This window comes from Pseudomonas sp. GW821-FHT03C07, assembly GCF_059420925.1.
Genome location: NZ_JBWKUQ010000008.1, coordinates 114,748 through 172,418 on the forward strand (window position 1 = coordinate 114,748; position 57,671 = coordinate 172,418).

A 57,671-nucleotide genomic window follows, 5' to 3' on the forward strand; every position below is an offset into this window, starting at 1 on the left:
GTCCGCGACATGCTGGAGGACCAATACCCGCTGCTGGGCGAGCGGCTTGCCCAGGCCGCGTTTATCCATCCGGTGCCGGACCCGGGTAAAAGCGATGGCGTGGAATACGGAATCCTGCCCCTGGCGAACCTGTTGATCGAACGCTTCCTGGGCGAGAAGGCGCTGGTTCATCCGGCAGACAGTTACCTGACGCTCTACCCGGGCGCCGAGCATCCACAGCAACTGTCCCTGGCCCTTGCCACGACCGAGACGCTCCTGGATGAGTGGGCGCCGTTGCTGTTGCAGGCGTACAAACAGGCCCTGGTTGATTTCTGGAGTTCGCCGCTGGGCGCGGGTGTCGCGCCCTGGCAGCGGCTGTCCGACTTTATCGCGGCGCAATTGCGCCAGGCCGGCGCCGCGCTGACGGGCGATGAGCGGGACACGGTGCAGGCGCTGCTCGACTACCCCGACCCGCACGCGCGCCGCGCCGCGCTCGGCAATGACTGCACGCAGGTCAGCATTCCGATCAGCGATATTGGCGTTTCCGGGCATTTCCTGACGTTGGTGATGAGCCGTTGGGTCGGCAAGCGCGAGATCGTGTTGCGTTACACATTGTTCGGCGGGATCGAAGCGTTTGATTCCTCGGCCGCGCAGTTGGACGGTCTGTCCGCGGCCTGGGGTGGGAAGGTCCTCAGGATCAGCAACTACCTTCCCGATGCGCATGCCTTCGACGCCCTGGCCGTGAGCCTGCTGATGCTGCAACTGGAGGCCATTGCCAGCCTCAAGCCAGGTGACTATCGCGATCCGACGGCCCTCGAGCATCGTCTGCTCGAGCTGAGCGGGTTGCAGGCGGTGTTCGGGGCCTTCCGTTCCGGCCACGAAGCGAAATTGGGGCAACTACGTGACCTGCTCCCCAAATGGTTGCGCAATGCCTCGTCGTCGAGTCGCACACTCTACGGACGTTACGTGGCCGCGTTGGCGAGCCTGTATCGAGGTCACGCCGGCAAGACGTTTCTCGATGGTATTCCCGACATCCTCACCTTTGCCGGCGAGTCGTTGCAGCGGAGTTTGCGGAAAAAGCATCCAGAGGCGGCGACCCTGTCGGCCAGCGACATCAGCGTGACCCTGACGGCTATCGTGAGTAGCGCGCTAATAATGGGTGATGGTGTCATGCCGGTAGGCTTTTCCGATAAGCCGCAGACCCATGACTACGTCGACCTGGCGCTGAAGAACCTCAAGGCCTTTCCGCTTTCCAATGACGCACAGGTTCACTACCAGGGGCAAACGGCACCGGCTTGGATGACCTATGAAGCGCTGCGCGCGGCGGTGAGCGATGCCGATATCGGCCAGGCCTATCCTGAGGAGCTCAAGCAGAATTTGCAGCGCGACCAGGTCGAGCGCGCACGGCAGCAGCAGCTTTTTACCGACTACCTGCGCGTCCTGTTGCCGATGGTGGCGCTGGAGCTGCAGCTTACCCGGCAACTGACGGAGACCGCCCGTCTTTATGTCGAGGCGGTGGTGACGCAGGATGTCGGTGTTCATGAGGTCCTGGGGCAGCGGATTGTGGCCAGGCCCCTGGCTTTCCTGACGCACTCCGATGCCTCGGCGGACCGGGTGTGCAACATGTTTGTGCTCGGACCGCGGGCGCCGGGCCAGGGCCCACAGGTCTTGTGTTGTCCTGGTGCCGACAGGCCGTTGCGCGAATTTCCGTCACTGGACGGCGTGTTGAGTGCGATCAAGGAGGCGGGCCCCTTGCAGCAGTCGGTCCTCAATGGCCTGGATAGCGCGCGCCGCTCGATTTATGAGAATGGTGGCTTCGAGGAACCGCATCTGGGCCGGGTGATCGTTTCCGATTGGGATATACCCGCTAGCCCTGATCCGGTTTCGCTCGATACCACCGAGCTGTCCGGGTCGTTTGGCGCGGCGCTGTTCGCCGCCACCGTCGAGGTATTGATCGCGCGCGCCGAGATGGACTCCGTGTCCAATGCCGAAGAGCGCTGGAACCGTTTCAGCGATCTGGGATGGGCGCTGTTCAACCTGTCGCTGCCCCTGACACCCGCACCGCTGATCGGCGTCGGGTTGCTCGTGCAATTGGCGTCCAGCCTCAAGACCTTCAGCGATCCGAATGCGTCACACCCCTGGGTAGCGTTTGCCGATGTCTTGCTCAATCTGGCGGTGGTCCTGGTGTATCACCGCGAACCGCCGAGGGTTGAGGGGCGGGCTACTGGCGGTGTCACGGGTTCCCCAACCCTCATTGACAACGCCGTGTACAAGGAGCCGGCCGCCAGTGTCCCGAGCCAGTTGGTGGTGGCTTCGACCCCCTTGGGAGGGGGGGTGTCGGTCTCCAGGCTGGCCCGGCTTGAAGAGTTCAAGCGGCCCAAGCTCGATCCTCCAGGCACCTTGCTGGCCTCGGGAGAATGGCAAGGCCTGTATCAGCGTGATGAGCTGTTCTATGCCTGCATCGACGACGCCTGGTTTCGCGTGTCGCGCAAACTCGAAGGGGTGGTGATCGTCGATGACCGGTTGCCGTCACTGCAGGGGCCCTGGATCAGGCGCGACGGCGCGGGAGGCTGGCAGTTGGACCGTGGCCTGCGCCTGCTGGGCGGCGCCGGGGAGTTGAGTGTGCGGGCGGCGAAGAAGCTGAAGTCCTTGGAGAAGAAAGCGCGCGACCTGTTGGCGAGTGTGCCTGCGGTGCTGGCCGATGCTGATCGCAGCGCGGGTGTGGTGAAATTTCCCCGTGATATACAAGACCTGCTCAGGATCAAGTCGCAGCCTTTTGCCGAACTCCTGGAGGTGCTGAGCGAGTTTACCCGTGGGCTTTCAAAATCACCCCGGTCGCTGATCGCCGAATTGGAGCAAGCCATAGCCACTTTGGCCGAACGGGGTCTGAGTTTGCGGATCGAACTGAGCAAAAAAGGCTTGCCGACAGTGTCCGCGGTCGAATTTCTCAAGGAGCAGAAACAAGTCATCATCCGCAAGCTGGGGGACCGCCGGGATATTTCCCAAGGCAAGGGTGCTGACTTTTTTGAAGAGTATGAGATTCGCGGCAGGGGTGGTGTGCCGACGTGGTATGCGCATTTCCATTACCCGGCGGCGACCACCCCGGCGAAAGCTTTTTCCGCGGCGCACCTCAAGACGTTCGCGCAACGTTCCAAGGGACTCAACTTTCAGATAGCCCAGGCGGCGGAGAACGCGAAAGTCGATCCCATCTGGCGCGGCAAGATCGATATCAAGTCGGCAGAGGCGTTATTCCTGGCGCCGAATAGCTGATGGCGGGTAGATACAAGTGGTCCTTGCGAGAGCCGGCTTGTGTGGGAGCGGAGCTTGCCCGCGAAGAGGTCCTTGAGCCGTGCGCTGGCCTTGCGCACGCCATCGTCGGCAAGCCGGGCTCCCACCGATACGCTGTTTCACCGCGAAAGACCGGCAAGCCCCGATTCCTGGGGCGAGCCGAGGGTAACACTCAGGTCCCGGACTTGATCTTGGTCCAGGCCCGGGTGCGTGCCCGTTCGGCCTTCTGGTCCAGCGGCTGCAGGGTGTAGAGGGTTTTCATCGCCGCTTCGGTCGGGTACAGGTTGGCATTGTGGCGGATCGCCGGATCGACCATGTCGGTGGCGTCCCTGTTCGGGTTTGGATAGCCGACGAAGTCGCTGATGGGCGCGATCACCTGGGGTTGCAGCAGGTAATTGATAAAGCGGTAGGCGTCTGCCGGGTCCTTCGCGCCTTTGGGGATCGCCAGCATATCGAACCAGATCGGCGCGCCTTCCTTGGGCAGGCGCATGTCCACCACCACGCCGTTCTTGGCTTCCTTGGCGCGGTTGGCGGCCTGGGAGAAGCTGCCGGAGTAACCGACGGCCACACAGATGTCGCCGTTGGCGATATCCGCCATGTACTTGGACGAGTGGAAATAGGTGATGTACGGACGGATCTTCAGCAGCAGCGCCTCGGCTTTTTCATAGTCCTTGGGGTTGTTGCTGTTGGGGTTCAGGCCCAGGTGCTGCAAGGCCAGCGGCAGGATCTCCGAGGGCGAATCGAGCAGGGCGACGCCGCACTGCTTGAGCTTGCTGATGTTCTCTTCCTTGAAGATCAGGTCCCAGCTGTCCACCGGCGCCTGGTCGCCCAGCACCGCCTTGACCTTGTCCGGGTTGAAGCCGATCAGGATGGTGCCGTACATGTAGGGCACGGCGAACTTGTTGCTCGGGTCGTTGGCCTCGATCAGCTTCATCAGCTTGGGATCGAGGTGGTTCCAGTTCGGCAACTTGCTGCGATCCAGCGGTTGGAATACCCCGGCTTCGATCTGCTTGGCCAGGAACACGTTGGACGGTACCACCACGTCATAGCCGGAGTTGCCGGTGAGCAGCTTGGCTTCCAGCGCTTCATTGGTGTCGAAGATGTCGTAGACCAGCTTGACCTGGTTGTTCTGGGCCTTGAAATCGTCCAGGGCCTTGGGGGTGATGTAGTCGAACCAGTTGTAGACCCGCAGGGTGCGTTCCTCGGCGTGGGCCGCGGTACCGAGCACGGCGGCGCAGAGGGCTGGGGCAATCAGACGCTTGAGCTTGTTCATTCTTCTAATTCCTCATTGAGCGTATTGGAAACCTTCGAGTACGTTCACGGCATTGATGCCGATTTCTTCTACCGCGTAGCCGCCTTCCATCACGAACAGCGTCGGCTTGCCCAGGCGGGCGATGCGTTCGCCCATGCGCAGATAATCCGGGCTGTCGAGCTTGAACTGGGAAATCGGATCGTCCTTGAAGGTGTCCACGCCCAGGGAAACCACCAGCACATCGGGGGCATAGCGTTCGATCTCGCCGCAGGCCTGTTCCAGCGCTGCGCTCCATTGGTCCCAGGCAGTGCCGGCGGCCAGCGGATAGTTGAAGTTGAAGCCTTCGCCAGCGCCTTCGCCGAGCTCGTCGGCATAACCGAGGAAGAACGGGAACTCGGCTTCCGGGTGGCCGTGGAGCGAGGTGAAGAGCACATCGCTGCGCTCGTAGAAAATCGATTGGGTGCCGTTGCCGTGGTGGTAGTCGACGTCGAGGATCGCGACCTTCTTATGACCCTGATCGAGGAAGGCCTGGGCGGCGATGGCGGCGTTGTTCAGGTAGCAATAACCGCCCATCAGGTCGCTGGCGGCGTGATGTCCCGGCGGACGGCAGAGGGCGAAGGCGCTGCGGGCGCCGCGCTGGATTTCGGCCTGGGCGGTAAGGGCGACCTGGGCCGCGCTATAGGCCGCCTGCCAGGTGCCGGCGGTGATCGGGGCGCCGGCGTCGAAGCTGTAGTAACCGAGTTCGCCGTGCAGGTTCTTCGGGATAACCCGGCGCAGGGTGCGGGCCGGCCAGGTGAAGGGCAGCAGGTCGCCGTCATGGCCTTGTTCGGCCCAGCGGTCCCAGGCGCCCTTGAAGAAGGTCAGGTAGGCCTCGTCGTGCACGCGGCGGATCGGCTCCAGGCCGAAGTCCTCCGGTTCGCGCACCGGGCCCAGGGCTTGATGGTGCACGCGGGCCAGCACGTGGTCGGCGCGCGAAGGCATTTCGAAGCAGGGCATCAATTGTCCGTCGATCAGCTCGCAGCGGCCGTGGTGCAGGTGGTGATCGTCCGAATAGACCGTCAGCATTTATTGTTCTCCGATAGCGTGGGCGTGGCGTCATTCTTGATGCCTGGTGCTTTTGGGAGAACGGCGGGAGCGGCCAAAAGGGGATTGATATGGCCAAAAGATGTGTCCTGATTTCGCCCCTGAACGGGGCGTAAGGACCCTTTTTGGGGGCGCAACACGCAGTCCTGGTCGGGCGTTGTTGGCGTGGCCTGGGGGGATTCAGGGGCGGAACTGGCTCGGACTGACCCCACTCCAGCGCACGAAGGCATGGCGGAAGCTGGCGGTTTCGCTGAAGCCCAGTTCATCGGCAATGCGGTGAATCGGTAGCTGACCCTCCCCGAGTAACTGCTTGGCTCGTTCGAAGCGTAACTCGTCGAGCAGCTCCTGATAGCTGCAGCCCAGGTCGTTGAGATGCCGGCGCAGGGTGCGGGCCGAACACTTCATCTGTTCGGCCAGGCCTTCCAGGCCCGGTGCGGTATGCAGTTGCGCGGCGAGCAGGTGACGGATGCGTCCCAGCCAGGCCTGGCGACCGGTGAATTCCAGGTTGTGCTTGCGGCAGCGCTCGGCCATGGCCTGGTGGGTAATGGCGTCCGCCAGGGGCAGGGGTTGCTCCAGCCAGTGTGGGTCGAAGGCGAACGCATTACTGCTGGCCGAGAACTGTAACGGGCAGTCGAAGCTGTCGTTGTAGTCGGCCTGGTAGTCCGGCGCCTCGTGCTCGAAGCGTGCTGCCAGCAAGGGGAGTGGGTGTCCGAGCAGGTCGTCGCAGATGACTTTCAGCGAGGCCAGGCACAGCTCGGCGTTGAACACCGCCAACTGCGGACTTTCCCGATAGTCCGCGGCGGTGAACCAGATCCGTTCACCGTCGGTTTCCAGGCTCAGTTCGAACAGTGTTCCCAATAGCGCCGGATAGCGCAGGGCCAGGCGCAAAGCGTCACCGAAGGTGGCACTGGTGAGCAGGGCATAGCCGAGGATGCCGTAGGCCGACACATGCATGCGCCGGCCCAGCTCCAGGCCGATTTCCCGGCGCAGGGCCACGGCATTGGCGCACACCTGCATTTCCTGGTTGGTGGTGATACGGGTGTCGGCGCGGCTCAGGTCGGCGGCGCTGATACCGCTGCCGGCCAGGAGCGCGTCGCTGGCAAAGCCCTTGTCGCGGAAGGTGTTGAGCACCAGGGAGACGGCGTTGAGGGTGGTGAGGTGGGAGTGAAGCATGTTCGATGCCGTCCTTGGGGGGTAGGGGAGTCGAGCAAGTTGTGTGCCGCCGGCTGATAAATGCAGAGCGGCCCCTTCGGTGTTCTGGGTGTGGAAGAGTTTGAGGGGGGGGATGTGGGAGCGGAGCTTGCCCGCGAAGAACGATAACGCGGTATCTCTGAAAAACCGCGGCGTCTTCTTCGCGGGCAAGCTCCGCTCCCACACAGGCTCCAGGCTCCGCACCCACAAAAGCTAGGAGGGGGCGTTTCAGGCCGGGGTCGGCTGCGACCCGGCCAGCAACGCATCGACCACCGCCCGGGCCATTTCCACCGAATGGATCATCGACCAGATCAGCCCTCGCTCGACGCCGCTGCCGTATTCGGTGATTTCATCGGAGACTTCTTCGGCGCAGCGCAACATCAGCGACACATGGATCAGCGCCTGCTCGGCACTGATGCCTTCCTGCACGTTGAACAGCGAGAGGTGACGGCCGTCGTTGATACTGCCCGGGCGGGCGGCGGTTTCTTTCAGGGCGGCCAGCAACGGCGGTTGGTAACGCTGGCTGTTGAGCACCTGCAAGAGGTCGGCGTTGGCTTTCTTGAGAATGGCGGTGATCCGGGCGCGGGCGGCTCTGCTGGGCGGATCGGGGATTAGCTTGTCCATGATGTAACTCCTATTGGCGCATGGGAGCCGACACCAATCGCTGCTAAACGATGGGGGTGGCAGCTGTACGCGGGTTAGCAGACCGGCCAATAGGAAACCGGCGCACCCTAAGGTGCCCCACGCACAGCCACCATAAACCTGGGGGCATTAAAAACGCCGGCCATGAAAAATGGAGGCGTTGTGCGCCTATTGGACACGAGCTGCTAAACCCGTTCACTGCAATGGGGCAGTGACGAACGAAGACTAGTCACGTGGCTGGACAGGCGCAAGGCGTTGGGATTTTCTAGGAAATGTCGCTCAAGAAAAAGCGATTTGTCTGGTATGGGTGCCGTTCAGTGACGGAAATTTGCAGTCGCGCGCGGTCTTGTGGCAAGCCCTAATGCTGTTCAGTTAAGGGGGATGGGATATTAAAAACGTCACTTAACCTGTGGGAGCGGTGCTTGCCCGCGAAGCTTTTAGCGGTCTCAAGGGCCTCTTCGCGAGCAAGCTCTGCTCCCACAAGGACCGTGTTCGGCCTTAGCTGAACGGCATTAGGGCAAGCCCGCTCACCACAAGTCTCGGCCAGGCTGAAGTCCGTGTGAGGCTTCTACATCAGCTCAATTCACCACACAGATCCAACTCGACCAAGCGCCGCACTTCAGCCTGCTCCAGACTCGCCCCCAGCAAAGCATGCAGCTTGCCGAACACCGCTTCACGGGTCATGCCGCCGCCGGACAGCACGCCGACACCGCGCAAACGGCTGCCAGCCTCGTACACATCCAGCTCGACGCCACCTTCATGGCACTGGGTGACCGCCACCACCACGACCCCATTGTCCCGCGCCCGCTCAAGGCTGGCGAGAAACGCCGGGTTGTCGCTCGGCCCGGTACCACTGCCGAAGCACTCCAGCACCAATGCCTGGACGCCGCTGTCGATCATGCCGTCCAATTGCGCGGCGCCGATGCCCGGGACCAGCGGCAACACGCCGACGCTCGCCAGTTGCTTGCCCTGACGGTAATCCAGCTGGGCCGGCAGAGCTTCCACCTTGGCCCCGCCACCGCTGCGGTTCAACGCCGCAAACGGATGCCGGCCAAAGCTGCGAATCTTCGCGCAACGGGTCGGCGAGAGCATTTCACCGTGGAAGTGCAGGTGCACCCCCGGCGCCAGGCCCTGGCCCAAGGCGAGCAGCGCGCCGCAGACGTTCTCCCAGGCATCACTGTCCGGCACGCCCGCCGGCAGCATCGAGCCGGTAAACACCAGCGGAACCGGCAAGCCCAGCAACTGGAAGCTCATGGCCGCCGCGCTATACGCCAGGGTATCGGTGCCATGCAGCACCAGCACGCTGTCACACTGCTGCGCGTCCACCGCCTCGACCACCGCCGCGCGCAGGCGCTGCCAATACTCGGGGGTCATGTTGGCGCTGTCGATCAGCGGTGCCATCTCGCGAAAACGCCAGTCCGGCACGCTCAGGCCGGGCTGGCCGGCGAGCTGTTCGCGCATCCGCGCTTCGAAACCGGAAGCCGGGGCCAGGCCGTTGGCGCTGGCCTGCATACCGATGGTGCCGCCGGTGTAGAGCACCATGACGTGCTGCGCGGCAGGATAAGAGGCGGAAGTCATTGATGGTTCTCCTGGACGAATGCACCTTGCGCCGCAGCATGCCTGCGTGCGCAAGGTGTGTCACGTCAAGTGGCAGGGCGCCACTCGTTGATCTCTGTCGCGGCGGACGGCAGGGCACCGTCCGGTGGGGCGATCAGCGTTGCGTGGCAGGTACGCCTTGGACAGCATCTTGCTCGCGTGGCGCTACTTGACTCGGGGTTGGCCAGGCCTGGAGGTCCAGGTCCAGATCAGCGAACTTGCTCGAGTCGAACACTGGCTGGCCGACGCCGGCGCGGCGTTGTTCGTCGTAGTCGCGCATCACGCGCAGGCCGATCTTGAACAGCATGGCCAGGGCGATCAGGTTGACGAAAGCCAGGCAGGTCATGGTGATGTCGGCGAAGGCGAACACGGTCGACAGATTCTGCACCGAACCCCATACGATCAGTGCCAGCACCAGGGCGCGGTACACCATCAACACGACGCGGTTGCGGGTCAGGAACTGCAGGCTGGTTTCACCCAGGTAGTAGTTGTAGAGGATGCAGGTGAAGACGAACAGCGACAGGGCGACGCTGACGAACAGTCGGCCCCAGTCACCGACCACGGCGGCCAGGGAGTTCTGGGTCAGGACGATGCCGTCACCTTCGAAGCCAGGGGTGTAGAAGCCCGACAGCAGGATCAGCAGTGCGGTGCAGGTGCAGATCACGAAGGTGTCGAGGAACACGCTGAACGCCTGGACCACGCCCTGGGCGCCCGGATGCTTCACGGCGGCCACGGCGGCGACGTTGGGCGCGCTGCCCAGACCGGCTTCGTTGGCGAACACGCCACGTTTCACACCCATGACGATGGCGCTGCCGAGCAGGCCGCCGAACGCAGGGTCAAGGCCGAAGGCGCTCTTGAAGATGGTTTCCAGCATGGCCGGCACGTGTTCGATCTGGCTGAAGATCACGTACAGGGTGACGCCGATGTAGGCCAGGGTCTTGACCGGAACCAGCAGGTCGGAAACCGAAGCGATACGCTTGATGCCGCCGAGGAAGACGATCGCCAGCAGGACGGCCAGGGCGATGCCGGTGTGGTTCGGCGAGAAGCCGAAGGCGTTCTGCAGCGAGTGGGTGACGGTGTACGACTGCAGGCCGTTGAAGGCGAAGCCGTAGGTGACCAGCAGCAGAATGGAGAACACCACCGCCATGCCTTTGAGCTTCAGGCCGTGCTGGATGTAGTAAGCCGGGCCGCCGCGGTACAGGCCGTCGCCATCGGCGCGCTTGTAGACCTGGGCCAGGGTGCATTCGAAGAAGCTGCTGGACATGCCCACCAGTGCGGTGACCCACATCCAGAACACGGCGCCCGGGCCGCCGAGGGTCACGGCGATGCCGACACCGGCGATGTTACCGGCGCCAACACGGCCGGCGAGGCTCAGCATCAGTGCTTGGAACGAGCTCAGTTGGCCTGCTTGACCGCGAAGGGACTCTTTGAAGACCGTGAACATGTGACGGAAATGGCGGAACTGGACGAACCGCGAACGGATCGTGAAGTAGCTACCGAGCCCGACAATGAGCACGATCAGTAATTTCCCTGAGAGGAAGTCGTTGATGACCTCAAGCATGGAGTGGTTCCTCGCTGTTTTTTGATGCAAAGGCGGCTCGTTTGAAATATCGCGTTACACCCGATGACACTGGGCAGTGTGGGCTGGCGATACTTCATCCCGAGCTTTCGCGGGTTGTTTTTAGTGTTGTTTCGCGTGTTTCAGTGCCGCTGTACCGCGGATCGCTTACGCGAAGAGGGGCGGCACTATACCGATGAGCACCGCAGTCGTCTGTACCGGTTTGTAGGACAGACGACGAAGCGCAGGGTATTTCTTGTGAGGGCAGGGCCGAGGTAGAGCCTTCTTCCCACTTCCAGTTGTAAAAAAAAGGGCCTGAAGAGTGACCTTCAGGCCCTCAAAAGGTGAGAGGTGTCTAGTCCCTCGACCTGGTGAGCGTGTTGCAATCCGGCACTGAAGGTCAGGCCTTCAGTGGAACCAGACGCGGAGCAATCATGTTTTCCGGGCGCAGGATGTCAGCGAGCATGGCGTCGTCGAGCAAGCCTTCTTCGCGCACCAGTTCCAGTACGCCACGGCCACTTTCCAGGGCGATGCGGGCGATCCGGGTAGCGTTTTCATAGCCGATGTAGGGGTTCAGCGCGGTGACCAGGCCGATGGAATGTTCCACCAGTTCGCGGCAGCGTGCTTCGTTGGCGGTGATGCCGACGATGCAGTGTTCGCGCAGCATGTCCATGGCGCGTTGCAGCAGGCGGATCGAGTCGAAGATCTTGAAGGCGATCAGCGGTTCCATCACGTTCAGTTGCAGTTGGCCGCCTTCGGCCGCGATGGTCAGGGCCAGGTCGTTGCCGATGATCTGGAACGCCACCTGGTTGACCGCTTCCGGGATCACCGGGTTGACCTTGCCAGGCATGATCGAGCTGCCGGGCTGACGCGCTGGCAGGTTGATTTCGTTGATCCCGGTGCGCGGGCCGCTGGACAGCAGGCGCAGGTCGTTGCAGATCTTCGACAGCTTGACCGCGGTGCGCTTGAGCATGCCGGAGAACAGCACGAAGGCACCCATGTCGGAGGTGGCTTCGATCAGGTCGGCGGCCGGTACCAGCGGCTGGCCGCTGATGGTTGCCAGGCGGTCGACCGCCAGTTGCTGGTAACGCGGGTCGGCGTTGATACCGGTGCCGATGGCGGTGCCGCCCAGGTTGACTTCGGTCAGCAGTTCCGGAGCCAGGGTCTTCAGGCGGGCCAGGTCTTCGCTCAGGGTGGTGGCGAAGGCGCGGAATTCCTGGCCGAGGGTCATCGGCACAGCGTCTTGCAGCTGGGTACGGCCCATTTTCAGGACGTGGCTGAACTCTTGACCCTTGGCGGCGAAAGCCTGGATCAGGCTGTCGAGGCTGGCGAGCAGGGCGTCGTGGCCCAGCAGCAGACCCAGGCGGATGGCCGTCGGGTAGGCGTCGTTGGTCGACTGCGCCATGTTCACGTCGTTGTTCGGGTGCAGGTACTGGTATTCGCCCTTGCTGTGGCCCATGGCCTCCAGCGCGATGTTGGCGATGACTTCGTTGGCATTCATGTTGGTCGAAGTGCCAGCGCCGCCTTGAATCATGTCGACCACGAACTGTTCGTGGAAGTCGCCGCGGACCAGTCGGGCACAAGCTTCGCTGATGGCCGCGTGTTTGGCTTCGGTCAGGTGACCGAGCTCGCGGTTGGCGTCAGCGGCGGCCTGCTTGACCATGGCCAGGGCCACGACCAGTTTCGGGTAGTGCGAGATCGGGACGCCGGAGAGACGGAAGTTGTGTACCGCTCGCAGGGTCTGGATGCCGTAATACGCGTCGCCGGGTACGTCGAGTACGCCAAGCAGGTCTTTTTCTGTGCGGAAAGATGCAGCGGAGGACATGATAGAAATCATCTCGATAAGAACCCGGTCGGTGCCGGAACGTTGGTAATGCTAGGCTTGAGGGAATTTTTGGGCCAATGCTGTTCAGCACTGCCCTATGCACAAACGGCATAATGTGGATGTGACGCGTTGTGTATGACGGACGTGTGAACCAAAATGGTGCGCATGGTGGGAGGCGCCGATGAATCTCGAAAGCAAATGGTTGGAAGATTTCAGTGCCCTGGCGGCGACCCGCAGCTTTTCCCAGGCGGCCGAGCGGCGTTTCGTCACGCAGCCGGCGTTCAGTCGACGGATCCGCAGCCTGGAGTCGGCGCTGGGGCTGACCCTGGTCAACCGCTCGCGCACGCCCATCGAACTGACGGCGGCGGGGCAGTTGTTCCTGGTGACGGCGCGCACGGTGGTCGAGCAGTTGGGCGAGGTGGTGCGCCACTTGCATCACCTGGAAGGCGGGCAGGGCGAAGTCATGCAAGTGGCGGCGGCGCACTCCCTGGCGTTGGGCTTCTTTCCGCGCTGGATCGCGCAGTTGCGTAATGAAGGACTGAATATCGCCACGCGGCTGGTGGCGACCAACGTGGGTGACGCGGTGCACGCGTTGCGCGAGGGCGGTTGTGACCTGATGTTGGCGTTTTATGACCCGGATGCGGCGTTGCAGATGGACGCGGAGATCTTTCCGTCGCTGCACCTGGGGCAGACCGAGATGTTGCCGGTGTGTGCCACGGGGCCGGATGGCCAGCCGCTGTTCGACCTGGAGGGCGAGGTGAGCGTGCCATTGCTGGCGTATAGCGCGGGGGCGTTTCTCGGGCGTTCGGTGAACCTGTTGTTGCGCCAGCGTAATCTGCGCTTTACCACGATCTATGAAACCGCGATGGCCGACAGTTTGAAGAGCATGGCGCTTGAAGGGCTGGGCATTGCCTGGGTGCCGCACCTCAGTGTCCGGGCCGAGTTGGCGCGGGGCGAACTGGTGGTGTGCGGCGGGCCGCAATGGCATGTGCCGCTGGAGATTCGCCTGTATCGCTGTGCGCTGGTGCGCAAGGCCAACGTGCGTTTGTTGTGGCGCAAGCTTGAAGGCGCGGCGGCGCAGGCACCGGGTTCTATCTGAACGCTGAATAACCTGTGGGAACCGGCTTGCCGGCGGGCTGTTGTGGGAGCGGAGCTTGCCCGCGAAGAAGACGGCGCGGTCTTTCAGATACACCGCGTCATCGTTCTTCGCGGGCAAGCTCCGCTCCCACACAAGAGCTCCGTTCCCACAATGAGGTTGTGGTGTTTTTGGATTGACCTGAAAGTCAGGTAAACCGGCCTTTAGCGGCTGAAATCCGGCAAACGACAGATGGTCGGTAAAGGTGCGTTTAACCCACTTTTTTCGGTATACTGCGCGGCCTTCGGCCGGCTTGCCCGGCCCCGATTCGTATGACAAGCCACGCCGGTCTCCCGCGTGGCTTGTTGTTTTTTGACGCGCCCGCGGGCGCCCAAGAGAAGAGGCACGACGATGAGTGCACTGGTTGGCGTGATCATGGGCTCCAAGTCCGATTGGTCCACCCTTAGCCACACCGCCGATATGCTGGAAAAGCTCGGCATCCCCTACGAGGTGAAAGTGGTCTCGGCCCACCGCACCCCGGACCTGCTCTTCCAGTACGCCGAAGAGGCCGAGTCCCGTGGGATCGAGGTGATCATCGCCGGTGCCGGCGGTGCGGCGCACCTGCCAGGCATGTGCGCGGCCAAGACCCACTTGCCGGTGCTGGGCGTGCCGGTGCAGTCGGCGATGCTCTCGGGCGTCGACTCGCTGCTGTCGATCGTGCAGATGCCGGCCGGTATTCCGGTCGCGACCCTGGCCATCGGCAAGGCCGGCGCGATCAATGCCGCGCTGCTCTCGGCGAGTATCCTGGGCGCCAAGCACCCGCATTTCCACGCCGTGCTGAAGAAATTCCGTGCAGAACAGACAGACAGCGTGCTGGACAATCCAGACCCACGCGTCGCCTGAGGTTGATGACGATGAAGATCGGTGTAATCGGTGGCGGCCAGTTGGGCCGCATGTTGGCGCTGGCGGGTACGCCGCTGGGGATGAACTTCGCTTTCCTGGACCCGGCGCCGGATGCCTGTGCCGCCGCCCTCGGCGAGCATCTGCGCGCCGATTACGGCGATCAGGATCACCTGCGCCAGTTGGCCGACGAAGTTGACGTGGTGACGTTCGAGTTCGAAAGTGTCCCGGCGGAAACCGTGGCCTTCCTGTCGCAGTTCGTGCCGGTCTACCCGAGCGCCGAAGCCCTGCGCATCGCCCGTGATCGCTGGTTCGAAAAGAGCATGTTCAAGGACCTGGGGATTCCCACCCCGGCCTTCGCCGATATCCAGTCCCAGGCGGACCTGGACGTCGCTGTCGCCAGCATCGGCCTACCGGCCGTGCTGAAAACCCGTACCCTGGGTTATGACGGCAAGGGTCAGAAAGTCCTGCGCAGCGCGGCCGATGTGGTCGGCACCTTCGCCGAGCTGGGCAGCGTCGCCTGCCTGCTGGAGGGCTTCGTGCCGTTCACCGGGGAAGTCTCGCTGATCGCCGTGCGCGGCCGTGACGGCGAAACCTGCTTCTACCCGCTGGTGCACAACACCCACGACAACGGCATCCTGCGTCTGTCCGTGGCCAGCACCGAGCATCCGCTGCAAGCCCTGGCCGAAGAGTATGCCGACCGGGTGCTCAAGCAGCTGAATTATGTCGGCGTGCTGGCGTTCGAGTTCTTCGAAGTCGACGGTGGTCTCAAGGCCAACGAAATTGCGCCACGGGTCCACAACTCCGGGCACTGGACCACCGAAGGTGCCGAGTGCAGCCAGTTCGAAAACCACCTGCGGGCGATTGCCGGGCTGCCGCTGGGTTCGACCGCCAAGGTCGGCGAAAGCGCGATGCTCAATTTCATCGGCGAAGTCCCGCCAGTGGCGCAGGTAATCGCCATCGCCGATTGTCATCTGCATCACTATGGCAAGGCCTTCAAGGTCGGCCGCAAGGTTGGTCACGCGACCCTGCGTTGCGCGGACAAGGCGACGCTGCAGGAGCAGATCCTGCGGGTCGAGGCATTGATCGGCGAATAAAGATAGTCAGTGCCGGCGGGAACCTACGGTTGCCGCCGGCCTCTGATGGCAGGATGTCAAAGTGCTGACTAGGCTTTGATTGTGCGAACTCACTAGGGGAAATGCCATGCACATTATCTGGACAATTTTGATCGGCCTCATCGTCGGCTTGGTGGCGCGTTTCCTCAAGCCCGGCGACGACAGCATGGGCTGGATCATGACTATCCTGCTGGGTATCGGTGGTTCGCTGGCGGCAACTTACGGTGGTCAGGCCGTGGGGATCTATCACGCGGGTCAGAACGCCGGGTTTATCGGCGCGGTCGTCGGCGCAATTATCTTGCTGGTGATCTACAACCTGATCAAGAAGAGCTGATCCAGGCGACCAAACCCTCTCCGTCGCAATGGCGGAGAGGATTAGAATGTGCGACATCCTTTCTGTTTTCGAGTCTCCCCATGCGCCGTCTTCTTTTGACACTTGTTTTCCTGGGCAGTGGCTTGGCTCACGCCGGCGAACTTCCGGAAACCGACTGGCTGGAACTGATGCCCAAGTCGGACCAGAAAGCCCTTGAGCAAATGCCGGAAATCACCCACAACTCGCCCGAGGGCGACGGTACGTTTACCGCCAAGGGTGGTTTGAAACAGAGCAAGGGTCTGCCGGCGGTGATGTATTCGACCAAGACCGTGGCGGCCATGGATGGCAAGGACATCCGCATCGGCGGTTATCCGGTGCCATTGGAGACTGACGCCAAGGGCCGCAGCACGCTGTTTTTCCTGGTGCCGTACCCGGGCGCCTGCATCCACGTGCCGCCCCCGCCCCCCAATCAACTGGTGCTGGTGCGTTATCCCAAGGGCCTGAAGCTGGACGATATCTATACGCCGCTGTGGGTGACCGGCACGTTGAAGGTCGAAAAGGTCAGCAATGACCTGGCCAACGCGGCGTATGCGCTGGATGCGGGGAAGGTGCGGGTGGTGAAGGAGTCGGATCTGTAAGGCTGGGGATCTTCAGGGCCTGTCAGATCGCTTTCGCGGGCAAGCACCGCTCCCACAAGGGCAGTGTCGTACGCAAACTTTGTGCGCGACTCAAGGCCGAATGTGGGAGCGGAGCTTGCCCGCGAAGGCCGCGACGCGGTCTCAAGCCAGGCGCTGACTACCGATAGTCACAGCCAGCGTATGACTGGCCCCCGGCGCGAGCGTCACCACATCATCCATCACGTTCGCCGTCTCGATGCACAGCATCTTCTGCCAGCCATCGTCAGCCATATCGGTGAGCTGACTGGCCCGGTCGATCCACGGGTTCCAGATCACCGCCGAATGTGAGCCCTGGCTGCTCAGCTCGATACGCCGCTCCCAGGTCGGATCGACAATGCTCAGCCGCGCAGGCGCATTCTGGTAGATACGATCGGTTTCACCAGCGAAGCGCAGTTCGCCTTGCTGGCGGACCTGCTTCCAGTCATTTGCAGTGTCGATATAGGTCAGGCCATCCACGCCCTCGACGTGCACATTACGTACATCGCTGACGGCGAAGTAGGTGTGCAGCGCCTGGCTGAGACTGACCGGATGGTCGTCCTGGTTTTCGCTGATGAGCTCGACGTGCAAGGTCTCGCCCAGGCAGATACGCAAAGTCAGGCCGACCTTGTGCGGCCAGCCCGGCAGACCACCTTCGGGCAGCGGCAGGCTGAATGTCACGTTTACCGAATCACCCTCGGCCTCGATGCCTTGTAACGACCAGTTCAGCGTCCGCACCAGGCCGTGGGCCGTGGGCGCGTCGCTGCTCTGACGCATGGCCTGCACGCTGTCCGGGTTACGCGAGAAGTTGCCGAACCACGGCCAGCACACCGGCACGCCGGCCCGGATGCCCTTGCCTTGCTTGAACACCGCCTCGTTGTTGAGCCAGATCAGCGGCGGCTGCCCGGCCAACTGGTAACTGAGGATCTGCGCGCCTTGTTGCGCCACCAGCAATTCAGCCTGGCCGTGGCGGATACGCCAGCCGTTCAGCTCATCCAGTTTTACCGTTTCAACATGGGGCGTAGTCATGGTGTTCTCGCAAGACAGGGAATGGCAGCGGGTTGCGCGCTGGCGGCCGGGTTAACGCCGTGGCACGGAGCGGGTGCGACCGCTGCCGTCGATGGCCACGAAGACGAACGCCGCTTCGGTGACCTTGCGCCATTCGCTGGTCAGCGGATCGTCGCTCCACACTTCGACCATCATCCGCATCGAGCTGCGGCCGATTTCCTCGGTATGGGTATAAAACGACAATTGTGCGCCGACGGCGACCGGGACCAGGAACGCCATCCGGTCGATGGACACGGTGGCGACCCGGCCCCCGGCAACTTTGCTGGCCATGGCGGTGCCGGCCAGGTCCATCTGGCTGACCAGCCAGCCGCCATAAATGTCGCCGAAACCGTTGGCTTCGCGCGGAAGCGCGGTGATTTGCAGGGCGAGATCGCCTTGCGGGATAGGATCTTCTTGTTCGAGTTCGATCATGCCGGGGTGCCTCTGACCCGTAACGCTACGTTGGTATTGCAGGTGAATAGCCGTCTTCAAGAAAAACGATTCAGCCCGAACATACTACGTTCGTTACGTTTCTCGTAAGCCGCACTAAGGGAAACTCTGCGAAAGCGGCTGGTTCGGCCCCAACGGCGTTTTCGCACAGTACCCCTCTAGCCTGCGGGTTTTACCCGGCGCAGGACACGAGTATATCGGTCGATAGACCGCGAGACGACCACCGGGTTCTCATTTTTCCCGGCGAATGCGTCGATCCATGTGCTTTTACGAACAATTTGCTATCGTGCCAGACCTGCCCACAGCCTGAGCCGTGCCTTGCGTGGCTCATAGACGTGCCCAATAAGAGATGCCCATGACCACCGCGACCACCCATATCGCGCCACCTGCGCGCCCGCTGACCCGCAACGACTACAAGACTTTATCGCTGTCTGCCCTGGGCGGTGCGCTGGAGTTCTACGACTTTATCATTTTCGTGTTTTTTGCCGCGGTGGTCGGCAAGCTGTTTTTCCCGGCGGACATGCCCGAGTGGTTGCGTCTGATGCAGACCTTCGGGATTTTTGCCGCCGGCTACCTGGCCCGGCCGCTGGGCGGTATCGTGATGGCGCACTTCGGCGACCTGCTGGGGCGCAAGAAGATGTTCACCCTGAGTATTTTCCTGATGGCGGTGCCGACCCTGATCATGGGTTTGCTGCCGACCTATGCGCAGATCGGCATCTGGGCGCCGATCCTGCTGTTGCTGATGCGGGTGGTCCAGGGCGCGGCCATTGGCGGTGAAGTGCCGGGGGCCTGGGTGTTCGTCGCCGAGCATGTGCCGGAGCGCAAGATCGGCTTTGCCTGCGGCACCCTGACCTCGGGCCTGACCGCCGGGATCCTGCTGGGTTCGTTGGTGGCGACCCTGATCAACAGCCTTTATACCCCGCTGGAAGTGGCGGATTACGCCTGGCGGATTCCGTTCCTGCTGGGCGGCGTGTTTGGTCTGTTCTCGGTGTACCTGCGTCGCTGGCTGCACGAGACCCCGGTGTTCGCCGAGTTGCAGCAACGCAAGGCCTTGTCCGACGGCATCCCGCTGGGCGCGGTGCTGCGTGATCACCGCGGTGCGATCCTGGTCTCGATGCTGCTGACCTGGTTGCTGTCGGCCGGCGTGGTGGTGGTGATCCTGATGACCCCGACCGTATTGCAGACGGCCTACCACTTTGCCCCGACCGTATCGCTGGAAGCCAACAGCCTGGCGACGATCTGCCTGACCCTGGGTTGCATCCTTTCCGGTGCGCTGGCTGACCGTTTCGGTGCCGGCCGGGTCTTCGTGTTCGGTAGCCTGGGGTTGATGGTGACCTTCTGGACCTTCTATAGCAGCTTGCCCACCCACCCCGAGTGGCTGTTCCCGCTGTATGCCCTGAGCGGCCTGTTCGTCGGCACCATCGGCGCGGTGCCCTATGTGATGGTCAAGGCGTTCCCGGCGGTGGTGCGTTTCAGTGGCCTGTCGTTCTCCTACAACCTGGCCTACGCGATCTTCGGCGGCCTGACTCCGATGGTGGTCACCCTGCTGCTCAAGGAAAGCCCGATGGGGCCGGCTTACTATGTGGCGATCATTTGCGGTATGGGGGCGCTGGTGGGCGGTTATCTCTGGTCGAAGGGGCGTTGAGTCGCTGTTAAAAGCCCGGATCAGTCTTCTCGCCAGCGACTGATCCGGGAGTGACACTCTTTCTCCGGCAGTCGCGCGCCGCTCGCGGTCATGGTTTCCAGGGCGTTGGCTGCTTCCTGAGATGTCACTACACGGTGTTCCACCATAAGATCCAGCAGCCAGAGTGCGCCACGCACTTGTAGCCCGTCGCGCAAGGCCTGGCGTCTGAGCCGGCCATCGCCGGTGAGCAGTGGGCGCCCTGTCTCCTGAGCGAGTAGATAGCAGGAAACATCGGCCAGAGAGCTGTTGTTATGTTCAACCTTGAGCGTGTAGAGGCGCATCACGCCGTCACCATCGAATGACTCGACCCGCAGCCCATGGGCAAGCAGTTGCTCGTGTGAGAAGTCGTTGAGCTCTTCAAGTACGAAGTCGGTACAGCAAAAAGTGAAGGGCAGCCTGAACAGTTGCTCCAGCAATCCGGCATTTCTGAAGTCGATCCAGATGTTCGTATCGCTGATATAGATGAGGCTCATGGGCTCTCCAGCGGGCCCAGGAAGTTGGGGTCCAGGCTGCTCACTGGCTGGCGCAGGAACTCGCTCGCGCGGGACTTGCTGATCAGACCTTCCGCCAATCCACGGAACACCAGCGACTCGAAACGCTGGGGAGGCTTACAGGGCATGGGCTCGGGTTCGGACTTGCGCCAGCCATTGGCACTGAATTGAATGGTCAGGGTCTTGTAGCCACTTTCGCTGAGCAGATTCAAGTCCTTCAGTCGGCGCAGCGCCGCTTGCATCGATAGTCCATAGTGACGCTTGGCAATCAGTAGCTCGCGAGGGTGGACCCTGGAGCGGGGATGGCTGCCAAAATCGCCGGTGACGCACTTGGCTGGGTACAGGAAGGCGCCGGCAAATCGATGGCAGCAGTTTTCCTTGTCCTGCTCGGGCATGTTGGCGGGTAGCCGCATGACCCAGTGCCCGAGCTCATGGGCTGCGGTGAATCGGATGCGCTCGCCGGGCCGCTCGGCATTCAACGCAATCAGCACGTGGTGGCCGTCATCGGTGGCGGCACACGCCCCATCGAAGTCATCCGATCCCGGCAGCATGGCCACCTTGATGCCGTGCTCTTCCAGTTGTTCGGTCAGGTGGAAGATGGGATCGCCACCAAGCCCCCAGAACTCACGCAGCGCCTGAGCGGCTTGTTCCGCTTCTTCCAGCGAGCTGGCATCGATCATCCCGGAGGGAGTGGTGTTCGTCAGGATTTCCCGAGGGTCGAAACATTCTTCCAGTGCGATATAGCGCTCAAGGTACTCGCGCATCTGCTCTTCTATCTGGACCTGGCGGTATTTGGGCATTTTCGCCAGCTTGCGAAACTCCAGGGGGGCCAGCGGGATGGCGTCCGCGCGGAAGAAATACTCCGGGCTCACCTCCAGGGCTGCAGCCATTTGCAGCAGGCGCGTGGAGTTCGGGGTGCTCAGTCCTTTCTCGTACTTGCTGAGAGCCTGCTTGGTGATGTCACCCAGTTGGAGCGCCAAGGCCTCCAAGGACATGCCGCGCAGCAGGCGGGCACGGCGGATTCGGTCGCTGATCATAAGATTTCCTCGGGTTGACAACTTTGTATTTTATGTTGAATTTGTCAACCTATCGAGCATTTCAAGATGTATTTGATGGAAGTGAGGAGGTGATAGGGATTGGGCATCTATATAGAAGAAGAGGATTTCAAATTGTTTCAAGGTTGACACGTCCGGCGCCCGGAGAAGGGTGCCGGAGTCCAGTAGGGGCGGGCTTTGGCCCGCTTTTGCGTTCAAAACCAGCCTTTTTCCGCATGATGGCCATTCATCTAACTGTCATATACCAGTCATAGACTGTTCATACGGCCTGCAGATACTTGGGCCCGATCCAACAATCCCTCTCTGCTAGGAGCAAGGCATGAAACTGAAGCGTTTGATGGCGGCAATGACTTTTGTCGCTGCTGGCGTTGCAACTGCCCACGCGGTCGCCGCTGGTGTGGACCCTTCCATTCCGTCTTATACAAAAGTCACGGGTGTATCGGGCAACCTGTCCAGCGTTGGTTCCGACACCCTGGCTAACCTCATGACCTTGTGGGCCGAGGGTTACAAGAAAGAATACCCGAACGTGAACATTCAGATTCAGGCCGCCGGTTCCGCTACCGCGCCCCCCGCCCTGACTGAAGGCACGTCGAACCTGGGCCCGATGAGCCGCAAGATGAAGGACACCGAACTGGCGGCTTTCGAGCAGAAGTACGGCTACAAGCCGACCGCTATCCCGGTCGCCGTGGATGCCCTGGCCGTGTTCGTGCACAAGGACAACCCGATCAAGCACCTGACCATGGAGCAAGTCGACGCGATCTTCTCCTCGACTCGTCTGTGCGGCGCCAAGGCCGAAGTCAAAACCTGGGCTGACCTGGGCGTGACCGGCGACCTGGCCAACAAGCCAGTGCAACTGTTCGGCCGTAACTCGGTATCCGGCACCTACGGCTACTTCAAGGAAGAAGCCCTGTGCAAAGGCGACTACAAGCCTAACGTGAACGAACAGCCAGGCTCGGCTTCCGTAGTGCAGTCCATCAGCTCCTCGCTGAACGGTATCGGCTACTCGGGTATCGGCTACAAGACCGCCAGCGTGAAAACCGTTGCCCTGTCGAAGAAAGGCAGCACCGAGTTCATCGAAGACAGCGAAGAAAACGCACTGAACGGCAAATACCCGCTGTCGCGTTTCCTCTACGTGTACGTCAACAAGGCACCGGGCAAGCCGCTGGCTCCGCTGGAAGCCGAGTTCGTGAAGCTGGTTCTGTCCAAGCAGGGTCAGGAAGTGGTTGTGAAAGACGGCTACATCCCACTGCCAGCCAAGGTTGCCGCCAAGGCACTGGCTGACCTGGGTCTGAGCGAAGGTAACGTCGCCAAGCAGTAAGCCTTCAGCCGGGACGCCAGTCCCGCTAGCAACACCAAGGCGCGGTTTGATCCCCATCGACCGCGCCCCTCATTCCGAAACCGCTGCCAGCCTTGCTGGGCGGCGGCTTCAGTGCGTCACTGCATTGTCATCTTTCTGTCATACAGGACCGCTAGGGTGTGCGCATGAACGATCTGGCCAATTCCACCATGACTACGACTTCTCCCCCCAAGCGCATTGATTTCAATACGCCTGAGTTGCAACGCAAGCGCCGTATTCGCGCGCTGAAAGATCGCCTGACTCGTTGGTATGTGTTCATTGGCGGCCTCGCCGTCCTCGGTGCGATCACGCTGATCTTCTTCTTTCTTGGCTATGTGGTCCTGCCCCTGTTCCAGGGTGCTTCGCTGAGCGCCGAGAAAAGCATTACCCCGGCCTGGATCCAGGATGCCGGCAAACCCCTGATGATCTCCCTGGAAGAACAGAACCAGGTGGGCATGCGGGTTTCCGACAACGGCCAGGTGCTGTTCTTCAATGTCCAGGACGCCAGTGAGCTGTCGCGGGTCAACCTGCCGATTCCAGCCGGCACCACGGTGACTTCTATCAGCAAGGACCAGCCGGGAATCCCGCTGGTGATTGTCGGCCTGTCCAATGGCCAGGCGCTGGTGTTCCGTCACACTTATAAAGTGACCTACCCGGACGGCAAGAAAACCATTTCCCCGGCAGTCGAGTACCCCTACGGCGACGTGCCGATCAGTCTCGATGACCAGGGCCGCGCGCTTGAGCATGTGAACCTCAACGCCGCCGACACCACCCTGGTCGTGGCCGGCTCCACCGGTGCACAACTGCACGTGCTGGCGTTGACCAAAGAAGAAAACATGATGACCGGCGAGGTCACCAGCGAGCAGCGCAGCATCGAGCTGCCGCAGATGACCGAGCCGGTCAAGGCGATCTATATCGATCCACGCCAGCAATGGCTGTATGTGATCAACGGGCGGGCCCAGGCCGATGTATTCAGCCTGCGCGACAAGAGCTTGAACGGTCGCTACAAACTGCTGGAGAGCGCCGATACCGAAGTGACCGCCAGCACCCAGCTGGTGGGCGGTATCTCGCTGATCATCGGTGACTCCAGCGGTGGCCTGGCCCAGTGGTTCATGGCCCGCGATCCAGATGGCGAGCTACGCCTGAAACCTATCCGCAGTTTCCAGATGGGCACCGCGCCGATCGTCGAAATCACCGCCGAAGAGCGTCGCAAGGGCTTTGTCGCCATGGACGCTTCCGGCAAGCTCGGGGTGTTTCACAGCACCGCGCACCGGACCCTGCTGGTCAACCAGGTGGTCGACGGCCAGGGCCTGTTCGGCCTGTCGCCACGGGCCAACCGGGTGATCGTCGAGCAAGGTGGCAAGATCCAGCCGCTGGTCCTCGACAACCCGCACCCGGAAGTTTCCTGGAGCGCGCTGTGGAGCAAGGTCTGGTACGAAAACTACGACGAACCCAAGTACGTCTGGCAATCGACCGCCGCCAACACCGACTTCGAACCCAAGCTGAGTCTGTCGCCGCTGACCTTCGGTACCCTGAAGGCCGCGTTCTACGCCATGCTCCTGGCTGCGCCGCTGGCCGTCGCCGCCGCGATCTACACCGCTTATTTCATGGCCCCGGGCATGCGCCGCAAGGTCAAGCCGGTGATCGAATTGATGGAGGCGATGCCGACGGTGATCCTCGGTTTCTTCGCCGGTCTGTTCCTGGCGCCGTATGTCGAAGGGCACCTGCCGGGGATCTTCAGCCTGCTGATGCTCGTGCCGATCGGTATCCTGGTGGCCGGTTTCGCCTGGAGCCGCCTGCCCGAGTCGCTGCGCCTGCGGGTGCCGGATGGCTGGGAAAGCGCGATCCTGATTCCGGTGATTCTGTTCGTCGGCTGGCTTTCGCTGTTCATGAGCCCACACCTGGAGACCTGGTTCTTCGGTGGCGATATGCGCATGTGGATTTCCCACGACCTGGGCATCACCTACGACCAGCGCAACGCTCTGGTGGTGGGCTTGGCCATGGGTTTCGCGGTAATCCCGAACATCTACTCCATCGCCGAAGACGCCGTGTTCAGTGTGCCACGCGGCCTGACCCTGGGTTCGCTGGCCCTGGGCGCCACGCCATGGCAGACCATGACGCGGGTGGTGATCCTGACCGCCAGCCCGGGCATCTTCTCGGCGCTGATGATCGGCATGGGCCGGGCCGTCGGCGAAACCATGATCGTGCTGATGGCCACCGGTAACACCCCGGTCATGGAGATGAACCTGTTCGAAGGCCTGCGCACCCTGGCGGCCAACGTCGCGGTGGAGATGCCGGAGTCGGAGGTGGGCGGTAGTCACTACCGCGTGTTGTTCCTCTCGGCGCTGGTGCTGCTGCTGTTCACGTTCATCATGAACACCCTCGCGGAACTGATTCGTCAGCGTCTGCGCAAGAAATACTCGTCGCTTTAAGAAAGGTAGAAGTCTGTGAAACAGAACTCCCTGAACAGCTGGTTCAAGAGCGGCGCTCCCGGCGTCTGGATCAGCGGTGGTGCGGTATCCATCGCGGTCATCATGACCATTGGCCTGCTGGCCGTGATCGCTGTGCGCGGCCTGGGCCACTTCTGGCCGGCCGACCTGGTGCATGCCCAGTACAACGTACCGGGCCAGACCAACCAGGTGGTGGTCGGCGAGGTGGTACAAAAGGAAGAAGTGCCGCGCGCGCGCCTGAAGACGGCCGGCTTGCCGGTGCCGGATGAGGGCCCCGAGTTCATGACCCGGGAGCTGATCAAGGTCGGTAACCGTGACCTGAACGGCAACGATTTCACCTGGGTCGTCGGCGAGTGGTTGCAGGACCAGAGCTCCCCGGCCGAGCTGATGACTATCGAGCGTCGTGAGTGGGGCAACTTCTACGGGACCCTGGTCAACCTCAAGGAAAGCGGCAAGGTGATTGCCGAAGGCGAAGCCGCCTGGCCCGAGTTGCAGGCCCGTGTCCAGCGCGTGAACGGGTTGGCGGCGCAGATCAAGACGCTCGAGAAGAGCGATATCGGCACCATCAACGCCGGCCTCGAGCGGATTCGCCTGCACAGCCGCAAGTTGGAGCTGGAAGGCCGTCTCGACGCCACCGCGCAAGCCGACATGGCGACCGAGCGCGCCGAACTGAATGCCCGCTACCAGGACATCGAAGCCCGCCTGAACGATCTGCACACCCAGTTCAACCGCGACAGCCTGACGGCCCGCGATGCCAACGGCAAGGAACTGGAAATCAGCATCGGCAAAGTGGTGCACGCCTACCAGCCGAACGCCATGGGCAAGCTGACCAAGCTGAGCTTCTATTTCAGCAAGGTCTGGGAGTTCCTCAGCGACGATCCACGTGAAGCCAACACCGAAGGCGGGATCTTCCCGGCGATCTTCGGCACCGTGATGATGACCCTGATCATGGCGATGATCGTGACCCCGTTTGGCGTGCTGGCGGCGGTCTACCTGCGTGAATACGCCAAGCAGAACGTGCTGACCCGAATCATCCGCATCGCGGTGAACAACCTGGCCGGTGTGCCGGCGATCGTCTACGGCGTGTTCGGCCTGGGCTTCTTCGTCTACGTGCTGGGCGGTTCCATCGACCGGCTGTTCTTCCCCGAAGCCCTGCCGGCACCGACCTTCGGCACCCCGGGTCTGCTCTGGGCCTCCCTGACCCTGGCGCTGCTGGCGGTACCGGTGGTGATCGTGGCGACCGAGGAAGGTCTGGCGCGGATTCCGCGGACCGTGCGCGAAGGTTCGCTGGCCCTGGGTGCGACCAAGGCCGAGACCCTGTGGAAGATCGTCCTGCCGATGGCCAGCCCGGCCATGATGACCGGGATGATCCTCGCCGTGGCCCGCGCCGCTGGCGAAGTGGCCCCGCTGATGCTGGTGGGTGTGGTGAAACTGGCGCCGTCGCTGCCGGTGGACGGCAACTACCCGTACCTGCACCTGGACCAGAAGATCATGCACCTGGGCTTCCATATCTACGATGTTGGCTTCCAGAGCCCGAATGTCGAGGCCGCTCGCCCGCTGGTCTACGCGACGGCGTTGTTGCTGGTGCTGGTGATCGCCACCTTGAACCTGTCGGCCGTATGGATCCGTAACCACCTGCGCGAGAAGTACAAGGCGCTGGATAGTTAATAACATTCACCCAACCCCCCTGTAGGAGCGAGCTTGCTCGCGAAGAAAGACGCATCACCACGGTGATTTAGACAAATCCGGGTGACCGCATCGCGAGCAAGCTCGCTCCTACAACGAATTGGTTAGCGCAGGGAGTTACCCCATGCAGCATGAAACCCACACCCACGGCATCAACATGTCCGCCCTGGGCCGTAGCAAGCAGAGCCTGGACCTGGCGAGCGAAACCGTTGCCATCGAAGTCCCGAAACTGAGCCTGTACTACGGCGAGAAGCAGGCGTTGTACGACGTCAGCATGAATATCCCCAAGCAGCGCGTGACGGCCTTCATCGGCCCGTCCGGTTGCGGCAAGTCGACACTGCTGCGCACCTTCAACCGCATGAACGACCTGGTGGACGGTTGCCGTGTAGACGGTGAAATCAACCTCTACGGCAACAATATCTACCGTAAGGGCGAGGACGTCGCCGAACTGCGTCGCAAGGTCGGCATGGTGTTCCAGAAGCCCAACCCGTTCCCCAAGACCATCTACGAAAACGTGGTTTACGGCCTGCGTATTCAGGGCATCAACAAGAAGCGTATTCTCGATGAAGCCGTGGAATGGGCCCTCAAGGGCGCGGCGTTGTGGGAAGAGGTCAAGGATCGCCTGCACGAATCGGCCCTGGGCCTGTCCGGTGGTCAGCAACAGCGTCTGGTGATCGCCCGGACCATTGCGGTCGAACCGGAAGTGTTGCTGCTCGATGAACCGTGCTCGGCGCTCGATCCGATCTCGACCCTCAAGGTCGAAGAACTGATCTACGAGCTGAAATCTAAATTCACTATTGTCATCGTCACCCACAACATGCAACAGGCGGCGCGGGTTTCCGACTACACCGCATTCATGTACATGGGCAAGCTGGTGGAGTTCGGTGACACCGACACGCTGTTCACCAACCCGGCGAAGAAACAGACCGAAGATTACATCACCGGCCGTTATGGCTAGGTGGGAGAGCTGCAAGTCGCCAGCGACAAGCGGCAAGCACGGGCAGCCTGAGCATATTCATTATTCGGCTTGAAGCTTACAGCTTGAAGCTTGCAGCTTTCGCGGAGCGAAACATGATTGATAAAGACGGTCTTACCCATCACATTTCCGCGCAATTCAACGCGGAATTGGAAGAAGTACGCAGCCACCTCCTGGCCATGGGCGGTTTGGTCGAGAAGCAGGTCAACGATGCGGTGACCGCGTTGATCGAAGCCGATTCGGGCTTGGCCCAGCAAGTGCGCGAAATCGACGACCAGATCAACCAGATGGAACGCAACATCGACGAGGAATGCCTGCGCATTCTGGCCCGTCGCCAGCCCGCGGCTTCCGACCTGCGGCTGATCATCAGCATCTCCAAGTCGGTGATCGACCTGGAGCGCATCGGTGACGAAGCGACCAAGATCGCCCGTCGCGCCATCCAGCTGTGCGAGGAAGGCGAGGCGCCACGTGGTTATGTCGAGGTCCGCCATATCGGCGACCAGGTGCGCAACATGGTCCGTGACTCTCTGGATGCCTTTGCCCGCTTCGACGCCGAACTGGCGTTGTCGGTGGCGCAGTACGACAAGATCATCGACCGCGAGTACAAGACCGCCCTGCGCGAGCTGGCGACCTACATGATGGAAGACCCGCGCTCGATTACCCGCGTACTGAGCATCATCTGGGTGCTGCGTTCCCTGGAGCGGATCGGCGATCACGCACGTAACATCTCCGAATTGGTGATCTACCTGGTGCGCGGCACCGATGTCCGGCACATGGGCCTCAAGCGCATGCGCCAGGAAGTTGAGGGCACCTTGTCCGAAACCGCTAATGTTCCCGGTGAAGCTGACGATAAGTAAGATTGCCCGAGAGAAACGCCCGGCCTAAGGTCGGGCGTTTTTGTTTGTGGCGTACGAATTTACGCGCACCCGCGAACGAAAAGTCCCGGTGTGATTAATCGGCGTTTGGCAAATAGCCATTAGTCAGTATGCTAGCCGGGATTTTCAGAGGAATGGTCAATGAGTAAAGTCAGTGTGTTGGTGGTGGATGACGCGTCGTTCATCCGCGATCTGGTGAAGAAATGCCTGCGTAACTACTTCCCGGGCATCCGGATCGAAGACGCTGTCAACGGTCGCAAGGCCCAGGCGGTACTGGCCCGCGAAGCGTTCGACCTGGTGTTGTGCGACTGGGAAATGCCGGAAATGTCCGGTCTGGAGTTGCTGACCTGGTGCCGCCAGCAGGACAACCTCAAGACGATGCCGTTTGTCATGGTGACCAGCCGTGGCGACAAGGAAAACGTGGTTCAGGCGATCCAGGCCGGCGTTTCCGGTTATGTCAGCAAGCCGTTTACCAACGAACAGTTGCTGACCAAGGTCAAGCAGGCGTTGCACAAGGTCGGCAAGCTCGACACCTTGATGAACAGCGCACCAACCAAGGCCAACTCGGCGTTTGCCAACGATTCCCTGAGCGCCCTGACTGGCGGCCGGGCTGAAGTGGTCAGTCCGTCGGCTGCGCAAGCCCCCGCGGCGGCGCCGTCCAAAGGCCTGCTCAACAGCCCGCCGGTGCGTCCGAGCACCGCCGCCTCGCCGGCCGGCGCGGCAGCCTCGGGCGGTCGCGGCCAGGGCCAGTTGCGCCTGTCCAGCGGCACCCAGCAGTGCGTGATCAAGGCGCTGAGCATCAAGGAAGCCTTGCTGGTGGTGCGCCGTACCGAGGTTCTGCCGCAGGTGCTGGAAAACGCGGTGCTGGACCTGGAGCAGGGCGACAACGCCGAGATCGCCCGCCTGAATGGCTATCTGCATGCGATCGTCGCCCATGAACCGAAGCCGGACAGTGAATGGCTGCAACTGACCTTCCGCTTTGTCGACCAGGACGCCCAGAAGCTGGACTACATCTCCCGCCTGATCGCCCGCGGCACCGCACAGAAGCACTTCGTTCCCGGGGCTTGATGCCCACCTGACGGCGTGGTGGCTTTGTCCATCGCGCCGTTTGCCTGACCTTCCTTGCATACTGATCCCGGCCTTCGAAACGCCTTTCGTCCGAATCCTTCCGCTCGGATTGTTTTATATCTGTTTCGATATAAACTATTTAAGAACCCTCTGAGTGGCGACCTTGCAGCCAAGTCTTGAAACAACCTCGCACCACGGAACTCCCGCCCATTGATTAGGCTTTTCCTGTCAGCAACAGGAGAAATCGATGCCAAGGCACAAGGATGTGGTGTTTGTAGGGAGCTCACTCAGGGATCTCAAGGCGTTCCCGCTGGATGCGCGAAGGGCAGTCGGTTTTCAGCTGGACCTTCTGCAACAAGGTGAAGCGCCTTGCAACTGGAAGCCCATGAAGACGGTAGGCAAGAGCGTCTATGAGATCAGGGTGAGTGAAGAGAGTGGAGCATTTCGGGTGTTTTATGTGGTTAACCGGGCGGATGCCCTGTATGTCCTTCACGCCTTCAGGAAGACCACCCGGAAGACGGAAACCCGGGATATTGAACTGGCACGGGCCAGACTGCAGGAGATAGGAACAACGCTATGACCGACCTGATCAAGACTGAACGTTTCGCCTCTGTCTGGGATGCCCTCGAGGACACCCCGCGGGAGGCCGCCAATATGCGCCTGCGCTCCAAGTTGATGATGGAGCTGATCAGTCGCGTCAACGCCTGGGAGCTGTCGCAGAAGGACGCGGCCAAGCGCCTGGGGATCACCCAGCCGAGGCTGAATGACCTGCTGAACGGCAAGATCGACAAGTTCTCCCTGGATGCGCTGGTGAACCTGTCCGAGCCGGCTCAATTGAACGTCGAGCTGTGCTTTGGTCCCGGGGCCATCCAGCTGGCGTGATTCACACAAATGCCCTGGCCACCTGCTAGTCTGGTCGCCATGTTTTATTCGGCGACTCTCGCTTATGTTCCTGCGCCTGCTGCTTTCCTGTGGTCTGTTGGTGGCCGCCACCTCGGCTGCGGCCATGACGATCTACAAGTACACCGATGCCAATGGGGTGGTCTCCTATAGTGACCGCCCGGCACCGGGTGCCCAGGTCTTCGTGTTTCGTGATCGGATGGTCGAGCACCTGGAGCGTCAGGTGCGCCTGGATATCCGCAAGCAGAAGGGCTTTGATGAGGTCTACGTGCGCAACGACCTTTACGCCCCGGTGGAGATCGAGCTGGGTTTCGGTGCGCTGAAGAACGTCAGCGGTGCCCCGCAGTCGATCCGCAAGGTCCTGCCGGCCCGCAGCAACCAGCGCCTGGCGTTGCTCACGCCGATCCAGACCGGCGAGCCGATGCGCTACGTCCCCAAGTTCCAATATTTCCTTGGCGACCCTTCCGGGCAGGCCCAGGGCTATCGTTACCCGTTTCCCTGGCGCGGTGGGCCGTTTCGCTTGACCCAGGGGCCGAATGGTCAATACAGCCACTTCGGCGCCAAGAGCCGTTACGCGATGGATATCGCCATGCCGGTGGGCACGCCGATCATCGCGGCGCGGAGCGGGGTGGTGATCAAGACCGAGAACGAGCAGAGCGGCGGCGGCAAGAACCCTTCGGGCAACTTCGTACGGGTGTTGCACGACGACGGCACCATGGGCGTGTACCTGCACCTCAAGCAAGGCTCGGTGAGCGTGCGCGAAGGCCAGCGGGTGGAAGTGGGCAGCCCGCTGGCGCTGTCGGGCAACACGGGTAACAGCACCGGGCCGCACCTGCACTTCGTGGTACAGCGCAATACCGGGATGGGGCTGGTGTCGATTCCCTATCAGTTCAGCCAGTCGTTGGAGGCGTTGCCGAATTTTGCCTTGAGGGGCAAATAGGAAGAGTCGAACGCACCACTTACCCTGTAGGAGCCAGCTTGCTGGCGATGAGGTCAGTGAGCTTTGTATTGCCCTTACAGGCGTTATCGCCAGCAAGCTGGCTCCTACAGGTGGTGTCAGTCGAGCTTGAGAACCTTGGCCAGGATGATCTTCGGTCCTTTCATCTTTTTGATGATGATGCGCAGGCCTTCGACTTCCAGTACTTCTTCCTCTTCCGGCACCCGCTTCAGGGTGTCATAGACCAGCCCGGCGAGGGTTTCGGCCTCGATATGGTCCAGGTCGATGCCCAGCAGGCGTTCGACCTTGAACAACGGCGTATCACCACGCACCAGTAACTTGCCCGGCTGATAAGCGAGGATGCCGCGTTCGGTCTTGCGGTGTTCGTCCTGGATATCGCCCACCAGCACTTCCAGCACGTCTTCCATGGTCAGGTAGCCGATCACCTTGCCGTCGGCTTCTTCCACCAGGGCGAAGTGCGAGCCGCCCTGGCGGAACTGCTCCAGCAGGCGCGACAGCGGCATATGCCGCGACACCCGCTCCAGCGGCCGGGTCAGTTCGGCGAGGTTGAACGACTCGGGGATGTGGTCCAGGGCCGCCAGTTCCAGTAGCAGGTCCTTGATGTGCAGCAGACCGACGAACACGTTGCGCTCGGCGTCGTATACCGGATAACGGCTGAACTTGTGGCGACGGAACAGTGCGAGGATTTCCTTGAGCGGCGCATTGCAGTCCAGGGTCACCAGGTCTTCGCGGGAGTTGGCCCAGTCGACCACTTCCAGTTCACCCATTTCCACCGCCGACGCCAGCACGCGCATGCCCTGGTCGCTGGGGTCCTGGCCGCGGCTGGAGTGCAGGATCAGTTTGAGTTCTTCACGGCTGTAATGGTGTTCGTGATGCGGGCCGGGTTCACCTTGGCCGGCGATCCGCAGGATGGCGTTGGCGCTGGCATTGAGCAGGTAGATGGCCGGGTACATCGCCCAGTAGAACAGGTACAGCGGCACCGCCGTCCACAACGACAGCAGCTCGGGCTTGCGGATCGCCCAGGATTTGGGTGCCAGCTCACCGACCACGATGTGCAGGTAGGAAATGATGAAGAAGGCGGTAAAGAACGACACGCCCTTGACCACTTCGGCGGAGTTCACCCCGACAGCGCTCAGCAGCGGCTCCATCAGGTGGGCGAAGGCCGGCTCGCCGACCCAGCCCAGGCCCAGGGAGGCCAGGGTGATACCCAGCTGGCAGGCGGACAGGTAGGCGTCCAGTTGGCTGTGCACGGTGCGCAGGATCTGTCCGCGCCAGCCGTTCTGGTGGGCTATGGCCTCGACCCGGGTCGAGCGCAGCTTGACCATGGCGAATTCGGCCGCAACGAAGAAACCGTTGAGCAATACCAGGATCAGAGCGAAAAGAATCATGCCGAAGTCGGCGAAGAGCGATGCGAGGGTCAAGCTACTAGGGGAAGGGTCCATGATGGGGTTTTACGGGTTCCGTATTTCAATTTGAAGTAGTTGGGCGCAGGCCTGAAAGGCAGGCACAAGCCATCCAATGTAGCGACAGATACGCCCGTTGCCTAGTGGCCTGGCCGGACAGGTGTCCCGGCCAGGCCTCAGGCGGGCAGGTTGTTGGTGCTTGAGCGCGTCACCTGGGCCGGGGCGAAATGACAGGTAAAGGTGCTGCCGTGGCCCAGAACGCTGCTGATTTCCAGGCGCGCGCGGTGGCGCAACAGCACGTGTTTGACGATCGCCAGGCCCAGTCCGGTGCCGCCGGTGTTGGAGTTGCGGCTGGAGTCGACCCGGTAGAAGCGTTCGGTGAGGCGTGGCAGGTGTTTGTTGTCGATGCCGATGCCCGAATCCTGCACGCTCAGGTGCGCGCCGTGCTCGTCGCCCCACCAGCGAATGCGGATATTGCCTTCGGCCGGGGTGTATTTGACGGCATTGAACACCAGGTTGGAGAAGGCGCTGCGCAGTTCCGCCTCGCTGCCCTTGAGGCGGATGGCGCCGTCGGCTTCCAGGGTGATGGTCTGGTTGCGTTGCCCGGACAGGGCCTGGGCGTCGTTCTTGATCGACTGCAACAGCGTGTCGATACGCACCGGCTGGTTGTCCGAGGGGTAGTCGGTGGCTTCCAGCTTGGCCAGCAACAGCAGGTCGTTGAGCAGGGTCTGCATGCGGCTGCCTTGCTGCTGCATCTGCTGCAGGGCACGAACCCAACGCGGATTCACCTCTTCGACGTTGTCGAGCAGGGTTTCCAGGTAGCCGGAGATCACCGTCAGTGGCGTGCGCAGCTCATGGGAGACGTTGGCGACGAAGTCCTTGCGCATCTGTTCCAACTGATGGATGCGGGTTACGTCGCGCACCAGCATCAGGTGCTCGTTGTTGCCATAGCGGGTGATATAGAGCTGGATGCGCAGCCGGTCATTGGTCGGCGAGGGGATTTCCAGCGGTTCGGCGTAACTTTCCTGCTCGAAGTATTCCTTGAAGCGTGGATGACGCACCAGGTTGGTCACCGGCTGGCCGCTGTCCTGGGGCGTCTTGAGGCCCAGCAGGGTTTCGGCGGCGCGGTTCCACCATTCCAGGTTGCCGTCGCTGTCGAGCATGATTACCGCGTCCTTGAGGGCGGCGGTGGACTCCTGGACGCGGTCGATCACCGCTTGCAGGCGCCCGCGCACGCGCTGGTCGCGACGTTGCAGGTGGTAGATGCTGTCGAACACATCGCCCCACAGGCCGTAGCCGTCTGGCGGCGCTTCTTCGGGTTTGTGCTGGCGCAGCCATTGGTGCAGGCGCAGCAGTTGTTTGAGGGTCCAGCCCAGGTAAAGCCCCAAGCCGACGGCCAGGCTCCAGCCGTAATAGCCACTGGCCAAGCCTGCCACCAGGCAGCCGGTCACCAGCAACAACAGATGGCGGATCAGGGTGCCATGCCAGTTTTGATTCACTTCAACATGCGTCCTTGGAGGCGAAGCCGTTCCGAGCGGCGAGCTTCAACGCTGCAAGTTTGAAGCCGCTCGGTGACCGATGTGTGGCGGGTCGTTTGCAGCCGTTCTCAACCCTTGGTGGAGAAACGATAGCCGGTGCCGCGCACGGTTTGTACCAGATTCTCGTAGGCATCGCCCAAGGCTTTGCGCAGACGGCGGATATGTACGTCGACGGTGCGCTCCTCGACATAGACATTGCCGCCCCAGACCTGGTCCAGCAACTGGCCGCGGGTGTAGGCGCGTTCCTGGTGGGTCATGAAGAACTGCAACAAACGGTATTCGGTGGGGCCCATTTCCGCGGGCTTGCCGTCGATGGTCACCCGGTGGCTGATGGGATCGAGCAGCAGGCCACCGACTTCGATGGGGGCTTCGCCGTCGGTCGGGCCGGCGCGGCGCAGTACCGCCTTGAGGCGGGCTACCAGTTCCCGTGGGGAGAACGGCTTGGTGATGTAGTCATCGGCGCCGACTTCAAGCCCCTGGATCTTGTTGTCCTCTTCGCCCTTGGCGGTGAGCATGATGATCGGGATGTCGCCGGTCAGCTCGTCGCGCTTGAGGCGCCGGGCCAGCTCGATGCCCGAGGTGCCGGGGAGCATCCAGTCGAGCAGAATCAGGTCGGGTTTGCGATCAACAATGATCGCATGGGCCTGCTGGGAGTTTTCCGCTTCCAGGCAGTCATAGCCGGCCATTTCCAACGCCACGGCGATCATCTCGCGGATGGGCGCTTCGTCGTCGACGATCAGAATGCTCCTGCCAACCATATCCCTTCACCCTCGTGTCATTTAACTGTCTTGCGCCGCATTAGATAACGAAATTATTGCAGTCATGTGACAGCTTTTTTCGACAAGCCGCAACGGTCATATTCATGGGCTACGCTGAGGGTTCGAATCCTACAACCACAAAAGGAAGGTTCTCATGACTCACTCTTCGTTTTCGTTGAAAGCCTTGATGGTAACGGCGGCGTTAACGCTGCCGACCCTGGTTTTCGCGGCCGAGCCGGCCATGATGAAAGACGGCAAGATGGTCGATAGCAAGGGCATGACGTTGTACACCTTTGATAAGGACAAGGGTGGTAAATCCATGTGCACCGACAAGTGCGCCGAGAATTGGCCGCCGATGATGGCTCCTGCGGACGCCAAGGCCGAGGGCAAGTGGACGGTGATCAAGCGCGACGACGGCATGATGCAGTGGGCGCATGACGGCAAGCCGATGTACACCTTCAAGATGGACGCCAAGCCCGGAGACGCCTTGGGTGACGGTAAAGGCGGCATGTGGCACATGGCCAAGCACTGATTCAGCGCGGTCCCTTGTAGGAGCCGGCTTGCTGGCGATGGCGTCCGGATGGGCGATGCAGGGCTCAAGGCCCTTATCGCCGGCAAGCCGGCTCCTACAGGTTTCGGGGGCTGCCTGGTGTTGCGTGTTGTATCGACTTCGGTTGATCAGCGCGCGGCGTAATCCAGCACTACCCCGAGGAAAATCGCCAACCCCGCCCAGTGGTTGTGCAGGAACATTTTGAAGCAGAGCTGCGGGTCTTTATTCCGGGTGACCCAGAATTCCCAGGCAAAGCACGCCGCGGCCGCTAAAAGGCCGATATGGAACCAACCCCCCAGCTCGAAGCGCGCCCCGGCCAGCAGCAGGCAGCCGAGCATCAGGCCCTGCAAGGTCAGGATAATCACCCGATCAGCTTCGCCAAACAAAATGGCGGTGGATTTCACGCCGATCTTCAGGTCGTCCTCACGGTCGGTCATGGCGTAATAGGTGTCGAACGCCACTGTCCACAGCAGGTTGGCGATATACAGCAACCAGGCCGTGGCGGGCAGGCTGCCGGTCTCGGCGGTGAAGGCCATCAGGATGCCCCAGGAATACGCCGCGCCCAGCACTACTTGCGGGTAATAGGTGTAGCGCTTCATAAATGGATAGCAGGCCGCTACCGCCAGGGCGCCGAAGGACAACCACACCGTGGTCGCGTTGGTGCACAGCACCATCAGGAAACTGATCCCCATCAGCAGGGCGAACACCGCCAGGGCTTCCTTGCCGCTGATCCGCCCGGCCGCCAGGGGCCGTTGCTCGGTGCGTTTGACGTGGCCGTCGACCTTGCGGTCGGCGAAGTCATTGATGGCGCAACCACCGGCGCGGGTCAGGATCACGCCGAGGGTGAAGATCAGCAGGTTGCCCAGCGATGGCACGCCCTTGGCCGCGATCCACAGCGCGCTCAGGGTCGGCCACAACAGCAGGTAAATGCCGATGGGCTTGTCCATGCGGGTCAGCTGGAGAAAGTCCCAGGCCCGTGGGTGCAGGCGGCTCAGGGATTTGAGCAGGTTCAGGTACATCAGCAGTTCTCCGCACAGGCACTGACGGCGTGCCACAGGCTCGGCAGGAAAATTTCCGCCACCAGCAGGCTCAGCGGCCCGCGATTGAAGCGCGAGCGGCGACCCCAGAGGTTATCGGCGCGATGCTCTGGCGGTAGCCAGGGCTCCGGGTAATGGCAGACTTCGATGGCCTGGCGCTCGAACGCCTGGTCGCAGAACAGCAGTTCACCCAGTGAGCGACTGCCCAACTCGTCCATATTCAGGCCGCCTTCGCGCAAGGCACTCTGTGCCGCGACACTGCGGGCGAACACCCAGGGCTGGCCATGACCGCGCAAATACACTTCGCGCACCCAGCCCAGGCTTTCACCGGGCAACTCCAACGCGGCGCACTCGTCGTCGCGCAGGGGTTGCCAGCCCTCGAACAGCGGCGTGACACTGAAAGCGTTATCGGAAAGTGCTGTCAGGCGACGAGTAAGAGAACCTTCGTCAAACAACCAGTTGAGGGTTTGTGCGTCTGGCGGGACGGTCAGCCGGCTCTGCGTGAGCCAGACGGGAGACGCTGGAACGGGGGCTTTGTGCGGCACGATGGGCAGTTGATTGGCAGCCAGTGAGGCGTCGAGCTTATCACAGGCGGTCCGGCCATTTAGAGCGCCTGGGTCATGAGCGCTGTCGATCGTGCTTGCATCGGCGGCCTTCGATCAGTACAAAACGCCCTGAGCCGGACGGCAACGCTGTAACCATCGACTGTCCGTGCCGTCAAACGCCTGGGAACCGAGGAAGTAACGAGATGAAGAAGTGGCAATGTGTGGTCTGCGGGTTGATCTATAACGAAGCCGAAGGCTGGCCGGATGACGGTATTGCAGCCGGCACCCTCTGGCAGGATGTTCCGGAAGACTGGCTGTGCCCGGACTGCGGCGTCGGCAAAATGGATTTCGAAATGATCGAAATCGGCTGATTGATCAATTTTTAAACAGAATCAATGGATCTGGAGAAAGGAATGAGCGCACCTGTCGTGATCGTCGGTACCGGGCTGGCCGGTTACAACCTGGCCCGGGAGTTTCGCAAGCTCGACAGCGAAACCCCGCTGCTGCTGATCACCGCCGACGACGGGCGTTCCTACTCCAAGCCCATGTTGTCCACCGGCTTTGGCAAGAACAAGGATGCCGACGGCCTGAGCATGGCCGAACCCGGGGCCATGGCCGAGCAGCTCAAGGCCGAGATCCGCACCCATACCCGCATCAGCGGCATCGACCCGGGCCACAAGCGCCTGTGGATCGGCGAGGAAGCGCTGTACTACCGTGACCTGATCCTGGCTTGGGGCGCGGAAACCGTGCGGGTGCCGGTGGAAGGCGATGCCCCCGAGGCGATCTTCCCGATCAACGACCTGGAAGACTACGCGCGCTTCCGCGCGGCGGCGGCGGGCAAGCAGCGCGTGCTGTTGCTGGGCGCCGGGCTGATCGGTTGTGAATTCGCCAATGATCTGATCCTCGGCGGTTACCAGGTCGAACTGGTCGCGCCTTGTGAACAGGTCATGCCGACGCTGCTGCACCCGGCGGCGGCGGCTGCCGTGCAGGCGGGCCTGGAAAGCCTTGGTGCGCGTTTCCACCTGGGCCCGGTGCTGACCCGTCTGCAACGCAGCGGCGATCACCTCGAGGCGCACCTGTCGGATGGCGCCACGGTGGCCTGCGACGTGGTGGTCTCGGCCATCGGCCTGCGTCCGCGCATCGACCTGGCGGCGGCGGCCGGTTTGCAGGTCAATCGCGGGGTGGTGGTCGATCGCCACCTGAAAACCTCCCACGCCAATATCTACGCCCTGGGCGATTGCGCCGAGGTCGACGGCCTGAATCTGCTGTACGTCATGCCGCTGATGAGCTGCGCCCGGGCGCTGGCCCAGACCCTGGCCGGCAATGCCACCGCAGTGAGCTACGGCGCCATGCCGATCACCGTGAAGACGCCAGTGTGCCCGTTGGTGGTGTCGCCGCCGCCGCGTGGCTGCGAAGGGGGCTGGACGGTCGAAGGGCAGGGCGCCGACATCAAGGCCTTGTGCCGCGACACCAGCGGTCGGCTGCTGGGCTATGCCCTGACGGGCGCGGCGGTGATGGAAAAACTGGCCCTGAACAAGGAGCTGCCGCCGTTGCTGGCGTAAATAGCGGTCCTTCTGTCGTAAACACCCGGTTTTTGCCGCTACAAAGGTCGTAACGAGACTGGCGCGGGGCCTTGCCTCGTGCCATCCTCACTCCCGTCTGCCGCAGAGTAGAGCCTGCGGCGCTTTGGGCGCTGTTCCGGAAGAACAGCACGGACATAACAACAAAAAACCGTCAAAGAGGCTTCATTATGCGTAAACCAGAACTCGCCGCTGCAATTGCTGAAAAAGCGGACCTCACGAAAGAACAGGCCAGCCGCGTGCTCAACGCCGTCCTTGAAGAAATCACTGGCGCGCTGCACCGCAAAGACAGCGTCACCCTGGTGGGTTTCGGTACCTTCCTGCAACGTCATCGCGGTGCCCGTACCGGCAAGAACCCGCAAACCGGCGAGCCGGTGAAGATCAAGGCCAGCAATACCGTCGCGTTCAAACCGGGTAAGTCGCTCAAAGATAGCGTCAACCCGTAAGCGTCAGGTACCACTCCCGGAGCAAGGGGAGGGCTGTAGAAAAAATGGGCACGCCGATCGGATCGGGTGCCCATTTTTCATTTCTGCGGCGCTATCGTAAGGGCCCATCGCCAGCAAGCCGGCCCACTGTTCAGTGCCGAATCAAAAATCTGCAGACGAGCGGATATCAATGTGGGAGCGGAGCTTGCCCGCGAAGCTTTTAGCGTTCTCACGGGCCCCTTCGCGGGCAAGCTCCGCTCCCACATCAGATACGTGTTCCGCCATCAAAATAGTGTCGTGCCCAGCCTTTTTGAGAGCCGGCTGGTCGGGGCGATGTTCCGCGGCGATGGCGGTCTCAGGGTTTCGGCAGGGCTGCCAGGCAGGCCGCGGCCGCATCGACCACCGCTTCCAGCTGGCTCTCCATTGTGTGGGAAAAGTCGCCATATTGGGCCATGGCCCGGCAGGTCGAGAGCCTTTCCAGGGGCTCGCGAACGTAGCCTGCGACTCTGAGTTCAGCAGCCTTGTCGATGAAAAACTGCACGGACTCGTTGCGGCTTTTCTGCAACTGCGCGATCAGCGTGTCCAATGCGCTCAATAAAGCGTTCAATGGCATACCAGGGGACGGCAGGTTCGAGGCGCTCTGGTCACGCCACGGTCATGGGCGTCGCTGGCGATTGAGCAGCTTTTCGAAGTGAGTAATGAGATCGGTCCATTGCGGGTAGGTCATGCCGTCGATGAAAAAGTCCCCCAACCATTTGGGATGGCAGCGCATCGTCAGGTTCTTGATCGCTTCGTTGCGCTGGCTGTCGCTGCTAGCCGGGTCCAGTACGATGTCTACCAGCGCCTGGATTTCATCGGCCTCGTCTTCATAACCCGAACGTCTCAGCAGATCGCAGAGGGTGTCGTTGCATTCTTTGAGGTTCATAGCCGTTCCGTTGCTCCTGAATATCGTCCGCCAGCGGTGACGACTTGCCATCCGCCGCCGACCTTGTCCGCGCCCCATTGTGGTTGTGGCGCCACTCGGCCTTCCAGCAGGACCTGGTCGCGGGTGAGGGCGACCTGGCCCTCGTGGACCGCACTGTTGCTGTTGGGCAATGCCAGGTTCGCGCGCCTGTCCGCGGCGGTCGCGCCCGCCGACCCTCGGGTGACATAGATTTGCGAAGCGGTACCTGGTTTGTGCTCGGTGATGGTGAACACATCGCCTTTCTTGCCTCGGGTGGCGTAGATCTGCCCCTGGAAGCTGTCGACGGTTTCACGCTGGATTTTTTGGTTCAGCCCCCGGCTTTTCAGCAGCTTGCGCGCGGAGTTACGGGTAATCGGCACTTTACCCGAAGGGCCACAGCTTAGCCCCAGCGGGTCGATCCACGTCAGCGGATTTGGCGCATAGGCATACAGATTGATGCCACCGGTCAGGCCGATCGGGTCGGGCGTGGTGAAGCGGCCGATATCCGGGTCATAGAAGCGGAAGGTGTTGTAGTGCAGGCCGGTTTCCCGGTCCAGGTACTGCCCCTGGAAGCGCAGGTTCTGCTCTTCCAGGTAATACGGCTCGCGGGTTTCGCTGACGGTATTGCCCCAGACCCGGTAGCGGGCCTGCCAGACCACATGGCCGTCGTTTTCCGTCAGTTGTTCGGGCAAGCCGCTCGGGTCATTGTGGTAATAGCGGACTTTCTGCAATGCGCCACCGCCGTCGACCCGGGCCAGTGGCTCGTGGCCGTCGTCCGCGTAAAGGTAGAGGCTGCTCAGGCTGTGTCGGTGCTCTTGCAGCAGGCGCAGACCGTCCCAGGTGAAGCGGGTTTCGCCCAAGGGGTAGCCGTGGCTGTCGTGCTCGCTCTTGGCGATGCGCCGGCCCAGCGGGTCGTAGCTCATGCGCACCACGGTATCCCGCGCGCCGTCCTGGTTGCGCACCTCGATCAAGCGGTGTTCGGCATCGTAGGCGAAGCGCTGGACCCGATGACTGCCGCTGCGCTTCTCGATCATCCGGCCGAAGGCGTCGTAGCGGTAGCGTTTGTCCTGGTAGGTCAGCAGCTTGTTATGCAGCACCCGGCCACCCTGGGGGCCGTCCAGCAGGTTGGCGGCGGCATCGTAGGCGAAGGTCTCGTTCTGGCCCTGGACGCTGTCCTGGCTGGCGACGATGCGACCGCTGGCGTCGTGGTGCATCAACTGCCGATGGGTGCCGCCGGGCTGTTGGTCGAGGCGGCCGACCAGGTGATCGGCGGGGTCGTAGTCGAAATGTTGCTGCGTTGGCGCGGGCAACGCCGAGGGTTGGTTGATCGGGCGGCGCAGGCGCGAGCGCAGGCGTCCGGCGCGGTCGTATTCGCTGCGGGTGTCGAGCTGACCTTGGGTCCGCAGCACCTCGCGGTGCAGGCGGTCGCGCTCGAAGTCGCTGATGACCCGACCGTCCAGATTGATCTGGTGCAGATGGCCGCTGCCGTAGTACAGCCGATTGAGCCAGCGGCCATCCGGCAACTGCGTCTGGATCAGATTGCCCAGTTCGTCGTAGTGATGCTGGAGGCTGCCCGCCGAGCTTTGTTCTTCCAGCAACTGGCCAAGGGCGTCGTAGGCGAAGCCCAGGCTCTGTGCCTGGCCGTCATTGTCGGTAAAGGTGACTGCCGTCAGTTGATCCAGCGCGTCGTAGTTGTATTCGGTGCGGCCATCGTCGGTGATTTTCGCTGTCAGGCGTCCGGCAACGTCGCGTTCGAGGTGATGGACAATCGGTGCGACCGGCGTTGCGGGGACCACCGCCAGGCCGCTGCCATGGGGTGCGGGCAGGGTATCGACGCGAGTGACATCGTTCCGGGCGTTGTAGGTGTAGCGGCGGGCACTGCCGTCCAGGTCCTGCTGTTCCACCAGGCGGTCGCCGGCATCCCAGGCGAAGCGATAGCTTTCGCCGTTCTCATTGGTCAGCGCCTGCAAGCGTCCATAGGCGTCGTAGCTGAACTGCACCTGCCGACCGCTGGCATCGATGCGCTGGCGTACCTGGCCGCGACGGTCGTAGCGGTAGGCGGTGGTCTGTCCGGCCGGGTCGGTGTAACCGATCAACTGGCCATCGGCGTTGCGCTGGTACTGGTGCGTGCGGCCGTCCGGCAACTGGCTGCTCAGCAGGCGGCCCTGGGTGTCGTAGTCGTACTGTGTGCGCTCGCCCAGGGCATCGGTGACGGTCCGCAACAGGCCGCGCTCGTCGTAACCCAGGCGCGTCGGGTAGCCGGAGCAGTCGATATGTTCGAGCAACTGGCCGAGGGGGCTCCAGCGCAGGGTTTTGCTTTTGCCGCTGGCGTCGATGATCTCGACGGTCTGCCCCTGGGCATCGACGCGATAGCGGGTGACGTGCCCCAGCGGATTGGTTTCCTGGATGCAGTTGCCACGGTTGTCATAGCGGAACTGCCAGCTGTTACCCGCTGCGTCGGTCTCCACCAGCGGCAAGGCCCAGTGTTCCAGCCACAGGGTCGATTCGCTTCGGCCCAACGGGTCCTGGGTGGTGCTCAGGTTGCCGGCTTCGTCGTAGCTGAATTGGTATTGGCCGCCCTGGGGATCGGTGGCGCCGAGCAACTGGCGTTCGTCGTTCCACTGGAACTGCCAGGTCTGGCCGAGGTTGTCGGTGTATTCGGTGATCTGGTGTTGCGGGTTCCAACGTCGGGTGCTGGTGCGCTTGAGGTTGTCGGTGACGCGGGTGGTTCCGGCGGCCATGTCGTAGTCGAAGGCATACTCATCGCCCTCGTCGGTCCAGTGTCGCACCACTCGCCATTCGCGACCGTCCACCTGTGCCCACTGATAGAAACAGCGCAGGCCGACGGACAGTTGGTGCTCGACCAGCCGCTGCCCGTCGTCGTAGGCGAAGCGCCGTTGTGCATGGCCGGTGGCATCCAGCACCTGTGCCAAGTCACCGCGCAGGTCGTAGGTGTAGCTCACCAGCAACTCGTTCGGGCGGTCCGGGTACCGGCGCTCGATGCGGCTGACCCGGTTCGGCCATGTGTCGCTATAGATCAGTTGGGCCTGGACGAGATCGAAGGTGTCGCGCAGACGAAGCAGTCGCCCTGACTCGTCGTAGTCGAGATAGATCCGGTTGTCGTTGCGGTCACCCAGTTGCGTCAGGCGCAAATGAGTCGGCTCGCCTGGCAGTGCTTCGAAGAGTCGATAGAGGCCGTCGTCGCTTTCGATCAATAACTGACCATTGCCATGACGACGGACACTCAAGCCTTCACCGGCACTGAACACTGCGCCGCCCAGCGCTATCGAGCCCATGTCGATACGCCGGGCCTGTTCGTCGGTGTAGATCAGCCGTTCGCCGCCCTCGGGGTGTGCTTCGACCTGTACGCTGACTTCATACGACACGCTCCAACCCGCGCCGAACAGGCCGTTGTGACGCTCGTCGCGGCTGTTGTAGAAGCGTTGCCAGTCCAGGCGCAGCAGCCCCGGCAGGGCGAAGTCCAGATCGTCCAGACCACCCAGCACCTTGGCGCCGGTGGCGGCGTGCACCGGGTTTGGCGAACCGGCGATGGCATTGGTCAGGGCGCCGATGGCCTGGCTGGTGACAAAGGAATTGACCCCGGCCATCAGCATGCAGGGCAGGTTGCTGAGGAACTTGCCCTTGCTGCCCTTGAGCATCATCAGCGCGGTAATGGCCAAGCCGACGCCGGGCGTCTTGCCGCTGCGGATCTCGCGCACCACCACCGAACCGCCGCCGATGGTGACGTTGGGCGAGATCAGTCCCGAGGAGACGACGGTGGCATCGCAAGTACTGCGGTCGCCACTGCGCACGGCGGGTTGGCCGTTGATGCTGACTTTTTTCGAACCTTCGGCGAGAAACTGCGGCGGCATCGGCGGATGCTTGGTGCAGGTCACCAGGTCCAGTGGCTTGGGCACGACACCGGGGGCGGGCGTTGCCACTGTGGGTCGCCACATCTGGGCGAAGAAGCCCTTGGCGATATCCAGGTAGCTGGCTTCCTGGGGCGGCTCTTCGCTGTCGGGCGTACCGGCCGCTTCCACATGGGACGGCAGCGCGCCGGCAGCGCGGGCGGCGGGAATCGAGTTGATCAGGGTGTCGGTGGAGCCGCTGAGGATCGTCGCCTGCACCGTGGGCGGAAATAGCGCGTTACCGATGCCCTCGCACAGCTTGCTCAGGCCCTTGTCGGTGCCGGTCTTGCTCATGGCGACGCCGACGACCACCCCGATCACCGCGCCCAGCACGCAGGCCCCGAGCCCGCCGGTGGCGACGGTGAGCCCGGTGGCGGCGACCACGGCGGCGGTGGCCAGTGCGGTGATTGCCACGTTGGCCGCGACCTCGAGCACGCCGCCGAGAATATCGGCCATCATCGAGGTATGGGACAGCGCATCGCCCAGGCGGGCAGCCCAGAGCGGGTCAGACATGAAAGGTCATCGACAAGTGGTCCATCATCAGGTCAAGAGCGGTGCGGAGTATGAATGATCTGATGTTGGCGGGAAATTATTCCTACTGTGATTGTGGTGGTGGATCACAGTTGTCGAGCAAATAGCGGGCACACGCCCTCACAAACGCCGCGGCCCTTTTGTAGGAGCCAGCTTGCTGGCGATGGCGACCGGACAGATGGTGCAAGATGTACTGGCCTCATCGCCAGCAAGCTGGCTCCTACAGGGGCTGCCTTTCAGCCCGCGCTCACCTGGGCCAACTGCAACGGCGCGTGCCTCTCCCCGGCCTCCTTGAGCAGTCCATCGACCTTCTTCAGTGCCGTCAACAAGCTCCCCACGCTGCGGGCACTGAGCCGCACGCCATCGGTGAAGGCCTTGTTGATCGAGACCATGACACTGGAAACGCTCTCGTCCGCCTGCGCCTCCAGCAAGTTGTCCCGCAGGTGAGTGATCAGCTCCTTGAAATGTGGATCGTCCAGGGAAAGGGGGGCTTCCAGATCGTGCTTCTTCAGGGTGCTGATCAGCAACCCCAAGGCCACGCTGGCCCGCATCAACGCTCTTTCTCGTGCATCCATTCGCTGTCTCCTGTGTCGAGGTCCGGCTCTAGTGACGACTCAAGGATAGACCACGCTGAGGATGGTGCTTTTGACGGGGCGGGTGAGCGACGACTGGTCTGGTGGTAGCACTCTGCACCAGAGCGTTTCATTGTTTTTCCGATGGGGCCGCATGGGGTGTAGATCACTTAGGATGATGGCTTGGATTTTGAAAAGTATCTGATGCTCATAAAGGATATTTCCCCCCATGTTTGAAAAGCAGAACGATCAAGTAGTGACCTCGGCCCGGTTGTTGTCTGCATGCCATGAAAAGATCAAAGATGACAGTGATCTTAAAGATCGAATGGCATTAATTGATGAACTTTACTCACATGCAGGCAGTGAGGATCATGCGGCTGCACGTTTTGCCGAGTTAGTGGTTGATCGTGTGTATGAGTATGAAGCTGAGACGGTTTTGATTCCTGGTTCTTCGCAATCGCAAGCGTTGGCCTTTTTGATGGAGGAACGAGGGATCAAGCAAATGGAACTCTCTACTATTGCGAGTCAAACTGTAGTGTCTGAAATTTTGAATGACAAAAGAAATATGACCGTTGCACAGATGAAAGGGTTTTCCGAGTTTTTCAGCGTTCCTGCTGGATTTTTTATGCTTATGAACGGGAAAGAAAAATCCGATGGTGAGTAAAGTTTTCTGACCGCAGTCCCCGCTCTAATGCGGCGATATGCAGGTCCAGATCGACCGTCAGTATCAGCCCAGAGTCTGCGGGGAGTTCGAGTATCCCTGCGTCAGTCAGGCCGAGCTTGAGGAAATGGGCCGATTTGGATGTCGTGATCGACTCAGGTCGATGCTCAGTCGCTGATGCTATGAAAGCTGCCAGCAAGTGGCGAATATTATGCTTATGAGGTTCAGATGTGTACCACAGCAGGTTGCTGGCTTCGGTTGGCACGCTTGTAGTGACAACGATTTCATGGTCATCAATAAACAACATAAGGATTTCAAAATTCTCCGGGCTATAGTCGCCAAGCCTTTCATCAGCTCCAATGCATTCAGCCAAAATGATGCATTACTAACCAGTAAAAGCTACTCGGAGCAGTGATCCCGGTAACGGTCTGAAAAAAAGCAGCTTGATCGTTACCGGAATTTTCAGGGGATACGGATCAGGCTCTGATTACCCGAGTCTCCTCATGTCCAGGCGCTACAAGGGCGATGCAGGATGAGACGGGGGCGAGCCTTCCAGCAACGCATCCACCACCGCCCGAGCGACTTCCACCGAATGCAGCATGCCCCAGAACAGCGCCCGTTCGACGGGGTTGGTATGCAGGCTGATTTCGTCGCCATTGAGTTCAGCCGTTTCGAGCAGTCGCGAGACGTAGGTCAGGGACGTCAGAGATTTTACGCAGGTATACCGCTTTGCCGGCTGCGCTAGGTGCTTTGCGAGTGAGAGGCAGATTGGGGGTAATGTTATTTGTCATTGTTAGGCTCCTTAAGCAGCCGCTTTTGCGACGCTGTGTGCCTATTCACAACCGGGCTGCGAACCCCGTATCGCTGAGTTTTCAGCGACAGGAAAACTGTAGCTTATTACTGGCGGTGCGGGCGATATCCCTCATGCGCAGAAGTGCGTGGGAAATATGAGGTTTTTTGGTGGGATGCTTCATCTGCTAGCAACGGGTGGGAGAGCATGGTGTCGGATTGGTAAATTTGTGAGTTTTCAGAAATAAGTACGCGACGGAGATCAATGGCTAGATTGCATAAAAACGCAATATCTTTCAGGGTCTCGGTCGCATACTGATCTTATAGTTACTAAAAATATCATTCAGTAATGGCGGCTGGAATGGCTAGCTTAGCCCAGCTTGCTGCGCGCCTGCTGCCTGCCAATGCGGCGAGCGCAGCTTCATCAGGTGCCCCTTTTTTGGTGAATTTCAACGGCGCCAGCACGTACAGCATGACTTTGTCCTCATCGGGTATTGGTTCGTTCGAGGAGTCTTTGTTCCAAACTTTATCAACAGTGACCAATGCATCAATATCTGCTGGCCACCCTAGGTCCGAATAGGCGGGGTCAGTTCGCCGAATGAGCTGCCCTTCTTTCAATGAGCCGTTTTCAAGCGTTTCGTTTGCCAGTCGAGACAACATTTGAGTAGGAAATGCCCACGTGCTGTCGGTGTTGAGGCCAGAGCGGGTCAACGGCCAATCCCCGGGCAAACAGAAAAAAAGCTCTGTCCTGGGAGACTGGTTGAACAGTCCGACAGTAAACAACAGCTTGAATTTATTCTTGCTGTCGATGCAGCTGATACGCAGATCAACGTTTTTTATAGTCGTTACGGGGCTTACTTGAGCGGGCAGAACCCAGCCGGCGGTGTTGTGAACAAAACTGACAATGGCGCCACCATATTCGCTCCCAGGCTCGCGGATAACGTCCATCACGCTCACGGCGCCGTTATCTTTCAGGATCGATGCAATACCTGGAAAATCCCAGCTATTGGCGATGTCCAGAGGCGTGGTGTTGAGCCTGCTGTGGAGCCGGTTGATATCGGCGCCCCGCTTGACCAGAAATTCGACCACTGCCTGATGCCCGGAAACAACAGCCTCTATGAGAGGTGTTGTGACACTTGTCGGCCAACCGTCGATTCTCGCTCCCGCATCGAGCAACCATTTGCATGCTTCCAAATGGCCGTTGCGCGCCGCACCGGATAGCGGTGTGGTATCGCCTGAGCTGGTGGCAGGGGTATCCAGGGCGATACCCATGGTGACCAATAACTCACAGATGTCTATGTGGCCGCTTTCTGCCGCCAAATGCAGCAGGGTTTCGTGTCCCGGTAGCCCATACAAGGGGAGACCAAGCAGGTCTGGATGCTTTTCCAGTGTCGCTTTGACCGCAGATGTTTTGCCTGCCTCTATGGCGGCATGCAGCTTGGAGATGACCGCTATATTGTTTTCATAAATCTTTTCCGAGTCATCCATTTAGAATGTCCCTCCCGTCATTTGCATGCCCATTCTTTTCAGTGCGCTCTCAATGCTTGGGGTTCCGCCGCTGTCAGCCTTCTGAAGAATCTCGAAAACTTTTTTCGCACTCGCAACAGAGTGGTTGCCCCCACCATTCTGTGCCCATGTGAAGTTTCTCGGGTCATCGTTCAGCCCGATTTTGTGTTTTGCCAATATTTTTTGCGCGCCGGTGATGTACTGCTGGTTTTGTGCTTTCCAGGTGCGGGGGGCTTTCTCTCGGACGATGTGATGGTAATGGGGTTTGACCATTCCTTTTGGTGCAGGGCCCATTGCTTTCTTTTGTGCCGAACTCAGGCGACAGACTTCCCATCCCCACGGATCCACCCATCCCGACGGATTCGGTGCGTACTGGTAAAGATTGAACCCACCCATCAACCCAATCGGATCCGGCGTGGTAAACCGCCCCACATCCGGATCATAAAACCGGAACGTGTTGTAGTGCAGCCCCGTCTCCCGGTCCAGGTACTGACCCTGGAATCGCAGGTTCTGTTCCTCGATGTAGTACGGCTCACGTATCTCTTCAAGGGTGTTGCCCCAGACCTGATACCGCGCCTGCCACACCGTGGCGCCATCGGCTTCGGTCAATTGCTCGGGTAGGCCATTGAGGTCGTTGTGGTAGTAACGAACCTTCTGCAACTCCCCGCTACCATCGACCCTCGCCAACGGTTCATAGCCGTTATCGGCATACAGATACAGGCTGGTCTGGCTATTGCGGTGTTCCTGCAACAAGCGCAGGCCATCCCAGGTAAAGTGCGTTTCGCCCAGCGGATAGCCGTTGTTGTCGTGCTCGGTCTTGCCGATACGCCGCCCCAGCGGATCGTAGGTCATGCGCACAACGGTTTCCCGTGCACCGTCCTGATTGCGTACCTCGATCAACCGGTGTTCGGCGTCATAGGCAAAACGCTGCACCCGATGACTGCCGCTACGCTTCTCGATCATCCGCCCAAACCCATCGTAGCGATAACGCTTGCCCTGATAGGTCAGCAGTTTGTTGTGCACCACCAGCCCAGCACTGGCTGATGGGCCGTCCAACAGGTTTGCAGCGGCATCGTAGGCGAAGGTTTCGCTTTGGCCCTGCACGCTGTCCTGGCTGGCGATGATCCGACCCGTCGCGTCGTAGTGCAGCAACTGGCGTTGGTCACCACGGGGCTGGCGGTCGAGGCGGCCGATCAGGTTGTCGCTGGGGTCGTAGTCGAAATGCTTCTGCGCTGGGGCCGGCAGTGCTGATGGCTGGTTGGACGGGCGGCGCAAGCGCGAGCGCAAACGTCCAACACGGTCGTATTCACTACGGGTGCTGAGCTGGCCCTGGGTCCGCAATACCTCGCGGTGCAGACGGTCGCGCTCGAAATCGCTGATCACCCGACCGTCCAGGTTGATCTGGTGCAGATGCCCGCTGCCGTAGTACAGCCGATTGAGCCAACGGCCATCCGGCAACTGCGTCTGGAGCAGATTGCCCAGTTCATCGTAGTGATGCCGCAGGCTGCCCGCCGCGCTCTGTTCCTCCAGCAACTGGCCCAGGGCGTCGTAGGCGAAGCCGAGATTTTGTGCCTGGCCGTCGTGGTCGGTAAAGGTGATGGCGGTGAGTTGGTCCAGCGGATTGTAGGCATACTCGGTGCGGCCATCGTCGGTGACCTTGGCGATCAGCCGACCCACCGCATCGCGTTCCAACCGATGAACGATGGGCGCTACCGGCGCTGATGGAACCAGCGCCAGGCCACTGCCAAATGGTGCCGCAACGTATTCCACACGGGTGGCGTTATCCAGCACGTCATAGGCATAACACCGGGCACTGCCGTCGAGATCGCGTTGTTCGGTAAGGCGGTCGCCGGCGTCCCAGGCAAAGCGATAGCTCTCGCCGTTTTCATTGGTCAGCGCCTGCAAACGCCCATAGGCGTCATAGCTGAACTGCACCTGCCGGCCATGGGCATCGACGCGCTGGCGCACCTGGCCGCGACGGTCGTACTGATAGCCGGTGCTGTGCCCGGCCGGATCGACATATCCCGTCAGTTGGCCGCTGCCATCGCGCAGGTACTGTTCGACGCGACCGTCCGGCAACTGGCTCTGCAACAGGCGACCCTGGGCATCGTGCTGGTAGGTCACGCGCTCGCCGAGGGCATCGGTGACGGCCTGCAGGTGACCGCGCCGGTCGTAGCTGAAGGTGGTCGGCGATCCCGAGCAATCCACATGGCGAATCAACTGCCCGAGGTCGTTCCACTGCAAGGTTTTGCTTTTACCCGTGGCGTCGATGATCTCCACCACCTGGCCCTGGGCGTCGAAGCGGTATTGGGTAACCCGCCCCAGCGGATCGGTTTCGTGGGTGCAGTTGCCGCGTGGGTCGTAGCGGTATTGCCAGCTGTTGCCCGCCGCGTCGGTCTCCACCAGCGGCAACGACCAATGCTCCAGCCACAAGGTCGACTCGCTGCGCCCCAGTGGATCGACGCTGACGCTGAGGTTGCCCGCTTCGTCGTAGCTGAATTGATGCTGCCCGCCCTGGGGATCGGTGGCGCCGAGCAACTGGCGTTCGTCGTTCCACTCGAAGTGCCAGGTGTGGCCGAGGTTGTCGGTGTATTCGGTGATCTGCTGCTGGGGGTTCCAACGACGGCTACTCACCCGCTTCAACCCATCTGTGACACGGGTGATGCCGGCCTTCAGGTCATAGTCGAAGACATATTTGTCACCGTCATCGGTCCAGTGCCGGACCACCCGCCATTCAAGGTTCTCGACCAGCGCCCACTGATAGAAACAGCGCAACCCCGTGGGCAACTGGTGCTCGACCATCCGCCGCCCGTTATCGTAGGCGAAGCGCCGTTGCACCTGGCCCAGGCTGTCGCGCACTTCGGCCAGGTCGCCGATGCTGTCGTAGTCATAGCTGACCAGCACCTCGCGCTGTTGATCGGGGTACAGCCGTTCGATCTGGCTGACCCGCCGGGGCCACTGGGCGCTGTAGATCAGGTCCAGCTGCACCAGATCGAAGGTGTCACGCAGCCGGATCAGCCGACCAGACTCGTCGTAGTCGAGATAGAGGCGGTTGTCGTTACGGTCGCCCAACTGGCTCAGGCGCAGGCTCGAAGGATCGGCCAGGGTCGGTTCGAACAAGCGATACAAACCGTCATCGCTCTCGATCAACAGTTGCCCGTTGCCGTTGCGCCGCACGGCCAGGCCTTCTCCCGGACTGAACACCGCGCCGCCCAAGGGGATGGAACCCATGTCGATACGCCGGGCCTGTTCGTCGGTGTAGAGCAGCCGTTCACCGCCTTCGGGATGCGCTTCGATACGCACACCGATTTCATAAGGCAGGCTCCAGCCCGTGCCGAGCAAGCTGTCGCGACGCTCATCGCGGCTGTTGTAGAAACGCTGCCAGTCGATGGGCAGGATACCGGGCAGGACAAAGTCCAGCTCGTCCGCGCCACCGAGTACCTTGGCGCCGGTGGCGGCATGCACCGGATTCGGCGAGCCGGCGATGGCGTTGGTCAGCGCACCGATGGCCTGGCTGGTGACGAAGGAGTTGACCCCGGCCAACAGCATGCATGGCAGGTTGCTGAGGAACTTGCCCTTGCTGCCCTTGAGCATCAGCAGCGCGGTGATCGCCAGGCCGACGCCGGGCGTCTTGCCGCTGCGGATCTCGCGTACTACCACCGAACCGCCGCCAATGGTCACGTTGGGCGAGATCAGTCCGGCTGAAACCACACTGGCATCGCAGGTGCTGCGGTCCCCGCTGCGCACGGCGGGCTGGCCGTTGATGCTGACCTTCTCCGAACCCTCGGCGAGAAACTGCGGCGGCATCGGCGGATGCTTCATGCAGGTGACCAGATCCAGCGGTTTGGGCACCGCACCGGGTGCCGGAGTTGCCACCGTGGGCCGCCACATCTGCGAGAAAAAGCCCTTGGCCATATCGAGGAAACCCGGCTCCGCAGCCTCGGCGGGAGCGGCTTCTTCGCTCTCGGGCGTGCCCGCCAGGGCAACATGCGACGGCACAGCCCCGGCAGCGCGGGCGGCGGGGATCGAGTTGATCAGGGTGTTGCTGGAGCCGCTGAGGATATTGGCCTGCACCGTGGGCGGGAAAAGGCTGTTGCCGATGTCCTCGCACATCTTGCTCAGGCCCTTGTCGGCGCCGGTCTTGCTCATCGCCACGCCGACGATGACCCCGACCACCGCGCCCAGCACACAGGCTCCCAGCCCGCCAGTCGCGATGGTGATCCCGGTGGCGGCGACCACGGCAGCGGTGGCCAGTGCGGTGATTGCCACATTGGCCGCCACCTCCAGTACGCCGCCGAGGATATCGGCCATCATCGAGGTATGGGACAGTCCATCGCCCAGCCGGGCGGCCCACAGTGCGTCAGACATGCATGGCGCCCGTCACACCACCCGGTCGAACTGCAGCGATTGCTTGATCGTCGCCCAATGCGCGGCTTCGGCATCCCCCAGCTTGTCGGCCTTGACGTAGCTCAGGGCGAGCATCTTGCGGGTGCCCGGCAACACCAGCGCGAGCTGGTACTGGAAGACCTTCTCCGCACCCTTGCTGAACTGGCTGCGCAACTCGATGCCTTCCACTGACTGATCCGCGCCCAGGCGCACGGCCTGGCCCGGCTGGTAGCGCAGTTCCTGGACCTGCTGTTCCAGGCGCTTGAGCTGGGCGTCGAAGTTGCTTTGCAGGGTTTCGCCGTCGGCCAGCTGGCTGCGGCTGACGATCAGCGAAGTCCCCAGCTGCGGGAACTTGAGGATATTGATCGAGGCGTCCAGCAGCTCGCTCTCGGGCAAGGCGAACTGGAATTCATTGAGGCGGTAAGTCATGGCTCGCGGATCTCATTATTTGGGCTTGGGGAACATCGCCTCGACGCTGGCGTCGATGCTGCCTTTGACGCCTTGGCCTTCGGGCGACGCGCCGGGGCCGCCACCGTTGTTCAGATGCAGGGTGCCGCCGGTGTTGAACTCGGCATCGCCCGAGGCATGAAAGCTGATCTGCACGCCGCTGAGGTTGATCTGGCCGCTGGCATTCAGCTCCAGCACGCTTTCACCGCAGACCAGGCGCAGGTTTTCGCCGACCTCGATGACGTAGCTCTGGCTGATGCTGTCGGTCTTTTTGCGGCCGACCACCAGGATGTCGTCGTCCTTGACCGCGCGCAGGCGCATCGAGCCGATGCTTACTGTCTCGTTGTGGCCCACGCTTTTGTTGCGGTCGTGGCCCACCGAGTGACTCTCGTCGACCTCGACCACGATGTCCTGGTTGCGCTCGGCATGAATGTACAGCTGCTCGGCGCCTTTCTTGTCTTCCATGCGGATTTCGTTGAAGTTGGCCGGTGTGCCGCCCTTGCTCGAACGGCTTTTCATGCCGCTCTGGGTCGCATTCGCGGGCAGGTCGTAAGGCACCGTCTGTTCGGCGTTGTAGACCCGGCCGGTGATGATCGGCCGGTCGGGGTCGCCTTCGAGGAAGCTGACGATGACTTCCTGGCCGATCCGTGGGATCTGCATTGAACCCCAGTTCTTGCCGGCCCAGGCCTGCGACACGCGAATCCAGCAGGAGCTGTTTTCGTTGGACTGGTCGTGGCGGTCCCAGTGGAAGTGCACCTTGACCCGGCCGAATTGGTCGGTCCAGATTTCCTCGCCGGCCGGGCCCACCACCACGGCGGTCTGCGGCCCTTTGACGGTGGGTCGCGCGGTATTCGCCAGCGGGCGGAAGCTCTGTTGCGCGTCGATGCAGCTCAGGCTGCTTTCGAACTGCGCGCCGGCCGCTGTCGCGCCGGACTCCAGGTTTTCCTGGGCAATGTAGTAACGCGCGCCGACGATCAGGTATTCGCGGTTCTGGTCCTGGCGACCGAAGCCGGTCAGGCTGAACAGGTGCCCGGAACCCAGGCCGCGGGCGTTGCCGTTGAGCTCGACGCGCTCATGCAGGCTCTGGATCGCTTCGATGCGGGTGCGCGCGTAGTGCTCGCCGTCCTGGCTCTGCACGTAGGTGCCGGGGTAGTCGTACAGCGGATAGTCGCCGGCGGTGTGCGGGCGTGGCATCGCCGAACGCACGTCGATCCGCGCGCTGGGGCGCTGGAAGTCGTAGTCGTTGAGTTCCAGGGAGCCGGGTTGGACTTCCTGGGCCAGGTGCCAACCGTTGAGGTGATCGCGTTCGCGATGCTGGCCGTCCGGCGGGTAGTAGGGCAGGGATTCGTAGCCCGGGGCGCTGTGGTGGGCACCGTAGGCGTCGGCCAGGACCAGTACGTGGCGGTCCTTTTCATGACGGAAGTAGTAGTAGATGCCTTCCTGTTCCATCAGCCGGCTGACGAAGTCGAAGCTGCTTTCGCGGTATTGAACGCAGTATTCCCACTCGCGATAGGGCTGGCTGAGGGCGTCTTCGAAGTCGGAGAAGCCGAGGTCGCGGAACACCTGCTTGATGATCTGCGGGATGCTCTGGTGCTGGAAGATCCGACAATCGGAGGTGCGGGTCAGCAGCCAGAGCCAGGGCCGCAGGGTCACCGAATAGCTGGCGAACTGGCCCTGGCTGACGTTCTGGCTACAGCGCGCGACGATGCCGTGGAAGTAGCGCTGGCCGCCCTGGACCTGCAACGACAGGCTCATGGGCTTGCCCAGCAACTGGTTGAGGTCCAGGGCGCCGTCGTTGGAGGTCAGGTGCAATTCGTAGTCGAACAGCCGCCCCAGCTCCTCGCCGCCACCGAAGTCCTTGAGCAGCAGGACATCCGGCCCGAGGGGGCTGTTGATCTGGGCCAGGCGGGTGGCTTGTGTGAATAGCATTGGTTATCTCTGGGTATTGTGGTGTTCGGGCGGGCCTCTTCGCGGGCAAGCTCCGCTCCCACAGTGTCTGTGTCGTTCCCACATTTTGTGTACGATCGAGGACCTGTGGGAGCGGAGCTTGCCCGCGAAGGCGTCGGCTCAGGCGCCCGCGTCGCTGAATTGGTAATGCAGCTCGTTATCCCGCTCACTGATCCGCACCCCCGCCAGCGCCTTGCCTTCGAGCATGCGCGTGAGGAATTCGCGGCTCATGTCCGGCAGCAGGCTGTTGGTCAGGATGGTGTCGATCATCCGTCCGCCGCTTTCGGTCTCGGTGCAGCGCGAAACGATCAGGTCCACCACCCCGTCGTCGAAATCGAAGGCCACCTTGTGGGTGCTTTCCACGCGTTTCTTGATCCGGCCCAACTGCAAGCGGGTGATCGCCTTGAGCATGGTGTCGCTCAGCGGGTAGTACGGAATGGTCACCAGCCGCCCCAGCAACGCCGGCGGGAAAATCTCCAGCAATGGCTGGCGCAAGGCCTTGGCGATCTCCTCCGGGTCCGGCACGTTGCCGGCGTCCTTGCACAGGTGCGAAATCAGCTCGGTACCGGCGTTGGTGGTGAGCAGGATCAGGGTGTTCTTGAAGTCGATCACCCGGCCTTCGCCGTCCTCCATCACGCCCTTGTCGAAGACCTGGAAGAAGATCTCGTGCACGTCCGGGTGGGCCTTTTCCACCTCGTCCAGCAACACCACGCTGTAAGGCTTGCGCCGCACGGCTTCAGTCAGCACGCCACCTTCGCCATAACCGACATAGCCGGGCGGTGCGCCTTTGAGCGTCGAAACGGTATGAGCTTCCTGGAACTCGCTCATATTGATGGTGATGACGTTCTGCTCGCCGCCGTACATGGCTTCGGCCAGGGCCAGGGCGGTTTCGGTCTTGCCCACGCCCGAGGTTCCGGCGAGCATGAACACGCCGATCGGCTTGCTCGGGTTGTCGAGGCCGGCGCGGGAGGTCTGGATACGCTTGGCGATCATCCGCAGCGCATGGTCCTGGCCGATGATGCGTTTTTGCAGGTGCTGATCGAGGTTGAGCACGGTTTCCAGTTCGTTGCGGGCCATGCGGCCCACCGGAATGCCGGTCCAGTCGGCGACCACCGAGGCCACCGCCTGGTAGTCCACGGTCGGCAGGATCAACGGGGTTTCACCTTGCAGGGCACTGAGGCGTTGTTGCAGGTCGACCAGTTTTTCCCGCAGCGCGTGGCCCAGTTCGATATCGCTGTCCACCACGCCGGCGCTTGCGCGCAGCTCGGCGCGGGTGGCGAGCAGTTCGTCCACCAGGGCTTTCTCATCGGCCCAGCGCACTTCCAGCTCGGCCAGGCGCTCGCGTTCGGCGTTCAACAGGTTTTCGCTGTTGCTGCGGCGGGGGCCGGTATCGACGCCAATGGCATGTTCGCGGGCAATGATCTGCAACTCGATTTCCAGCGCTTCGATACGTCGACGGCTGTCATCCACTTCAGCGGGCACCGCATGCAGGCTGATGGCGACCCGGGCACAGGCGGTGTCCAGCAGGCTGACGGATTTGTCCGGCAACTGGCGCGCCGGAATATAGCGGTGCGACAGCTTCACCGAAGCCTCCAGCGCTTCGTCGAGGATCTGCACCTGGTGGTGTTTTTCCATGGTCGAGGCGACGCCACGCATCATCAGCAGGGCCTTGTCTTCCGATGGCTCGGCGACCTGCACCACCTGGAAACGGCGGGTCAGGGCCGGGTCTTTCTCGATGTGCTTCTTGTACTCGGCCCAGGTGGTCGCGGCCACGGTGCGCAAGGTGCCGCGCGCCAGCGCCGGTTTCAGCAGGTTGGCCGCGTCACCAGTACCGGCGGCGCCACCGGCACCGACCAGGGTGTGGGCTTCGTCGATAAACAGGATGATCGGCTTGGGCGAGGCCTGGACGTCTTCGATGACCTGGCGCAGGCGCTGTTCGAACTCGCCCTTCATGCTTGCGCCGGCTTGCAGCAGGCCGACATCAAGGCTGCGCAGTTCGACATCTTTCAAGGCCGGCGGCACGTCACCGGCAACGATGCGCAGGGCGAAACCTTCGACCACGGCGGTCTTGCCGACGCCGGCCTCGCCAGTAAGGATCGGGTTGTTCTGGCGGCGGCGCATCAGGATATCCACCAGTTGGCGGATCTCTTCATCGCGCCCGACGATCGGGTCGAGCTTGCCGCTACGGGCCTGTTCGGTCAGGTCCACGGTGAAACGCTTGAGGGCTTCCTGCTTGCCCATGGCGCTGGGGGCCATGGCGCCGCTGGCTTCGCCCGGCACGGCAGCGGAGGTGAAGCCGTCGCTGGCGCCGAGGTGATTTTCCGGCGAGTCGCCGACGTATTCGTCGAAGCGCTCGCTCAAGGCCTCGACCTTGATCTTGTCGAACTCCGCCGACAGCGCCAGCAGGGCATGGCGCAGGCTCGGAGTCTTGAGGATACCGAGGATCAGGTAGCCGGTGCGCACCTGGCTTTCGCCGAACATCAGGCTGCCGTAGACCCAGCCGCGCTCCACGGCTTCTTCGACGTGGGACGACAGGTCGGTGATCGAGGTCGAACCACGCGGCAGGCGGTCCAGCGCGTCGGTCAGGTCGCGGGCCAGGCGCGCTGGCTCGAGATTGAACTGGCGGATCAGGCGGTGCAGGTCGGAGTCCTGCAATTGCAGCAACTGATGCAGCCAGTGGCTCAGCTCCACATACGGAT

At 61.7% G+C, this 57,671-nt stretch carries 47 protein-coding genes and 1 pseudogene (2 of these 48 only partly in view); 21 read left to right on the forward strand and 27 right to left on the reverse strand.

Annotated features, from left to right (window positions below):
- A protein-coding gene (locus tag AC07VG_RS17410; RefSeq protein ID WP_495021600.1) for a dermonecrotic toxin domain-containing protein crosses the window boundary here: on the forward strand, positions 1 to 3,249 show its 3' portion. Its footprint begins 117 nt before the window's first position; 3,249 of the gene's 3,366 nt are visible here — the last part of the coding sequence; the start codon falls outside the window, past its left edge; it ends in the stop codon at positions 3,247 to 3,249.
- Between the two features lie 190 nt (positions 3,250 to 3,439).
- On the opposite strand, the gene AC07VG_RS17415 is transcribed toward AC07VG_RS17410, so the two are convergent.
- The 7 genes from AC07VG_RS17415 to aspA form a co-directional block, all read right to left on the reverse strand.
- Positions 3,440 to 4,540, reverse strand: coding sequence for a polyamine ABC transporter substrate-binding protein (locus AC07VG_RS17415; protein WP_495021601.1), 1,101 nt, complete (start codon positions 4,538 to 4,540; stop codon positions 3,440 to 3,442).
- A gap of 12 nt (positions 4,541 to 4,552) precedes the next feature.
- Positions 4,553 to 5,584 carry a histone deacetylase family protein gene (locus AC07VG_RS17420; protein WP_495021602.1) on the reverse strand — a complete coding sequence of 344 codons (1,032 nt, stop codon included), beginning with the start codon at positions 5,582 to 5,584 and terminating at the stop codon, positions 4,553 to 4,555.
- A 198-nt stretch (positions 5,585 to 5,782) separates the two neighbouring features.
- The gene (locus AC07VG_RS17425; protein WP_495000193.1) at positions 5,783 to 6,775 is read right to left on the reverse strand and encodes an AraC family transcriptional regulator; all 993 of its coding nucleotides are present in this window, start codon (positions 6,773 to 6,775) and stop codon (positions 5,783 to 5,785) included.
- Between the two features lie 246 nt (positions 6,776 to 7,021).
- Positions 7,022 to 7,417 (reverse strand): hypothetical protein, encoded by a 396-nt coding sequence (locus AC07VG_RS17430; protein ID WP_495021603.1) that lies wholly within the window; start codon positions 7,415 to 7,417, stop codon positions 7,022 to 7,024.
- A 591-nt stretch (positions 7,418 to 8,008) separates the two neighbouring features.
- Positions 8,009 to 9,013 carry an asparaginase gene (locus AC07VG_RS17435; protein ID WP_495021604.1) on the reverse strand — a complete coding sequence of 335 codons (1,005 nt, stop codon included), beginning with the start codon at positions 9,011 to 9,013 and terminating at the stop codon, positions 8,009 to 8,011.
- Positions 9,014 to 9,146: 133 nt separating this feature from the next.
- Positions 9,147 to 10,592 carry an alanine/glycine:cation symporter family protein gene (locus tag AC07VG_RS17440; protein WP_495000190.1) on the reverse strand — a complete coding sequence of 482 codons (1,446 nt, stop codon included), beginning with the start codon at positions 10,590 to 10,592 and terminating at the stop codon, positions 9,147 to 9,149.
- A gap of 397 nt (positions 10,593 to 10,989) precedes the next feature.
- Positions 10,990 to 12,414 carry an aspartate ammonia-lyase gene (gene aspA / locus AC07VG_RS17445; RefSeq protein WP_495000189.1) on the reverse strand — a complete coding sequence of 475 codons (1,425 nt, stop codon included), beginning with the start codon at positions 12,412 to 12,414 and terminating at the stop codon, positions 10,990 to 10,992.
- Between the two features lie 181 nt (positions 12,415 to 12,595).
- Here aspA and AC07VG_RS17450 point away from each other — a divergent pair, with 181 nt between their 5' ends.
- The 5 genes from AC07VG_RS17450 to AC07VG_RS17470 all read left to right on the forward strand — a co-directional run bounded on the left by AC07VG_RS17450 (position 12,596) and on the right by AC07VG_RS17470 (position 16,455).
- The gene (locus AC07VG_RS17450) at positions 12,596 to 13,513 is read left to right on the forward strand and encodes a LysR substrate-binding domain-containing protein (protein WP_495000188.1); all 918 of its coding nucleotides are present in this window, start codon (positions 12,596 to 12,598) and stop codon (positions 13,511 to 13,513) included.
- 387 nt (positions 13,514 to 13,900) lie between these two features.
- Positions 13,901 to 14,392: a 5-(carboxyamino)imidazole ribonucleotide mutase gene (purE, locus tag AC07VG_RS17455; protein WP_121135587.1), complete on the forward strand. Its 492-nt coding sequence runs from the start codon at positions 13,901 to 13,903 to the stop codon at positions 14,390 to 14,392.
- An 11-nt stretch (positions 14,393 to 14,403) separates the two neighbouring features.
- Positions 14,404 to 15,486, forward strand: a complete 1,083-nt coding sequence (locus tag AC07VG_RS17460) for a 5-(carboxyamino)imidazole ribonucleotide synthase (protein WP_495000187.1) — start codon at positions 14,404 to 14,406, stop codon at positions 15,484 to 15,486.
- 106 nt (positions 15,487 to 15,592) lie between these two features.
- Complete coding sequence (locus AC07VG_RS17465) at positions 15,593 to 15,838, forward strand: GlsB/YeaQ/YmgE family stress response membrane protein (RefSeq protein WP_495000186.1); 246 nt, start codon at positions 15,593 to 15,595, stop codon at positions 15,836 to 15,838.
- Between the two features lie 80 nt (positions 15,839 to 15,918).
- Entirely contained in the window at positions 15,919 to 16,455 is a 537-nt protein-coding gene (locus AC07VG_RS17470) for a DUF3299 domain-containing protein (protein ID WP_495000185.1), read from the forward strand.
- A gap of 141 nt (positions 16,456 to 16,596) precedes the next feature.
- Here AC07VG_RS17470 and AC07VG_RS17475 read toward each other — a convergent pair whose 3' ends face one another.
- The gene (locus AC07VG_RS17475; protein WP_495000184.1) at positions 16,597 to 17,499 is read right to left on the reverse strand and encodes a D-hexose-6-phosphate mutarotase; all 903 of its coding nucleotides are present in this window, start codon (positions 17,497 to 17,499) and stop codon (positions 16,597 to 16,599) included.
- Between the two features lie 51 nt (positions 17,500 to 17,550).
- On the reverse strand, positions 17,551 to 17,949 hold the full coding sequence (locus AC07VG_RS17480; protein WP_040071787.1) for an acyl-CoA thioesterase: 399 nt from the start codon (positions 17,947 to 17,949) through the stop codon (positions 17,551 to 17,553).
- Positions 17,950 to 18,322: 373 nt separating this feature from the next.
- Between AC07VG_RS17480 and AC07VG_RS17485 the strand changes: the two genes are divergently transcribed.
- Positions 18,323 to 19,612, forward strand: a complete 1,290-nt coding sequence (locus tag AC07VG_RS17485) for an MFS transporter (RefSeq protein ID WP_495000183.1) — start codon at positions 18,323 to 18,325, stop codon at positions 19,610 to 19,612.
- Positions 19,613 to 19,632: 20 nt separating this feature from the next.
- On the opposite strand, the gene AC07VG_RS17490 is transcribed toward AC07VG_RS17485, so the two are convergent.
- Complete coding sequence (locus AC07VG_RS17490; protein ID WP_495021605.1) at positions 19,633 to 20,124, reverse strand: PIN domain-containing protein; 492 nt, start codon at positions 20,122 to 20,124, stop codon at positions 19,633 to 19,635.
- Complete coding sequence (locus AC07VG_RS17495) at positions 20,121 to 21,179, reverse strand: helix-turn-helix domain-containing protein (protein WP_495021606.1); 1,059 nt, start codon at positions 21,177 to 21,179, stop codon at positions 20,121 to 20,123. Before AC07VG_RS17495 ends, AC07VG_RS17490 begins: the two co-directional genes overlap by 4 nt.
- Positions 21,180 to 21,516: 337 nt before the next feature.
- Between AC07VG_RS17495 and AC07VG_RS17500 the strand changes: the two genes are divergently transcribed.
- The 9 genes from AC07VG_RS17500 to AC07VG_RS17540 all read left to right on the forward strand — a co-directional run bounded on the left by AC07VG_RS17500 (position 21,517) and on the right by AC07VG_RS17540 (position 31,428).
- Positions 21,517 to 22,515: a phosphate ABC transporter substrate-binding protein PstS gene (locus tag AC07VG_RS17500; RefSeq protein ID WP_495000180.1), complete on the forward strand. Its 999-nt coding sequence runs from the start codon at positions 21,517 to 21,519 to the stop codon at positions 22,513 to 22,515.
- A 416-nt stretch (positions 22,516 to 22,931) separates the two neighbouring features.
- Positions 22,932 to 24,965, forward strand: coding sequence for an ABC transporter permease subunit (locus AC07VG_RS17505; protein WP_495000301.1), 2,034 nt, complete (start codon positions 22,932 to 22,934; stop codon positions 24,963 to 24,965).
- 15 nt (positions 24,966 to 24,980) lie between these two features.
- On the forward strand, positions 24,981 to 26,651 hold the full coding sequence (gene pstA / locus AC07VG_RS17510) for a phosphate ABC transporter permease PstA (protein WP_495021607.1): 1,671 nt from the start codon (positions 24,981 to 24,983) through the stop codon (positions 26,649 to 26,651).
- A 142-nt stretch (positions 26,652 to 26,793) separates the two neighbouring features.
- Complete coding sequence (pstB, locus tag AC07VG_RS17515) at positions 26,794 to 27,627, forward strand: phosphate ABC transporter ATP-binding protein PstB (RefSeq protein ID WP_495000178.1); 834 nt, start codon at positions 26,794 to 26,796, stop codon at positions 27,625 to 27,627.
- A gap of 113 nt (positions 27,628 to 27,740) precedes the next feature.
- A complete protein-coding gene (gene phoU, locus AC07VG_RS17520; protein ID WP_121135576.1) occupies positions 27,741 to 28,502 on the forward strand; it encodes a phosphate signaling complex protein PhoU in 762 nt (253 codons plus the stop codon).
- Between the two features lie 159 nt (positions 28,503 to 28,661).
- Complete coding sequence (locus tag AC07VG_RS17525; RefSeq protein ID WP_495000177.1) at positions 28,662 to 29,588, forward strand: response regulator; 927 nt, start codon at positions 28,662 to 28,664, stop codon at positions 29,586 to 29,588.
- Between the two features lie 247 nt (positions 29,589 to 29,835).
- Entirely contained in the window at positions 29,836 to 30,168 is a 333-nt protein-coding gene (locus AC07VG_RS17530) for a type II toxin-antitoxin system RelE/ParE family toxin (protein WP_495000176.1), read from the forward strand.
- The gene (locus AC07VG_RS17535) at positions 30,165 to 30,470 is read left to right on the forward strand and encodes a helix-turn-helix domain-containing protein (RefSeq protein WP_495000175.1); all 306 of its coding nucleotides are present in this window, start codon (positions 30,165 to 30,167) and stop codon (positions 30,468 to 30,470) included. Before AC07VG_RS17530 ends, AC07VG_RS17535 begins: the two co-directional genes overlap by 4 nt.
- A gap of 64 nt (positions 30,471 to 30,534) precedes the next feature.
- Positions 30,535 to 31,428 carry a peptidoglycan DD-metalloendopeptidase family protein gene (locus tag AC07VG_RS17540; protein WP_495021608.1) on the forward strand — a complete coding sequence of 298 codons (894 nt, stop codon included), beginning with the start codon at positions 30,535 to 30,537 and terminating at the stop codon, positions 31,426 to 31,428.
- Between the two features lie 116 nt (positions 31,429 to 31,544).
- Here AC07VG_RS17540 and AC07VG_RS17545 read toward each other — a convergent pair whose 3' ends face one another.
- The 3 genes from AC07VG_RS17545 to phoB all read right to left on the reverse strand — a co-directional run bounded on the left by AC07VG_RS17545 (position 31,545) and on the right by phoB (position 35,145).
- Positions 31,545 to 32,888, reverse strand: a complete 1,344-nt coding sequence (locus AC07VG_RS17545; protein ID WP_495000173.1) for a hemolysin family protein — start codon at positions 32,886 to 32,888, stop codon at positions 31,545 to 31,547.
- Between the two features lie 137 nt (positions 32,889 to 33,025).
- Positions 33,026 to 34,348, reverse strand: a complete 1,323-nt coding sequence (gene phoR / locus AC07VG_RS17550; protein ID WP_495000172.1) for a phosphate regulon sensor histidine kinase PhoR — start codon at positions 34,346 to 34,348, stop codon at positions 33,026 to 33,028.
- A gap of 107 nt (positions 34,349 to 34,455) precedes the next feature.
- On the reverse strand, positions 34,456 to 35,145 hold the full coding sequence (gene phoB, locus AC07VG_RS17555; protein WP_003176964.1) for a phosphate regulon transcriptional regulator PhoB: 690 nt from the start codon (positions 35,143 to 35,145) through the stop codon (positions 34,456 to 34,458).
- A gap of 154 nt (positions 35,146 to 35,299) precedes the next feature.
- On the opposite strand from phoB, the gene AC07VG_RS17560 reads away from it, so the two are divergent.
- Positions 35,300 to 35,677, forward strand: a complete 378-nt coding sequence (locus tag AC07VG_RS17560; protein ID WP_495000171.1) for a COG4315 family predicted lipoprotein — start codon at positions 35,300 to 35,302, stop codon at positions 35,675 to 35,677.
- A 146-nt stretch (positions 35,678 to 35,823) separates the two neighbouring features.
- On the opposite strand, the gene ubiA is transcribed toward AC07VG_RS17560, so the two are convergent.
- Together ubiA and AC07VG_RS17570 are read right to left on the reverse strand one after the other, a co-directional pair.
- Positions 35,824 to 36,714: a 4-hydroxybenzoate octaprenyltransferase gene (ubiA, locus tag AC07VG_RS17565; RefSeq protein WP_495000170.1), complete on the reverse strand. Its 891-nt coding sequence runs from the start codon at positions 36,712 to 36,714 to the stop codon at positions 35,824 to 35,826.
- Entirely contained in the window at positions 36,714 to 37,277 is a 564-nt protein-coding gene (locus AC07VG_RS17570) for a chorismate--pyruvate lyase family protein (protein ID WP_495021609.1), read from the reverse strand. The genes ubiA and AC07VG_RS17570 overlap by 1 nt, the downstream gene beginning before the upstream one ends.
- A gap of 203 nt (positions 37,278 to 37,480) precedes the next feature.
- Here AC07VG_RS17570 and AC07VG_RS17575 point away from each other — a divergent pair, with 203 nt between their 5' ends.
- The 3 genes from AC07VG_RS17575 (at position 37,481) to AC07VG_RS17585 (ending at position 39,303) form a co-directional block, all read left to right on the forward strand.
- Complete coding sequence (locus AC07VG_RS17575; RefSeq protein ID WP_495000168.1) at positions 37,481 to 37,648, forward strand: rubredoxin; 168 nt, start codon at positions 37,481 to 37,483, stop codon at positions 37,646 to 37,648.
- A gap of 42 nt (positions 37,649 to 37,690) precedes the next feature.
- Positions 37,691 to 38,839, forward strand: coding sequence for an NAD(P)/FAD-dependent oxidoreductase (locus AC07VG_RS17580; RefSeq protein ID WP_495000167.1), 1,149 nt, complete (start codon positions 37,691 to 37,693; stop codon positions 38,837 to 38,839).
- Positions 38,840 to 39,027: 188 nt separating this feature from the next.
- Positions 39,028 to 39,303: an HU family DNA-binding protein gene (locus tag AC07VG_RS17585; protein ID WP_040071769.1), complete on the forward strand. Its 276-nt coding sequence runs from the start codon at positions 39,028 to 39,030 to the stop codon at positions 39,301 to 39,303.
- Positions 39,304 to 39,637: 334 nt separating this feature from the next.
- Here AC07VG_RS17585 and AC07VG_RS17590 read toward each other — a convergent pair whose 3' ends face one another.
- From AC07VG_RS17590 to AC07VG_RS17605, 4 genes are all read right to left on the reverse strand, one after another.
- Positions 39,638 to 39,877 (reverse strand): hypothetical protein, encoded by a 240-nt coding sequence (locus AC07VG_RS17590; RefSeq protein ID WP_495021610.1) that lies wholly within the window; start codon positions 39,875 to 39,877, stop codon positions 39,638 to 39,640.
- A gap of 60 nt (positions 39,878 to 39,937) precedes the next feature.
- Positions 39,938 to 40,207: a hypothetical protein gene (locus AC07VG_RS17595; protein WP_495000165.1), complete on the reverse strand. Its 270-nt coding sequence runs from the start codon at positions 40,205 to 40,207 to the stop codon at positions 39,938 to 39,940.
- Positions 40,204 to 44,646 carry an RHS repeat-associated core domain-containing protein gene (locus AC07VG_RS17600; RefSeq protein WP_495000164.1) on the reverse strand — a complete coding sequence of 1,481 codons (4,443 nt, stop codon included), beginning with the start codon at positions 44,644 to 44,646 and terminating at the stop codon, positions 40,204 to 40,206. The genes AC07VG_RS17595 and AC07VG_RS17600 overlap by 4 nt, the downstream gene beginning before the upstream one ends.
- Positions 44,647 to 44,900: 254 nt before the next feature.
- The gene (locus AC07VG_RS17605; RefSeq protein WP_495000163.1) at positions 44,901 to 45,239 is read right to left on the reverse strand and encodes a hypothetical protein; all 339 of its coding nucleotides are present in this window, start codon (positions 45,237 to 45,239) and stop codon (positions 44,901 to 44,903) included.
- A 226-nt stretch (positions 45,240 to 45,465) separates the two neighbouring features.
- Here AC07VG_RS17605 and AC07VG_RS17610 point away from each other — a divergent pair, with 226 nt between their 5' ends.
- Positions 45,466 to 45,900: a helix-turn-helix domain-containing protein gene (locus AC07VG_RS17610; RefSeq protein WP_495000162.1), complete on the forward strand. Its 435-nt coding sequence runs from the start codon at positions 45,466 to 45,468 to the stop codon at positions 45,898 to 45,900.
- Here AC07VG_RS17610 and AC07VG_RS17615 read toward each other — a convergent pair.
- From AC07VG_RS17615 to tssH, 7 genes and pseudogenes are all read right to left on the reverse strand, one after another.
- A complete protein-coding gene (locus AC07VG_RS17615) occupies positions 45,866 to 46,270 on the reverse strand; it encodes a PIN domain-containing protein (protein ID WP_495000161.1) in 405 nt (134 codons plus the stop codon). The genes AC07VG_RS17610 and AC07VG_RS17615 overlap by 35 nt on opposite strands.
- Before the next feature lie 141 nt (positions 46,271 to 46,411).
- Positions 46,412 to 46,597, reverse strand: a pseudogene (locus AC07VG_RS17620) (hypothetical protein); the annotation flags it as partial.
- Between the two features lie 428 nt (positions 46,598 to 47,025).
- On the reverse strand, positions 47,026 to 48,174 hold the full coding sequence (locus AC07VG_RS17625) for an ankyrin repeat domain-containing protein (RefSeq protein WP_495000160.1): 1,149 nt from the start codon (positions 48,172 to 48,174) through the stop codon (positions 47,026 to 47,028).
- Positions 48,175 to 52,560: an RHS repeat-associated core domain-containing protein gene (locus AC07VG_RS17630; RefSeq protein WP_495021611.1), complete on the reverse strand. Its 4,386-nt coding sequence runs from the start codon at positions 52,558 to 52,560 to the stop codon at positions 48,175 to 48,177.
- A 12-nt stretch (positions 52,561 to 52,572) separates the two neighbouring features.
- Entirely contained in the window at positions 52,573 to 53,007 is a 435-nt protein-coding gene (locus AC07VG_RS17635; protein ID WP_495000158.1) for a DcrB-related protein, read from the reverse strand.
- A 15-nt stretch (positions 53,008 to 53,022) separates the two neighbouring features.
- Positions 53,023 to 54,954: a type VI secretion system Vgr family protein gene (locus AC07VG_RS17640; RefSeq protein ID WP_495000157.1), complete on the reverse strand. Its 1,932-nt coding sequence runs from the start codon at positions 54,952 to 54,954 to the stop codon at positions 53,023 to 53,025.
- A 138-nt stretch (positions 54,955 to 55,092) separates the two neighbouring features.
- Positions 55,093 to 57,671 carry the 3' portion of a type VI secretion system ATPase TssH gene (tssH, locus tag AC07VG_RS17645; protein ID WP_495021612.1) on the reverse strand. The gene runs 97 nt beyond the window's last position, so the window shows 2,579 of its 2,676 coding nt (coding positions 98–2,676); the start codon falls outside the window, past its right edge — the gene reads right to left on this strand; it ends in the stop codon at positions 55,093 to 55,095.

Bases quoted from the DNA above. Each gene is read 5' to 3' on its own strand.
- AC07VG_RS17415 (WP_495021601.1), bottom strand. From the start codon at position 4,540: ATGAACAAGCTCAAGCGTCTGATTGCCCCAGCCCTCTGCGCCGCCGTG.
- AC07VG_RS17420 (WP_495021602.1), bottom strand. From the start codon at position 5,584: ATGCTGACGGTCTATTCGGACGATCACCACCTGCACCACGGCCGCTGC.
- AC07VG_RS17425 (WP_495000193.1), bottom strand. From the start codon at position 6,775: ATGCTTCACTCCCACCTCACCACCCTCAACGCCGTCTCCCTGGTGCTC.
- AC07VG_RS17430 (WP_495021603.1), bottom strand. From the start codon at position 7,417: ATGGACAAGCTAATCCCCGATCCGCCCAGCAGAGCCGCCCGCGCCCGG.
- AC07VG_RS17435 (WP_495021604.1), bottom strand. From the start codon at position 9,013: ATGACTTCCGCCTCTTATCCTGCCGCGCAGCACGTCATGGTGCTCTAC.
- AC07VG_RS17440 (WP_495000190.1), bottom strand. From the start codon at position 10,592: ATGCTTGAGGTCATCAACGACTTCCTCTCAGGGAAATTACTGATCGTG.
- aspA (WP_495000189.1), bottom strand. From the start codon at position 12,414: ATGTCCTCCGCTGCATCTTTCCGCACAGAAAAAGACCTGCTTGGCGTA.
- AC07VG_RS17450 (WP_495000188.1), top strand. From the start codon at position 12,596: ATGAATCTCGAAAGCAAATGGTTGGAAGATTTCAGTGCCCTGGCGGCG.
- purE (WP_121135587.1), top strand. From the start codon at position 13,901: ATGAGTGCACTGGTTGGCGTGATCATGGGCTCCAAGTCCGATTGGTCC.
- AC07VG_RS17460 (WP_495000187.1), top strand. From the start codon at position 14,404: ATGAAGATCGGTGTAATCGGTGGCGGCCAGTTGGGCCGCATGTTGGCG.
- AC07VG_RS17465 (WP_495000186.1), top strand. From the start codon at position 15,593: ATGCACATTATCTGGACAATTTTGATCGGCCTCATCGTCGGCTTGGTG.
- AC07VG_RS17470 (WP_495000185.1), top strand. From the start codon at position 15,919: ATGCGCCGTCTTCTTTTGACACTTGTTTTCCTGGGCAGTGGCTTGGCT.
- AC07VG_RS17475 (WP_495000184.1), bottom strand. From the start codon at position 17,499: ATGACTACGCCCCATGTTGAAACGGTAAAACTGGATGAGCTGAACGGC.
- AC07VG_RS17480 (WP_040071787.1), bottom strand. From the start codon at position 17,949: ATGATCGAACTCGAACAAGAAGATCCTATCCCGCAAGGCGATCTCGCC.
- AC07VG_RS17485 (WP_495000183.1), top strand. From the start codon at position 18,323: ATGACCACCGCGACCACCCATATCGCGCCACCTGCGCGCCCGCTGACC.
- AC07VG_RS17490 (WP_495021605.1), bottom strand. From the start codon at position 20,124: ATGAGCCTCATCTATATCAGCGATACGAACATCTGGATCGACTTCAGA.
- AC07VG_RS17495 (WP_495021606.1), bottom strand. From the start codon at position 21,179: ATGATCAGCGACCGAATCCGCCGTGCCCGCCTGCTGCGCGGCATGTCC.
- AC07VG_RS17500 (WP_495000180.1), top strand. From the start codon at position 21,517: ATGAAACTGAAGCGTTTGATGGCGGCAATGACTTTTGTCGCTGCTGGC.
- pstB (WP_495000178.1), top strand. From the start codon at position 26,794: ATGCAGCATGAAACCCACACCCACGGCATCAACATGTCCGCCCTGGGC.
- phoU (WP_121135576.1), top strand. From the start codon at position 27,741: ATGATTGATAAAGACGGTCTTACCCATCACATTTCCGCGCAATTCAAC.
- AC07VG_RS17525 (WP_495000177.1), top strand. From the start codon at position 28,662: ATGAGTAAAGTCAGTGTGTTGGTGGTGGATGACGCGTCGTTCATCCGC.
- AC07VG_RS17530 (WP_495000176.1), top strand. From the start codon at position 29,836: ATGCCAAGGCACAAGGATGTGGTGTTTGTAGGGAGCTCACTCAGGGAT.
- AC07VG_RS17535 (WP_495000175.1), top strand. From the start codon at position 30,165: ATGACCGACCTGATCAAGACTGAACGTTTCGCCTCTGTCTGGGATGCC.
- AC07VG_RS17540 (WP_495021608.1), top strand. From the start codon at position 30,535: ATGTTCCTGCGCCTGCTGCTTTCCTGTGGTCTGTTGGTGGCCGCCACC.
- AC07VG_RS17545 (WP_495000173.1), bottom strand. From the start codon at position 32,888: ATGGACCCTTCCCCTAGTAGCTTGACCCTCGCATCGCTCTTCGCCGAC.
- phoB (WP_003176964.1), bottom strand. From the start codon at position 35,145: ATGGTTGGCAGGAGCATTCTGATCGTCGACGACGAAGCGCCCATCCGC.
- AC07VG_RS17560 (WP_495000171.1), top strand. From the start codon at position 35,300: ATGACTCACTCTTCGTTTTCGTTGAAAGCCTTGATGGTAACGGCGGCG.
- ubiA (WP_495000170.1), bottom strand. From the start codon at position 36,714: ATGTACCTGAACCTGCTCAAATCCCTGAGCCGCCTGCACCCACGGGCC.
- AC07VG_RS17575 (WP_495000168.1), top strand. From the start codon at position 37,481: ATGAAGAAGTGGCAATGTGTGGTCTGCGGGTTGATCTATAACGAAGCC.
- AC07VG_RS17580 (WP_495000167.1), top strand. From the start codon at position 37,691: ATGAGCGCACCTGTCGTGATCGTCGGTACCGGGCTGGCCGGTTACAAC.
- AC07VG_RS17585 (WP_040071769.1), top strand. From the start codon at position 39,028: ATGCGTAAACCAGAACTCGCCGCTGCAATTGCTGAAAAAGCGGACCTC.
- AC07VG_RS17595 (WP_495000165.1), bottom strand. From the start codon at position 40,207: ATGAACCTCAAAGAATGCAACGACACCCTCTGCGATCTGCTGAGACGT.
- AC07VG_RS17600 (WP_495000164.1), bottom strand. From the start codon at position 44,646: ATGTCTGACCCGCTCTGGGCTGCCCGCCTGGGCGATGCGCTGTCCCAT.
- AC07VG_RS17605 (WP_495000163.1), bottom strand. From the start codon at position 45,239: ATGGATGCACGAGAAAGAGCGTTGATGCGGGCCAGCGTGGCCTTGGGG.
- AC07VG_RS17610 (WP_495000162.1), top strand. From the start codon at position 45,466: ATGTTTGAAAAGCAGAACGATCAAGTAGTGACCTCGGCCCGGTTGTTG.
- AC07VG_RS17625 (WP_495000160.1), bottom strand. From the start codon at position 48,174: ATGGATGACTCGGAAAAGATTTATGAAAACAATATAGCGGTCATCTCC.
- AC07VG_RS17630 (WP_495021611.1), bottom strand. From the start codon at position 52,560: ATGTCTGACGCACTGTGGGCCGCCCGGCTGGGCGATGGACTGTCCCAT.
- AC07VG_RS17635 (WP_495000158.1), bottom strand. From the start codon at position 53,007: ATGACTTACCGCCTCAATGAATTCCAGTTCGCCTTGCCCGAGAGCGAG.
- AC07VG_RS17640 (WP_495000157.1), bottom strand. From the start codon at position 54,954: ATGCTATTCACACAAGCCACCCGCCTGGCCCAGATCAACAGCCCCCTC.